This window comes from Pseudomonas veronii, assembly GCF_001439695.1.
In the GTDB taxonomy this organism is placed as follows: domain Bacteria; phylum Pseudomonadota; class Gammaproteobacteria; order Pseudomonadales; family Pseudomonadaceae; genus Aquipseudomonas; species Aquipseudomonas veronii.
The window spans coordinates 1-51,417 of sequence record NZ_JYLL01000040.1 but is presented as its reverse complement, the minus strand read 5'-3'; the positions used below and the strand labels follow the sequence as shown (position 1 = coordinate 51,417).

Below are 51,417 nucleotides of genomic sequence, written 5' to 3'. Positions count from 1 at the left end.
AGCGCCGCACTACGTGCTGCCGCATCGACGTGAGGAGCGCGTTTATCCTCGGGCGATTCGGCTGAAATCACCGAAGTATCCGATCAGAAATAAAAATGCCAGTCAGCTTAACTGACTGGCATTAGGCTTGTGGTTAGCTTTTTATTGATGTGGGTGTTTGAAAAACAATAAGTTATGTGTTTAAGAAAGCGCTCAGATCCCCCCCCCCACTTTTAGTGATTTTTGCACGGCATTTGACCGGCTTTTTTGTGGTTGGGCTAACCGCTTTTTCGTCGGGCAGAACCCTCAATAATGACATCCGATCCGAGGGTCATTAGTGTCCGGTCCTTGATTCACATCAATCTAATCCCTTTCCAAGTCATGGTTTGGGTGGATACGGTCTACCCGCTCAACCGAATTTTCAACGATGATCCGCAAGCTGTCACTCCGTGTGGCGTCGGGAGGTAGGGATAGAAGCGTCCCTACCTTTTTGGCGAAATTCAGTCCGCTTCAAACGGTTGAAGGGAGCTGAGTCCTTGCCCTAGAGAGCTGGGAGTCGTAACAAACCCTTGATTCGCTCTGCGCCCAGCCAAAATGTAAATGCAGCCCGCGCCAACCCAGTAGCTCCGCTGTCGCTGTACGCGATACGACCTTGTTCGAGGCTATCGGGGTTATCATGTCAGACCGTGGCCGGCACGAAGGTTGAAGCCCTCAAGTGGTCTAGCCATCATCCGCAAAATTAACGGCTTAATTCGCCGTACTCGTGCATACGCGATCTGGACAGTGGTAAATCATGAATGCAGTAGAAATTGAGTCCGCTATTTCGGACCTAGCCCTTGAGCCTTTTGACGCGGCGGAGTTTCCGTTTGTCTTCCTGGCTGCTTTTGGCAATAAGGAAACAGCCCTCAAACGCTTGCGTGCCGGCAACAACAACGCTTCCGACGTGCCTGGCGGCGTGCTACTGCGCAGCAACATTCATATCGCCTCATGCGAGTCTGGTAGCGTGGGCGAAACGCTCAAGTCATTGCGCGCCAGCCCGGCCACCACAAAAGCCAAAGCCAAGTTCATCCTTGCTACCGACGGGCAAATACTGGAGGCCGAAGAGCTAATTACAGGTGAAACCATCACCTGCGATTACCAGGACCTCCCCAATCACTTCGGCTTCTTGTTGCCCTTGGCCGGTATCTCCACCATTAAGGAGATCAAGGACAACCCCATCGACGTGCGCGCCACCAGCCGCCTGAACAAGCTGTACGTCGAACTGCTGAATGAGAATCCGGACTGGGCCAAAGCCGAGCGCCGCGCTGATATGAACCACTTTATGGCGCGGCTGGTGTTCTGCTTTTTTGCCGAAGACACCGACATCTTCAATGGTGATGGGCTGTTTACCAAAACGGTAGAGCAGTTCAGCGAGCGTGACGGATCCAACACTGATCAGGTGCTTTCGGAAATTTTTCGCGCTATGAACGTCAAGCGTGAAGATCGCGCCAGTGCGCAATCACGCTTACCTAGCTGGGCAGACAAGTTCCCGTATGTCAACGGCGGCCTATTCTCCGGCAGTACTGAAGCGCCTCGCTTTACGCGCATGGCGCGTACTTACCTGCTGCACGCTGGTAAACTGAACTGGCAAAAAATTAATCCCGATATCTTCGGCAGCATGATCCAGGCCGTAGCCGATGATGAAGAGCGCGGTGCACTGGGTATGCACTACACCAGTGTGCCCAACATCCTGAAGGTGCTGAACCCTCTATTTCTGGATGGCCTGCGTGCACAGCTGGAAGCTGCCGGTGACAATAAGGCCAAACTGCTGAACCTCCGCAAACGTATGGCGCGTATCCGGGTATTTGACCCCGCCTGTGGCTCTGGAAACTTCTTGGTCATTGCTTACAAACAGATGCGCGAGATCGAGGCAGAGATCAATCGCTGTCGCGGCGAGGCCAACAATAAATCGGAAATTCCGTTGACCAACTTTCGCGGTATTGAATTACGCGACTTTCCGGCAGAGATTGCCCGGCTAGCGCTGATCATCGCCGAGTTTCAGTGCGATGTGTTGTATCGCGGTCAGCAGGATGCCCTAGCCGAGTTCCTACCCTTGAATGCGCAGAACTGGATTGTCTGCGGAAATGCGCTGCGCTTGGACTGGTTGAGCATCTGTCCCCCAACAGGGACAGGGGTCAAAGTGCTTGCCGATGACCTATTCGGAACGCCGCTCAATCAAACAGAAATAGACTTCGTGAATGAAGGCGGCGAGACTTACATTTGTGGAAATCCACCATATCTAGGAAGCAAGCGGCAAACCGAAGAACAGAAATCAGATCTTGAGGCCGTCTTCGGACACCTCACTCCAAACTGGAGATCTTTAGATTATGTTGCGGGATGGTTTTTAAAAGCATCCGACTTCCGATCTCAGGCAAGTTCCTCGGCGGGATTTGTGGCAACCAATTCTATTTGTCAGGGGCAACAGGCGTCCATCCTATGGCCTCTTGTATTTGGCGTTGGGTATGAGATCAATTTTGCTCACACCTCATTTAACTGGAGAAACCTGGCTAGTCATAATGCTGGAGTTACCGTTGTTATCGTTGGGATTGCATTGTGCAAAACTGGCGTAAAAAAACTCTACCACTCTGACGCACAAGAAAACTCTGTTTTACGAGAGGTGCCGACCATCAATGCCTACCTAATTCCAGGCTCCAATATAATAATCGAGGCAACCCGAAAGCAGATTGCAGGACTGCCTGAGTTTGAGCGCGGGAACTCCCCTACTGACGGCGGTCATCTACTTCTGGACAGAGCCGATTTGAAAGAAATGGGGCTTAATGAAAGTCAAGCCAAGCAATTCATTCGACCCTTTATTGGGTCATTGGAGCTGATTCGGGGGGCAAGTAGGTTTTGCATCTGGATTGAAGATGAAGATGTTGACAACGCGATGTCAATCAACTCGGTCGCTGATCGAGTTGCTAAAGTCCGTTCGTTTCGGTTGCTCAGTACCAAATTGGCAACTAGAAAAGCGGCAAATTGGGCTTATAGATTCGATGAGCGTAAGCCACTACCAAGCGTACCTTCGATCTGTGTTCCTGTAACAAGCTCTGAGAATCGAGCATATCTACCTGCAGATTTACTGCCTGCAGAGGTCGCAATCTCGAATCTTGCCTTCGGAATGCCCTGTGCGGAAATCTGGGTACTAAGTATCGTGGTTTCTCGCATGATGCTTTCTTGGGTATCCGCCGTTTGTGCACGGATGAGAACAGATTACAGATTTACAAATACACTCTGCTGGAACACCTTTCCCGCCCCACTGCTTACCGAGCAGAACAAGGCCGATCTGACCCGCAGTGCCGAGGACATTCTTCTGGCTCGCGAAGCGCATTTTCCTGCCACCATTGCCGACCTATACGATCCAGAGTCCATGCCGGACAACCTGCGGCACGCCCATGAACGCAACGATGAAGTGCTGGAGCGTATCTACATCGGCCGTCGCTTTAGAAACGACACCGAACGGCTGGAAAAGCTGTTTGACCTCTACACCAAGATGACAGCTGATACAGCGAAGGCCACGCCGAAAAAACCACGAGGAAAGATGGCATGAGCGACACCTCTGCTAGCCTGACAACCCCACCCGAGGGCTACGGCGAGTGGCTGGCCGACCTCAAAAGCCGCATCCACAAAGCCCAACAGCGTGCCACGCTGGCTGTAAACCGCGAACTGGTGTACCTGTACTGGCGGATCGGCAAAGATATTTTGACCCGGCAGGCACAGCAGGGCTGGGGTGCCAAGGTGATCGAGAGACTGGCACACGACTTGCGTACCGCCTTTCCTGAGATGAAGGGATTTTCCCGTGCCAACCTAATGTATATGCGAGCCTTTGCGGAGGCTTGGCCGGATGCCGCAATTGTCCAACAGGCTGTTGGACAATTGCCCTGGGGGCATAACCTGGTGTTGCTGACCAAGCTGAAAGACCCACAGCAGCGTCTGGCCTATGCCCAGAGCGCGGTTGTGCATGGTTGGTCGCGTAATGTGCTGAACATCCATATCGAAACCCGCCTGCTGGAGCGCAGTGGTGCAGCGGTCACTAACTTCGATATCAGCTTGCCCAAGGCGCAGTCCGACCTGGCCCGCGAGTCGCTGAAAGATCCTTATCGTTTTGACTTCCTAGGTCTGCGCGATGAAGCGCAAGAGCGCGAGATCGAACATGCCCTAGTCAAGCACGTCACCGAGTTTCTATTGGAACTGGGCGCAGGCTTTGCATTTGTCGGGCGGCAGGTACTGCTGGATGTAGGTGGTGACGAGTTCTTCATCGACTTGCTGTTCTACCACCTCAAGCTGCGCTGCTATGTGGTGATCGAACTCAAGGCCGGCAAGTTCAAGCCCGAGCACCTAGGCCAGCTTGGGTTTTATATGACGGCTGTGGATCGCCAGGTCAAAGGTGAACACGACACCCCCACCATCGGCCTTTTACTCTGCAAGAGCAAAAACAAGATCGTGGCCGAATATGCGCTGGGCGATAAGACTCAGCCCATGGGCATTGCCGAGTACAAATTGCTCGAATCGCTACCTGCCGAATTGCAAACCAGCCTGCCCAGCATTGAACAGATTGAACGTGAACTTGCAGGCGACGGCACCCTCATGGAGGATGAATCACAGTGACTAACAGTACCAACCCGACCAACAGCTACACGGTGCCGTCGGTATCCATTGCTACAGCGCACACTGGCGCCTCCAGCAAGGCCAATGAGTTGGGCATGCGTACCATGCAGGAACGTGCCTATGCCAAGCGCGGCGAACAGTACTTGCTGATCAAGTCGCCCCCAGCATCAGGTAAGTCCCGTGCCCTGATGTTTATAGCGCTGGATAAGCTACATAACCAGGACTTGCAACAGGCAATTGTCGTGGTGCCGGAGCGCTCCATTGGCGGTAGTTTCGCCGATGAGCCGCTGAGCAAGTTTGGTTTTTACTGGGACTGGCAAGTAGCTCCGCAGTGGAACCTATGCAATGCACCAGGCATTGACGAGCCGCGAGTGGCCAAGACCAAGGTCGAGGCCGTACGCGCTTTCCTGAATAGCCCCGACAAAATATTGGTCTGCACCCATGCCACCTTCCGTTTTGCCGTGGAAGAGTTGGGTATCGAAGCTTTCGACAACCGCCTGATCGCCATCGATGAGTTCCACCACGTTTCCGCTAACCCGGACAACAAGTTGGGTGGACAGCTAAGTGCGTTTATCAGTCGCGATAAAGTGCATTTGGTCGCCATGACAGGCTCTTATTTTCGTGGCGATAGCGAAGCTGTGCTGGCGCCGGCGGAAGAAAGCAGGTTTGAGACGGTGACTTACACCTACTACGAACAGCTCAACGGCTACCGCTGGCTCAAGTCGCTGGACATCGGCTACTTCTTCTACACAGGCAAGTATGTGGATGCTGTCGCCAAGGTGCTGGACCCAGTGCTGAAAACTATCGTACATATTCCTCATCCCGCTGCGCGTGAAAGCCTCAAAGACAAGGAGCGCGAGGTCAACGAAATTATGAGTGCGCTGGGTGATTGGCAGGGTGTCGACCCTGCCACCGGCTTCCACCTCATCAAAGCCAAGGACGGTCGCACGCTGAAAGTGGCAGACTTGGTGGATGACAGCGATGCGTCCAGGCGCTCCAAAGTGCTCAATGCACTGAAGGACCCTATGCAGAAGAACAACCGAGACAACGTGGATGTGATCATCGCACTGGGCATGGCGAAGGAAGGCTTCGACTGGATCTGGTGCGAGCATGCGCTGACCATCGGCTACCGTTCGAGCCTGACCGAAATAGTGCAAATCATCGGCCGCGCCACGCGTGATGCTGAGGGCAAGGAGCGCTCGCGCTTCACCAACTTGATCGCTGAGCCTATGGCCGACCAAGCGGCTGTAGCCGAAGCAGTGAATGATATGCTTAAGGCCATTTCCGCCAGCCTACTGATGGAACAGGTGCTTGCCCCGCGCTATGAGTTCACCCCGAAAGATACTGGGCCGAAAGAAGGCTTCATTTACAACGGTGGTGAGGGCTATCAATCAGGTGGCACCAATCTGGGTGTGAATGAAACCACAGGTCAGTACCATGTCGAAATCAACGGTCTGACCACGCCGCAAAGCACAGAAGCCACGCGCATCTGCAAAGAAGACTTGAACGAGGTGGTAACCAGCTTCCTGCAGGACAAAACCGTGCTGGAACGCGGCCTATTCGACAAGGAAAACACCCTACCCGAAGAGCTGACCCAACTGCGCATGGGCAAGATCGTGCGCGAGCGTTACCCCGACTTGAGCGACGTCGACCAAGAAGCAATCCGTCAGCATGCCATCGCGGCCATGAACATTACCCAACAGGCCAAATTGATGTTGGCTCAGACCGACTCCAGCGAGAGTGGCGCCTTACAAGGCAGTACGTCTCTGCTGGAAGGCGTGCGCAAATTCGTCAACGTGCGCGAGCTAGACATTGATCTGATCGACCGCATCAACCCTTTTGAAGCCGCCTATGCGGTGCTGGCTAAGGCGATGGATGAAAAATCCCTGCGTCAGGTGCAGGCCAGCATTGCAGCCAAGAAGGTGAGCATTCCTGAAAGCGAAGCACGAGACTTAGCAATGCGCGCCCTGCAGTTCAAAAACGAGCGTGGTCGGTTACCAGACATCAACTCTGCCGATGTCTGGGAGAAACGAATGGCTGAAGGCGTGGTTGCGTTCGCCCGGTACCGCGCCCAAGCCAAAGCGGCACAGGGAGAATCCGCTAATGGCTAAGATGAACGATGACGACCTACTGAATGCGCTAGGGGTAGAAGTTCCCTCACTAAAGACAGCCACTCGAACCCCTCGCGAAGAACGCATCATCGCTGGTTTCGAGGACATTCAGCGCTTCTATCAGACCCATGGCCGCGCCCCACTACATGGTGAAGACCGCGACATCTTCGAGCGCCTGTACGCTGTTCGATTGGATCAGCTTCGCAAGCTACCGGAAGCACAAGCCCTATTGGCAGGCTTGGATAGTCACGGGCTACTGTCAGGTGCTGCGGTAGCCACGGTAAATGTGAATGACCTAGATGAGGACGCCTTGCTCGCCGAGCTGGGCATCGGCAGTGAGTCTGTCGACCAGGACGACATCACCGTGCTGCGGCATGTGCGTTCCAGCGCGGCAATAAAGGCGGCAGAAGAAATTGCCGCCCGGAACCCATGTAAAGACTTCGAGAGCTTTAAGCCACTGTTTGACGAGGTGGAAGCAGGCCTCAAGCAAAAACTGTGGGTAACCAAGCCCTTTGGCAAGAACGCCAGCATCGAGGTCGGGGACTTTTTCATTCTGAGCGGGCTCATTGCCTATGTCGCTGAGGTGGGAGACACCTACAAGACGCCAAATGCGGAGACGAATGGGCGTTTGCGGGTCATCTACTCCAATGAGACAGAAAGTGATCTGCTATTACGATCCTTGCAGCGGGCGCTATATAAAGACGGTGACGGACGTGCAGGGTCTCGGATCATCAAAGTAGACTCTGGCCCACTGTTTAGCGACATAACCGAGCCGGACGACATCGAGACTGGCACCATTTATGTGTTACGCAGCCTGTCCAACCATCCCTACGTGGCCGAGCACCGCGAGCTGATCCACAAGATCGGCGTAACCGGTGGCCGAGTGGAAACGCGTATCGCGGCGGCGGCGAAAGATGCCACCTACCTGTTGGCCGATGTGGAGGTGGTCGCAACTTACAAGCTTCACAACCTGAACCGCACCCGGCTGGAAAACATCTTCCACCGCCTGTTCGGCGCAGCACAGCTAGACTTGACCATCGAAGATCGCTTCGGCCATCCAGTTAAACCTAGGGAGTGGTTCCTGGTGCCGCTGCATGTGATCAATGAAGCGGTTGAGCGCATTCGAGATGGGTCGATTACCGATGTGGTCTATGATCTCCACTCGGCTCGCCTGGTCAGCCAAAGACACTGATGAAGTATAGTGATCTTGTCTGATCCTGAAACTCTTCTGGGCGGCCACTAAATTTTTCTGCTAACTGCAAGTAACGGTACTGCGATGTCAGTATGCGGTTTTCAGTAGATGAGGGTTGCTTTCAAAAAGACATTAAAAAGCCGGCTTGTGGCCGGCTTCTCGGGGACCGCCTCAGCTTGTTTTTGACAAACCTCACCAGCCTTCAAATCGCTCAGCCAACATCGCGTCTGGCTGAATAGTCAGGGCATCCGCGGGAGTTTTTCCGCATCGCCTGGCAGGGTGAATGGCCTAAAACCAGCCCCTGCCAAATGTGCGGCGCATGATACCCACATTCACCTCAGTTGCCCACCTCCGTATCCGATTTAGAGCCTTCCCAGCCCAGCAGGTGTTCATCCAGCGGCACGGGTGGGCGGCGGTTGTTGAGGGTGGACCACCAGAACACCCAGCCGACGATCTGGAAGTTCTGTTCGAAGCGTTGATCGAAGGTCAGGTATTCGTCGGGGTGTTCGCCGGCGTTGTGGCTGCGCATGCGCAGGCCGCCGCCGGGGCGGTTGTAGAGGTATTTGATGCGCAGCATGTCGTCGTGTTCGACGGCGTAGATTTCGCCGTCGATGATTTGGGTGCGGCCGCGGTCGATGGCGAGCGTGGCGCCTTGTTGGATGATGTCGACCATGCTGTTATCGACCATGTAGGCGCCGAGGGCGCGGTCGGGGTTTACGTTTAAGGTCTCGAGGGTGTGACGGGAGAGGCGGATACGTTCGGTTGAGGTGAAGGACGGATGGAGGGTGATCTCCACATCGATTGTTTCCGGGGAACGGGCCGGGCCTGTGAGGTATTTGCCGCTTTCTTCGCGGGTGGGCAATGCTTTCCTTGCATCTTGAGCGTCCAACAGGAAGTTGGCCGGTGGGTGTTTAGGGCCTACACCGGCGTGCAGCCAGCGGCTGGAGACGCACAACAGTTCTGCGATTTCGTTGAGTCGGCCCATGGGAACACCGCGTTTGAACCAGTTGTTCACGTGCTGAGGCGTGACGCCGCGGTTCTTGGCGAAGTCGGAAGCGGAAAGATGAACTTCCCGTAATAGCGCTTTTAAGCGATCACCTGATGTATTCATAAACGCTGAGTTTACTGGCCGGGAAAATAGATCAAATAAACTATGCGTTCAATTGCCGGTGTAGGTTTTTACTTAGTTGTAGCCTGATCTTTCGTTGGCGCTGCTTAGTTCAACATAGAGTGTTAATAATTGAACTTGGCGTTTAATTTTTTCCACAAAAAAAGCCCCGAATGATCGGGGCTTTTTTGATTGCCGGGGCAATGAGGAGCCGGTATCAGCCTTTGTAGGCAGCGACCGACTTCATGATCTCGGCGCGGGCGGCGTCTGCGTTGCCCCAACCGTCGATCTTCACCCATTTGCCTTTTTCGAGGTCTTTGTAGTTCTCGAAGAAGTGCTTGATCTGTTCCAGCAGCAGTGGCGGCAGATCGGTGTATTCCTTCACGTCCACGTACAGCTGGGACAGCTTGTCGTGGGGTACTGCGATGACTTTGGCATCGCCGCCGCCGTCGTCGGTCATGTTCAGGATGCCGACTGGACGCGCGCGGATAACCGAGCCCGGGGTAACCGGGTAAGGGGTTACGACCAGCACGTCGAGGGGGTCGCCGTCGTCAGCCAGGGTGTTGGGGATGAAACCGTAGTTGGCCGGGTAGAACATCGGGGTGGCCATGAACCGGTCAACGAACAGGCAGTCGCTGTCTTTGTCGATTTCGTATTTGATCGGCGCGTGGTTGGCCGGAATCTCGATGGCGACGTAGATGTCGTTCGGCAGGTCTTTGCCAGCCGGAATCTTGCTGTAGCTCATTGGGCGTTGCCCCCGTAGTTGGCCATGTACATGGCCGGATTGGCCTAAAAGTGGCGGCGATTATAGGCATATTCTGACGCCGATGCCATGCACCAGACGTCGTACAGTCATTCGCCTTGTGGCTGATAACGCGGGTCGTGCGCTTGCAGCTGCGCGAGGCGGGCCAGAGGGTCCTGGCGGTAAAAATGACTGAGTTGGGCGTACACCTGTGGATAACTTTCCACCAATAAATCTGGCGCGCTGAAAAAATATTCGCTGGTGACCGCGAAAAATTCCGCCGGGTTTTCGGCGGCGTAGGGGTCGATGGCGGTTTCGGCGTCGGGGTTGGCGTCCAGTTGACGGTTAAGCTCATCGTAGGCGCCTTGCATCACGCGGGCCCAGTCTTGCACGCGCATGTCGTGGTGCAGGGGCGGCAGGCCGTTGGCGTCGCCGTTGAGCATGTCGAGCTTGTGCGCCAGTTCGTGGATCACCAGGTTGTAGCCTTCCCAGTTGCCGCTGGCCAGCACGCCGGGCCAGGCGAGGATCACCGGGCCTTGTTGCCAGGCTTCGCCGCTGTGCTCGCCGTCCCACTCGTGCTCGACGCCACTGGCATCGCGATGACGTTGCGGGCTGAGGAAGTCGTCGGGGTACAGCACGATCTCGTGGAAGCCCTGATACCAGTCGAGGTCGCCGAGGTTCATCAGTGGCAGTTGCGCCTGGGCGGCGAGCAGCAGGCGTTGTTCCTGGTGCAGCTCGACGCCGGGCAGGGCGGTGAGGTGTTTTTCGGCGAGAAACACCACGCAGGCTTCGCGCAGCCACTGGTCTTGCTCGGCGCTGATGCCGTCGAGGAAGGTCAGGTGCTCGCGCACCCGCTGCCAGGTGTCATCGGCAATCGGGTGCTTGGCCAACAGGCGCCGGCGACGCCAGGCGCTGAGGGACCACATCGCAGGTTACTGCGGCTTGGCTTCGGAAGACGCGCGACCAAAGCGGCTGCGGAACACGCTGATGATCATCGGCACCAGCGACAGCAGGATGATGAACACCACCAGCAGCGAGAGGTTTTTCTTGATGAACGGCACGTTGCCGAAGAAGTAGCCCAGGGTTACCAGGCCGCCGACCCAGAAGACGGTGCCCAGCACGCTGAAGCCGAAGAAGCGCGGGTAGGGCATTTTCGCGATACCGGCGACGAACGGCGCAAAGGTGCGCAGGATCGGCAGGAAACGCGCCAGGGTCACGGTTTTGCCGCCGTGCTTGTCGTAGAAGTCGTGGGTTTTTTGCAGGTAGTCGCGGCGGAAGATTTTCGAGTTCGGGTTGCTGAACAGGCGTTCGCCGGCTGTTCGCCCGATCACGTAGTTGGTGCTGTCGCCGAGGATCGCCGCCAACATCAATAGACCGGCGAGCAAGACCGGGTCCATGCCGCCACCCGCCGCCACCGCGCCGGCAATGAACAGTAATGAATCACCCGGCAGGAACGGCATGACCACCAGGCCGGTTTCGCAAAAGATTACAAGGAACAGAATGGCGTAGATCCACAGACCGTAATTTTTTACCAGCAGGTCGAGGTAGACGTCGAGATGCAGGATAAGGTCAAGCGGGTTGAAATCCATGGATGGCACCTGTGTGAATGGCCCGACTCAGCAGGCCTGTGCGGAGGCTCGGGTAATAAGGCTACAAGTATTTGTCGCGCTTCTTACAACCCTGAAAGGTCGGCATTATACGGATTGAGAAGTGAAAAGAGTGTGTGGGTTTTGTAGCGGGGGATGTCATGGCACTCTGCTCCCAGAGCACCACCGAACCAAATGTGGGAGGGGGCTTGCCCCCGATGGGCGCGTGTCAGTTATAAATAGTCTGACGGGTCCACGGCTATCGGGAGCAAGCTCCTCCCACAGGAATTTTGGGGGGCTTGGGGGATGGGGTCAGTCTTCGCTGATCGGCAACACGTAGTTCTTGAACTCGCTGTCTTCGCGAAAACCCATCGACTCATACGTCTTCTGCGCCACGTTATTGTTGCTGCTGGTCGACACCCGCAGCCGCACCGCATGGGTTTCCTTGGCCATCTTCTTCGCCGCGCGCATCAGGTTGTCGGCTACCAATTGCCGGCGCGCGTCTTCGGCGACATAGATGTCGTTGAGGATCCACACCCGTTTGAGCGACAACGAAGAAAAGCTCGGGTACAGCTGACAGAACCCGAGCAAGCGTTTGTCGTCGTCATCGGCCAGGGCCAGGTAGATCACCGATTCCTTGCGGCGCAGGCGTTTTTCCAGGAAGGCCCGCGAAGAGTCCGGGAACGGCAGCGCCCCGTAGAACTCGCGGTATTTGACGAATAACGGGGTCAACAGGTCCAGGTGTTCCAGGGTCGCTTGAGTGATCCGCATGCCAGGCCTCAACTTCCAGATGGTATATGACCACGCGAGCGGCCGTGACTCGATGCTGCCTAAAGACGCGAAAAAGCGCAATCGTGCGGGGATCAGTCGGTGGGCGGGCTGAGCAGGAAATTGCCTTTCACCAAGTCCGGGTCATCTGACTCGATGGTCTGAACCTGCGCCTCATCCTTGAGGTTGACCCCCGACAACTGCCGACGGCAGGCCTCCCGCATCAAGTACAACAGGCGATGGGCCGCCATGCCATAACTCAAACCCTCCAGGCGCACGTTGGAGATGCAGTTGCGGTACGCGTCGGTGAGGCCAACCTTGGGGTTGTAGGTGAAATACAGGCCCAGGCTGTCCGGCGAACTGAGCCCCGGTCGTTCACCGATGAGGATCACCACCATCTTGGCGCCGAGTAACTGGCCAATCTCATCGGCCACCGCGACGCGGCCCTGTTCCACCAGGATCACCGGTGACAAGGACCAGCCTTCGGCGTGGGTCTGTTCCTCCATGCGCGTGAGAAACGGCAACGTGTGTTTATGCACCGCCAACGCCGACAAACCATCGGCCACCACCACGGCCAGGTCGATACCGCCGGGGTTGGCCGCCGCATGGTCGCGCAGCGCCTGGGCTGACTCATCGCTCAGACGCCGCCCCAGGTCCGGGCGTTGCAGGTAGCTGTGGCGGTCGACGGCGGCGCTGTGCAGCAACAGGCTGTCACGCCCGCGTTCGGCGAGCTGAGTGCTGAGGCCGACGTGGTCGAAGGGCAGGTGGACCGCGTCCCGCGCCTGGGCGTGGGCGAATTGGAAGTCCAACTGTGCGCTGGTGGGGATGCTGGTGCCAGTACGGCCCAGGGCGATGCGCGCCGGGGTCAGGCGACGCAGTTCCAGCCACGGGTTTTCGGGTAAGTCTGGTTGCACGGGCGGCTCCTTCATCCCAATTGCGCCAAGGCGTGGCGAAACGCCGGTGGCAGGCTGTTGCCGAAGCGCACTTTGCCGTCGGCTTGCGTGAAAATGCCCATGTTCGCCAGCCACTGTTCAAACTCCGGCGCCGGCTTTAAACCCAATGTCTGGCGGGCGTACAGGGCGTCGTGGAACGAGGTGGTCTGGTAGTTGAGCATGATGTCGTCGGAACCGGGAATGCCCATGATGAAGTTGATCCCGGCCACGCCCAGCAGGGTCAGCAGGGTGTCCATGTCGTCCTGGTCGGCTTCGGCGTGGTTGGTGTAGCAGATGTCGCAACCCATCGGCACCCCCAGCAGCTTGCCGCAGAAGTGGTCTTCGAGGCCGGCGCGGATGATCTGTTTGCCGTTGTACAGGTACTCGGGGCCGATAAAACCGACCACGGTGTTCACCAGGAACGGCTTGAAGTGCCGGGCCACGGCGTAGGCGCGGGTTTCACAGGTTTGCTGGTCGACGCCGAAGTGCGCGTTGGCCGACAAGGCGCTGCCCTGGCCGGTTTCGAAATACATCAGGTTCTGCCCGAGGGTGCCACGGTTCAGGCTCAGGCCTGCTTCGTAGCCCTCCTGCAGCACGCTCAGGCTGATGCCGAAACTGGCGTTGGCCGCCTCGGTGCCGGCGATCGACTGGAACACCAGGTCCAGCGGCACGCCACGGTTGATGGCTTCGATGGAGGTGGTGACGTGGGTCAGCACGCAGGCCTGGGTGGGGATTTCGTAACGCTGGATGATCGCGTCGAGCATCTCCAGCATGGCGCAGATCGAGGCGATGCTGTCGGTGGCCGGGTTGATGCCGATCATGGCGTCGCCGTTGCCGTACAGCAGTCCGTCGAGAATGCTCGCCGCGATGCCCGCCGGTTCGTCGGTGGGGTGGTTGGGTTGCAGGCGGGTCGACAAGCGGCCGCGCAGGCCCATGGTGCCGCGAAACCGGGTGACCACGCGGATCTTCTGCGCGACCAGTACCAGGTCTTGCACGCGCATGATCTTCGACACGGCGGCGGCCATTTCTGGTGTCAGCCCTGGCGCCAAGGCGCGTAGGGATTGTTCATCGGCTGCGTCACTGAGCAGCCAGTCGCGCAGGCCGCCGACGGTCAGGTGGCTGACGGCGGTAAACGCCTGTTTATCGTGGGTGTCGATGATCAGCCGGGTGACTTCGTCGCTTTCATAGGGAATCAGCGCCTCTTGCAGGAAGTGCTTCAGCGGGATATTCGCCAAGGCCATTTGCGCCGCCACCCGCTCGCCATCGTTCTGTGCGGCGACGCCAGCGAGGAAGTCGCCTGAACGGGCGGGGCTGGCCTTGGCCATCACGTCCTTGAGGCTGTCGAAGCGGTAGGTCGATGCACCCACCGCGTGGGAAAAACTTGCCATACAGTGTCTCCTTGATGACGCGGGCAAATATGGGTAAGGCGCCCGCGTCGAGGTTTACGGCAGTCAGTGCAAGGCGGCCTCTGCGGCCTGGATCGCCGCGAACTCTTCTTCCGGCGTGCCTGCTACCAAGTGATGCCGGCTGTAGAAAGCAAAGTAAGCAATTAATACTCCATAGATGATTGCAGCGCCAATCACCACTCGCGGGTCGACCAGAAAGCCCGCCACCACGGCCACGCAGGCCAATACCAGGGCCACGCCGGAGGTAAAGATGCCGCCTGGCGTGCGGTACGGACGATCCATTTTGGGGCGACGGATGCGCAGGGTGATGTGCGCGGCCATCATCAGCACGTAGGAAATGGTCGCGCCAAACACCGCCACCAGAATCAGCAGGTCGCCCTGGCCGGTCAGCGACAGGCCGAAACCGATAATGCCGGGGATCACCAGCGCCAGGACCGGCGCCTTGCTTTTGTTGGTCTGGGACAGTTTGCGCGGCAGGTAGCCGGCGCGGGACAACGCGAAGATCTGCCGCGAATAGGCGTAAATAATCGAGAAAAAGCTGGCGATCAAGCCCGCCAGGCCGACCAGGTTGACGAAGCTGCCCATCCAGGTCGAGCCGCCATACGACAGCGCCAACGCTTCAACCAGCGGGTTGCCGGACTTGATCAGCGCGTAGGTGCCAGCGCCGCCCGGTGCAATCACCAGGATCAGCAGGGCAAAACTGGTCAGCACCACAATGGCGCCGATCAGGCCGCGGGGCAGGTCGCGCTTCGGGTTCTTGGTTTCTTCGGCCGCCAGCGGCACGCCTTCGACTGCCAGGAAGAACCAGATCGCATACGGAATCGCCGCCCACACGCCGACGTAGCCGAATGGCAGGAAGGTGCTGGCGCCCTTGGCGTCGGTCACCGGGATGTCGAGCAGGTTGGCGACGTTGAAGTGCGGCACCATCGAGACCAGGAACACGCCCAGTGCAATGGCGGCGACGGCGGTGATGACAAACATCAGCTTCAAGGCTTCACCCACGCCAAAGATATGGATGCCGATGAAGATGATGTAGAACGCCAGGTAAATCATCCAGCCGCCGATGCCGAACAACGACTCGCAATAGGCGCCGATGAACACCGCGATGGCGGCGGGGGCGATGGCGTATTCGATCAGGATCGCGGTGCCCGTCAGGAACCCGCCCCAAGGGCCAAAGGCGCTGCGGGCAAAACCGTAGCCACCGCCGGCAGTAGGAATCATGGAAGACAGTTCGGCCAGGGAAAAGCACATGCACAGGTACATGGTGGCCATCAGTAATGTGGCGAGGAACATGCCGCCCCAGCCACCCTGGGCCAGGCCGAAGTTCCAGCCGGCGTAGTCGCCGGAGATCACGTAGGCAACGCCAAGGCCGACCAGCAGCACCCAGCCGGCGGCGCCTTTTTTCAGTTCGCGTTGTTGGAAGTATTGGGAATCGACTTTTTCGAAGTCGACGGAGGATCCAGTGGGTTCGCTAGGCATGGGAAAGTACCTTTCATTCTTATTGTTTTGGTCCCGACAAGTTGTCGCCGGGTAATGTAGGAGCGAGTTTGCTCGCGAAAAACTTCAGAGCACCGCGCAGAGCCAGGCTATCCGCGTAATCGTTGAGGTTCTTCGCGAGCAAGCTCGCTCCTACGGGGGCGGTTATCGCCCCGGCGGTGTTGGGTTAGAAGAAGCCCAATGGATTGATGTCGTAGCTCACCAGCAGGTTCTTGGTCTGCTGGTAGTGATCCAACATCATCTTGTGGGTTTCACGACCGACGCCGGACTTCTTGTAACCGCCAAACGCGGCATGCGCCGGGTACAGGTGGTAGCAGTTGGTCCACACGCGGCCCGCCTTGATCGCCCGGCCCATGCGGTAGGCGCGGTTGATGTCGCGGGTCCACAGGCCGGCGCCGAGGCCGAACTCGGTGTCGTTGGCGATCGCCAGGGCTTCGGCTTCATCCTTGAAGGTGGTGATGCTCACCACCGGGCCGAAGATTTCTTCCTGGAACACCCGCATCTTGTTGGTGCCCTTGAGCAGGGTCGGCTGGATGTAATAGCCGGTGGCCAGATCACCTGTCAGCTTCTCGACCTTGCCGCCGGCCAGCAACTCGGCGCCTTCGCCCTTGGCGATTTCCAGGTACGACAGGATCTTGTCGAACTGCTGCTCGGACGCCTGGGCGCCGACCATGGTGTCGGTGTCCAGCGGGTCGCCACGCTTGATCGACGCGACCTTCTTCATCACCACTTTCATGAAGTCGTCGTAGATCGACTCTTCCACCAGCGCGCGGGATGGGCAGGTACACACTTCGCCCTGGTTGAAGAACGCCAGCACCAAGCCTTCGGCGGCTTTCTCGATGAATTGCGGTTCGGCTTTCATGATGTCGGCGAAGAAGATGTTCGGCGACTTGCCACCCAGTTCAACGGTGGACGGAATAATGTTCTCGGCCGCGCAATGCATGATGTGCGCGCCCACCGGGGTAGAGCCGGTGAAGGCGATCTTGGCGATGCGCTTGCTGGTGGCCAGGGCTTCGCCGGCTTCTTTGCCGAAACCGTGGACCACGTTCAGCACGCCCGGCGGCAGCAGGTCGCCGATGACTTCCATCAGCACGTTGATGCCCAGCGGGGTTTGCTCGGCCGGCTTGAGCACCACGCAGTTGCCGGCGGCCAGGGCCGGGGCGAGTTTCCAGGCGGCCATCAGCAGCGGGAAGTTCCACGGGATGATCTGGCCGACCACGCCCAGGGGCTCATGGAAGTGATAGGCGGCGGTGTGTTCGTTGATTTCGGCGCTGCTGCCTTCCTGGGCGCGGATGCAACCGGCGAAGTAGCGGAAGTGGTCGGCGGCCAGCGGGATGTCGGCGTTGAGGGTTTCACGCACGGCCTTGCCGTTGTCCCAGGTTTCGGTGATGGCCAGCAGTTCGAGGTTCTGTTCGATACGGTCGGCGATCTTCAGCAGCACCAGCGAGCGGTCCTGGGCAGAGGTTTTGCCCCAGGCGTCGGCGGCGGCATGCGCGGCGTCCAGCGCCTTGTCGATGTCTTTGGCGGTGGAACGTGGGAATTCGGCGATGGGCTTGCCGTTGACCGGGGAAGTGTTGGTGAAGTAGTTGCCATCGATCGGCGCCACGAATTCGCCGCCGATGTAGTTGCCGTACTTGGCCTTGAACGAAACGATGGCGCCTTCAGTACCGGGGTGTGCGTAACGCATGGTGGGTATCTCCTGGCTTTTTATGTTTATTGGAGTGCAGCGCGGCAAGCGCTTGATAAAGCGTAGAGCAAAGGTCGGGCCACTGCCTTGCAAGCCAGTTAAATCAGGGGGTTGGCGAGAGCCAAAAAGTGCGGCTGTGCCAGCCTTGGTACAGTCTGTGTGACAGTTTGTGCCATGCACGGTACAACCTGTGACCGGTGGGTCGGCGCGGGATTGCAATGGCCGGGTGGCTGGGGGATGCTGGACGTTCTCACGCAGGGAGAATAATAAGAACATGCATCACGATCATTTCAGTCGCCATGCCCAGCAAGTCTTGACCGTGACCCGTGGGCAAGACCTTTCCCAGGGCCCCGGCAGCGACCCGTCCATCGCCCGCTCCTGGCTGCGTTGCCTGGAGGATTATCACCTCGACCCTGCGCTGAGCATCGCCCCCACCGTGCTCGAACATGGCCGTCTGCTGGAAAGCCGCGAGCGCCTGCAGCAGGTGCTGCACATCGCTGGCGGCGAGATGAACAGCCTGCATCAGCAACTTTCGGGCGCCGGTCACGCCGTGCTGCTCACCGACGCGCGCGGGGTGATCCTCAACTGCGTCACCGCGCCGTCCGAGCGCAAGATTTTCGAGCGCGCCGGGTTGTGGCTCGGCGCCGACTGGAGCGAGGCCTGCGAAGGCACCAATGGCATCGGCACCTGCCTGGTGGAGCGCCAGTCGTTGACCATTCACCGCGATGAGCATTTTCGCGGGCGCCACACCGGGCTGACCTGTTCGGCGAGCCCGGTGTTCGATCCCCATGGTGAGTTGCTGGCGGTGCTGGACGTGTCGTCGGCGCGGGAAGCGGTGTCGCGTCAGAGCCAGTTCCACACCATGGCGCTGGTCAACCTGTCGGCGAAGATGATCGAGAGTTGTTACTTCCTGCGTCACTTTGAACACCACTGGCTGCTGCGTTTTCACTTGCAGGCGGAGTCCGTGGGCTTGTTCAGTGAAGGGCTGCTGGCGTTCGACGGTGAAGGGCGCATTTGCGCAGTCAACCAAAGTGCCCTGAACCTGTTGGGGCAGATGCGTGGTGGCTTGCTGGGGCAGCCTGTGGAAGCGCTTTTCGAATGCACCCTGGATCAACTGCTGGGCCGCGCCAGCGCCAATGCCACAGCGAGTTGGCCGCTGCGGACGCGGGACGGTCGACATCTGTTTGCCGCGTTGCGCGGCCAGCCGCGCAGTGTGCCGGTGCCCGTACCGCCGCAGCCGGTGGTTGCCGCCAAGCCCGAGCGTCTGCTCGGTATCTGCCTGGGCGATTCCGCGTTGCAAAGCGATTTTCGCAAGGCGTTGCGCGTGTTCGAACGTGATGTGCCGCTGCTGGTCAACGGTGAAACCGGTTCCGGCAAAGAGGCCTTCGCCAAGGCCGTACACCAGGCCAGCCAGCGTGCGGACAAGGCTTTTGTTGCGCTCAACTGCGCCGCCATCCCGGAAAGCCTGATCGAAAGCGAACTGTTCGGCTATCGCGGCGGCAGTTTCACCGGTGCCCGCAAGGAAGGCATGCGCGGCAAGCTGCAACAGGCAGATGGGGGCACGTTGTTCCTGGATGAAATCGGCGACATGCCCCTGGCTTTGCAAACCCGGCTCTTGAGGGTGCTGGAGGATCGCCTGGTAGTGCCCATCGGCGGCGAGCCCCAGGCGGTAAACGTGAGAGTCATCAGCGCCACCCACCGTGATTTGTTGCAGCGTGTGCAGGCCGGCAGCTTTCGTGAAGATTTGTACTACCGACTCAATGGCCTCGAAATCGGCTTGCCGCCGTTGCGCGAGCGCAGTGATAAGCCGCAATTGCTGGATTTTCTGCTGGCCCAGGAAGCCGGGGAGCAGACGATAACGCTCGATGCCGGCGCGCGTCAGGCATTGCTGGCGTTCGCCTGGCCGGGCAATGTGCGGCAGTTGCGCACGGTGTTGCGTACCCTGGTTGCACTGTGTGACGGCGCGTTGATCGGTGTCGATGATTTGCCGCCGATGATCCGCCCGGCGTCCTTGACTACGCCTGCTGCGGATGTCCCCCCGCTGTCGCTGCTTGAGGATGCCGAGCGCCTGGCATTGTTGAAGGTCCTGACGCAGCAGCGCTGGCATATGACCCTTGTGGCTGAACGGTTGGGGGTGAGCCGCAACACGTTATATCGAAAGTTACGCAAACATGGCATTGAACTGCGTTCGGCGTTGTAATTCGTAAGTTGTTGTCGAATGTGTGGGGGCGGTTTTTAATTGTTGGTTGTAGGGGGATTTACTGTTTTTGCTTTTGTGGGTTAATTGTTGAAAAAGTATGTCCTGGCTGGCGCGGAAGTAAATGCATGTAATGTTGTTTCGGTGGAACTGAGATAGATATTTTTGTCACCCAGTGAATGCAAGTTTTTATTGACTGACTAAGGTGATGATTATGAATGTTACAGGTGTTCCAACTTATACTACAGTACCGTCCAGTGACGTTTCAGCTGATGTTACTCAAGCTGCCAATAATACTGGATCGACCGGTAACCCGCGCAACGCCGCTTCGGCTACTTGGCAAAATGATCGCTCCGAGCTTACTTATGATGCTGAACGTTTGAACTCGGACACGCAGGTTCGTAGCAAAAGGGGAATTGATTTCGGACGTTTTTTCCGCAGGCCGACGCATAGCACTTCCCGCGTGCCGTCTGGGACGCCCGGTCAATATACTCAGGTTAATAAGGGACCGTTTTTCTCAAACCCACCTTCCACTCATGCATCTAATAAGCCCTTTCGAGATCTGATTAATAACAACCGGTTCGGGGGCTCTACCCTTCCTTCCAGGTCTCACCCCGTTCCCAAGACGTTTGGCGAGGTGGCGCAAAACCTCGTCACTGCCGATCGCCTGGTCAAGGCTGGCGTGTTCAAGACCGGGCCAGATCTGAAAACCGTGACACGGGACGCTTTCGTGAATGCCGCAGTCAACGGCTTGGTCAGTACGCCATTGAGTATTGGTACTTACGCAGGCTCCGTATGGAGTGGCGAGCAGATCAAGGGGGCGTTCAGCGCCAATACCCCCTTACTTCCTCCCGCGCACCAGCCCGCGCCGAGTCAACAGAACGGTGTGGCGGGATCGGCGCCGAGTCCTTCATCGCCGCAAGACCTGGCGTTGCACTTGGACAATGCAGAATTAAAACTGCTCTTGGTCAGTAATACGATCCAGGCCTATACCGAAGGGAGCGAGGGTCAAGCCTTGGATAAAAGCCCCGATTGGCCAACCGAGACAACTGCCCGACTTGATATGTTGGAAAAGCAATACGACACCGTCGAGTCGAACTTGGAATTAATCTCTAAGGAAAATGATTTTATATTCAGGCCTTTTAAAAGTGATACCGCCGCCACCGAGAAAGACCCTGTGCGCCGCCTTGAAACATTGGATCGACGCAATCAGGCTGTTTTAAACCAGATCTCCCGTATCAATACGGTGTTGGAGCCGAAGGGGCCGCCATCCTCGATGCAGTTTGTCTGATGCGGGTTATTAATTGACACCCCATAATGACCCCTCGTATACGCTGAGTCCGGTGCAGTCACGGCGGGTGACGGCACCGGGCTCAACGACCGCACTGCCGGCCGAATTCAGACGATTGAGCTGGCGTGTACCGCTAAAAGAGTGCGATTTCCCCCTCCCTGCGCTAACCTGCCTCGATGTTTTACGAGGTCGACCATGCACATTCATATTCTCGGTATTTGCGGTACTTTCATGGGCTCGATGGCGGTTCTGGCCAAGGAGTTGGGCCACCATGTGACGGGTTCCGATGCCAACGTCTATCCGCCCATGAGTACGCAACTGCAAGCCCAGGGCATCGAGTTGACCCAGGGCTATGATCCATCCCAATTCGATCCGGTCCCCGACCTGGTGGTGATCGGCAACGCCATGTCTCGGGGCAACGCGGCGGTCGAGTACGTACTGAACAAAGGTTTGCCGTATGTGTCCGGCCCTCAATGGTTGGCCGACCATGTGCTGCAAGGGCGCTGGGTGCTGGCGGTCGCTGGTACGCACGGCAAGACCACCACCAGCAGCATGCTAGCCTGGGTGCTGGAGCACGCGGGCATGAGCCCGGGTTTCCTGATCGGCGGCGTACCGCAGAACTTCTCGGTGTCGGCGCGCCTGGGCGATACGCCGTTCTTCGTGATCGAAGCCGATGAATACGACAGCGCGTTCTTCGACAAACGCTCCAAGTTTGTCCACTACCGCCCGCGCACGGCGATCCTGAATAACCTGGAGTTCGATCACGCGGATATCTTCCCCGATCTGGCGGCCATCGAGCGGCAGTTCCACCATTTGGTACGCACCATCCCGAGTGAGGGCCTGGTGATCCACCCGACCACCGAGCCGGCCTTGCAGCGCGTCATCGACATGGGCTGCTGGACGCCGGTGCAAACCACCGGCGCGGGCGGGCAGTGGCAGGTCAGGTTGCTCAGTGAAGACGGTTCGACATTTGAAGTGCTGTTCGAAGGCGAGGCCCAGGGTGTGGTCGACTGGGACATGACCGGCCAGCACAACGTTGCCAACGCCCTGGTCACCTTGGCGGCGGCACGGCATGTTGGCGTGGTGCCTTCCATGGGCATCGCGGCCCTGAGTGCGTTCAAAAGTGTGAAACGACGCATGGAAAAGGTTGCCGATGTGAATGGGATTACCATCTACGACGACTTTGCCCACCACCCGACGGCGATTGCCACCACCCTTGATGGCCTGCGCAAGCGGGTCGGTGATGCGCCGATCATTGCGATTATCGAACCGCGCTCCAACTCCATGAAGCTCGGCGCGCACCGTGATGGCTTGCCGGAGAGCGTCAATGATGCGGACCAAGTGGTCTGGTACGCACCGGCCAACCTCGGCTGGGACCTGCCCGCCATTGCGGCGCTGTGTCACGTGCCGTCGACGGTCTGCGATTCGATCGAAGGCATCATTGAACACGTCAAGCAACAGGCCACGCCCGGCACCCACGTGGTGGTCATGAGCAACGGCGGCTTCGGCGGCCTGCACGGCAAATTGGCCGAGGCCCTGAAATGAGCGGGCCCGAGCGCGTGACGCTGGCGATGACCGGCGCATCCGGCGCGCCCTATGGCTTGCGCCTGCTCGACTGCCTGGTGCGCGAGGAGCGTGAAGTTCATTTCTTGATCTCCAAGGCCGCGCAACTGGTGATGGCCACCGAGACCGATGTCGCGCTGCCGCCCAAGGTGCAGATGATGCAGGCGTTCCTCACCGAGTACACCGGTGCGGCGGCGGGGCAGATCAAGGTTTACGGTAAAGAGGATTGGATGTCGCCGGTGGCCTCCGGCTCCGGCGCGCCGGCGGCGATGGTGGTGGTGCCGTGTTCCACCGGTACGTTGTCGGCGATTGCCACGGGCGCCTGCAACAATTTGATCGAACGGGCCGCCGATGTGACGTTGAAAGAGCGGCGCCAGCTGATTTTGGTGCCGCGTGAGGCGCCGTATTCGAGCATTCACCTGGAGCACATGCTCAAGTTGTCGAACATGGGAGTGACCATCTTGCCGGCGTCGCCCGGTTTCTATCACCAGCCGCAGACCATCGATGACCTGGTGGATTTTGTGGTGGCGCGGATTCTCAACCTGCTGAACATTCCCCAGGACATGCTCCCGCGTTGGGGTGAGCACCATTTGAGCAGCGATGAATAAGGCGCTGTTGGTGTTGCTGGCGTTGCAACTGGCGGGCTGCGCCACCGCGCGCACGCTGGATGCGGCGAAGCCTGGCGCGCCGGTGGTGTATGCCGGCACGCGGCTGGACCTGTATGCGATGAACGGCGGCTGTTGCGCGATGGACCGTTTTGGCGCCGAGGCGCCGAGCTATCCCGGCGTCGACCTGCCAGCCAGCGCGTTGCTCGATACCCTGCTGTTGCCGCTGTCGGTGTTGACGGTGTTGGGGGTAGGGTTCAACGCCACGGGTGGGCTGTGACTCCGCGCTCAGGCCCCATCTGAACCCACATGTTGAGCTGGCAGCTCGGTTGGCAGGGTTTATTTACCCAGCTTGCGCAACTCATCCGATTCGACCACGCGCACACCATCTTGCTCTTCCAGCGCCAGGCGCCACATGGCGCGTGCCAGTTCGCACACTTCGATGCCGTGGTACTTGCCTGGAATCAGCCGTGACAACGGCCCGGCCAATTGCTCGGCCAGGCGCGGTTCGAGGCGCTCCCCCAGCAACAGCGACGGCCGCACGATGGTCAGTTGCGGCCAACCCTGGGCTTTCAAGGCGTCTTCCATTTGCCCTTTGATCCGGTTGTAGAAGATCGAGGATTTCGGGTCGGCGCCAATCGCGCTGATGACAATCAGGTGCCGCGCGCCCATTTCCCGTGCGCGCTTGGCAAAGGCCACGACCAGGTCCAGGTCGATCGCGCGAAAGGCTTCCTCGGAGCCGGCTTGCTTGATCGTGGTGCCCAGGCAGCAGAAGGCGATATCGACCTGGCCACGCAGTTGCGGCAGGACCACCGCCGGGTCGCCCACTGGGTTTTCCAGGCGTGGATGTTCGGCCAACGGCTTGCGGCTGGGCGCCAGCACACGGGTCACGGTGGGTTCGTTGAGCAGGCGATCGAGCAGGTGTTCGCCGGTCAGGCCAGAGGCTCCTGCGAGCAAAATATGCTGAGGCGTCAGGTACATGGTGTTTCCCCCTTTGTTACACGTTACAGCTTAGTTGCCTTTAGCTTCCTTGCTATTCATTGAGACGCTTTCGAGCGCCTTTCGTGCTTGCTGCTTGCGTAATAGTTGCCAATGGGCGATCACGCCTTTGGGGGCCCAGATCTGCGGTTCGGAGGCTTCGAAGTTGTCCGCCTGTTCGCGTTCGGTCACGTGCAGTTGCGCCAGCTTGAAGGCTTGCTGCAAGTCGTCGGTCTGGTTGAAGGCTTGGGCGAAAAGGGCATCGCCGAAGTAGGTGAAGTCGGCTTCCTCGGAGCAGCCAAACGACACGCGGTCGGCGCGGGAAGCGGTCATGATCAAGGTGTGCTCGTCTTTCAGCGCGGGAATGAAACCGCCGGAGTAGCACGCGGAAATCACCACGACCTTGTCGCGGTTCTTCAACGGCGTGAGTACTGCGGCGAGCTCATCGGCCGGCAGGTCGGCCAGCTCCATGCGCGGCTGATCGAGCACCAGTTCGCTTTCGTGGGTGCCGTGGCTGGTCAGGTAGATAAACACCAGGTCCTCCGGCCCGCTGCGTTCGGCCAGGGTCTGCACCGCACGGCGCAGGCTTTCGCGGGTAGCCAGCGGGCGGTCGGCGATATGGTCGCGGTGGTTGACCAGGCGAATCTGCCCGCGCGCACCGAAGCGGCTGGCGAGCATGTTGCTGACGTAATCGGCTTCGCGCAGGAACACGCTCTGTTTGCCGTCGCCGGCGAGTACCAGGGTGTACAGTTCCACGGCGGGGGTCGAAGGAGGCACGGCGGCGAGGGCAGCATCGAGCAGGCGGCCTTGGGCCAGCACGCCGATTTCCAACGGGTCGGGCAACAGCTTGCCGTCGGCGTCGCGCACGCGCATGCCGTTGACCCAGGTGCCGGCTTGCACGGTGCCGTCGGCGAGCACCAGGGTGCCGCGGCCCTGGTAGTTGTCGCTGTCGAAACCGCCGATATAGAAGCTGCCGTCGGTGAGGTTCAGGCGGCCTTCGCCGCTGAAGCGCCAATCGCTGAACTGGCCAATGTAGTGGCTGCCATCGACGCCGATCAACTCGCCCTTGCCGCCGAGGGCGCCTTCCTTGAACTGGCCGATCCACACGTCGCCGTCGGCGTTTTCGTAGCGACCCTTGCCGTTCAATTGGTTCTGTTTGAACTGGCCGACGTAGATGTCGCCGTCAGCGCTGTTGAAGGTGCCGTTGCCTTCCAGCTGGCCATCGACGAAGTGGCCGCTGAACTGGTTGCCGCTGTCGTCGTTGCGCTGGCCTTCGCCGTTGGGCTTGCCGTGGGCGAACTGGCCCTGGTATTGGCTGCCGTCGGCCAGCTCCAGGCGCCCGAGGCCGGAATACTGGTCGTCCTTGAATTCGCCGCGATAGGTCATTTGCCCCTCTTTGAGGGTGCCTTCGCCGTTGCGCCGGCCTTGCTTGAAGCCACCGACATAGTGGCTGCCCGCAGTGGTCAGGCTGCCCTGGCCGTCAAACAGGCCTTGCTGGAACTGGCCTTTATAGACTTCGCCGTTGCTGCCATGCCATTCGCCCTGGCCGTGCCACTGGCCTTTGTCGAACTGGCCGGCGTACCAACTGCCGTTGGGGTAGTCCACGCGGCCCTGGCCTTGCAGCAAGCCATTGACCACATCACCCCGGTAACGGCCGCCGTCGGGCAGGCGCGCATCGGGCGGCAACAGCGATTCGCCGTCTCCGCAAGCGGTGAGCAACAGGACAAGGGCAAGGGGAGCGAGTGGGCGCATAGCGGGATCCGGATAATTGAGCGCCGAGTATGCCGCAGCGAAGGAGCCATACCTAGTGGTCTGTTGGGGAATGATGACCTGTAGGAGCCGGCTTGCCGGCGAAGGTGGTCAACGAAAACGCGAGCATTCAGGGGGAATGTGGCGTCTGGGGGCTTTTCGCTGGCAAGCCAGCTCCTACAGGGAACAAGGAGGCGGTTACACGAAGCAGAGCGACAACGACTCGGCAATGTAAGCGGGTTTCTCCTGGCCTTCGATTTCCAGGGTGGCGGTGGCCTTGAACAGCCATTGGCCGGGTTTTTTCTCGGTGACGTCGGTGAGGGTCACGTTCAGGCGGACCTTGGAATTGACCTTCACCGGCTGGATAAAGCGCACGCTGTCCAAGCCGTAGTTGACCGCCATTTTCAGGCCTTCGGGCATGATCAGGATGTCTTCCATCAACTTGGGCATCAGCGACAGCGACAGGAAACCGTGGGCGATGGTGCTGCCGAACGGGGTTTGCGCGGCCTTGACCGGGTCGACGTGGATGAACTGATGGTCGCCAGTGGCTTCTGCGAACAGGTTGATGCGGGCCTGGTCGATGGTGAGCCAGTCGGAACGTCCCAGTTCCTTGCCGACATAATCTTTGAGCTGCGCTACGGGTACATAGGGCATTGCGTCTCTCCTTGGTTCATCGGTTTTTATTGATGTGCGAGAACCATGTTAGATCATCATGGGCAACCAGCCCGGTCAACCCACCATGCTTATGGCGAATGCCGGAGCATAGCGCGGGCATGCTTATAATGCGGGTGGGTCTTGAGGGGGGAAGGACGGATGCTGTTACGCGGTCTGACATGGCTGGTGCTGTTTCAATTGATCGGCACGGCGATCAACCATTTGCTGCTGCCGGTGTTGCCGGGGCCGATCATTGGTCTGCTGCTGATGCTGGGTTACCTGGTGTGGCGCGGCGAAGTCGGCGAGCCGCTGAGCCTGGCGGCCAGCAGCCTGCTGCGTTACTTGCCCTTGCTGCTGGTGCCGCCGGCGGTCGGGGTGATGGTGTATGCCAAGGACATCGCCGCAGACTTCTGGGCCATCGTCGGCGCCTTGGTGTTGTCGCTGGTGATCGCCATGGGGTTCGTCGGCGTGCTGATGCAAAAACTGGTCAAGCGCCAGGCGCAGCAGGAGGAGCAATCATGACCTTCGACTGGCAAGGCGCATGGGCGGCGGTGATTCATCATCCGCTGTTCGGCATCGGCATCACCCTCGGCGCCTATCAACTGGTGCTCGCGGGCTTCGAGAAAACCCGCTGGATCTTCCTGCAGCCGGTGCTGGTGTCCATGCTGCTGGTGATCGGCGTGCTGCTCACCTGTGGCCTGAGTTACGCCGAGTACCGCAAGAGCACCGAGATCATGAGCATCCTGCTGGGCCCGGCGACTGTGGCCCTGGCGGTGCCGCTCTATCTGAACCTGCGCCGGATTCGTCAATTGTTCTGGCCGATTTTTACTACGCTGGTGATAGGTGGTGTGTTGGCCACCGGCCTGTGTGTGTTGCTGGGCTGGTGGTTCGGTGCCGAACACAGGATGTTGATGACCATGGCACCCAAGTCGGTGACCTCGCCGATTGCCATGCTGGTGGCCGAGCAGATCGGCGGCGTGGCCGCGTTGGCCGCGGTGTTCGTGCTGATCACCGGCGTGATCGGGGCAATGATCGGCCCGGCGTACTTGTCGCGCCTGGGCGTCCACAGCCCCGAGGCGCGCGGTATGGCGCTGGGCATGACCGCTCACGCCGTCGGCACGTCGGTGGCCCTGCAGGAAAGCGAAGAGTGCGGCGCCTTTGCGGCGCTGGCCATGAGTCTGATGGGCGTGGCGACGGCAGTGTTCCTGCCGCTGGCCGTGTCGGTGATTGTTTGAACCAGGGTTAAGGAAACCTTTATGAGTCTGGCGCTGTTCCCGCTCAACACCGTGCTGTTCCCTGGCTGCACCCTCGACCTGCAATTGTTCGAGGCGCGCTACCTGGACATGATCAGCCGCTGCATGAAAAAGGGCGAAAGTTTCGGCGTGGTGTGCATTTTCGACGGCAAAGAGGTGGGCGCGGCCCCGGATGGCTACGCGCTGATCGGCTGTGAAGCGCTGATTCGAGACTTCAAACAGCAGGATAACGGCCTGCTGGGCATTCGCGTCGAGGGCGGGCGGCGCTTCCGTGTCCGCGATGCCGAGGTGCAGAAGGACCAGTTGCTGGTGGCCGAGGTGCAATGGCTAGAAGAGCGGCCGGACCACGCGCTGGAAGAGGCGGACGCCGACCTGCAGGCCTTGCTCCAGGCCCTGGCCGAACACCCGATGGTGGCCTCGCTGGACATGGGCGCCGATGCCGACGGCCAGCAGGCCCTGGGCAATCAATTGGCGTATTTGCTGCCGTTCACCGAGGCCGACAAGATCGACCTGCTGCAACTCGACGATCCGCAACAACGGCTGGATGCGATCCAGAGGCTGCTGGATGAACTGCAAGGTGAGCTGTTCACCTGATCTTCAGAATTGTCTGGTGCTGCTTTCAGACATTTCTGCGTTGCTCCCATTGCGCGGGCTGAAATAGTTTCCGATCACACAACCACTGATCAGGGGATGAACATGATTCGGCTAGCGCAATCGGAGCAGGCGGCCTGGGACGCTTTTTTTGTCAGCATTACCTCACAACTGCTCGCGCAGGATGCACAGCGCGGCCCGGAATACATCGCCGAGCGTGCCGCAGAAATTGCCGATGAAATGCTGCTGGAGCGGCGCGAACGTTGCGTTGAGCGCCGAACCGCGCCAATCGATTGGATCGGCCCGGCCAAGGGTCAGTAGGCATACCTGAGCAGGGCGTGCGAGGTGCCGCTGAAGGCGATGAAGCCGAGCACCGCCACCACGGCAGGCAATACCAGCCACCAGGCTTTCTGCGACATCGGCGGCAGCGGGCTGCGGTATTGGATTGCGCTCAGGCTCAATGCACACACGCTCATCGCCAGCAGCATTCCGGCGAGGATGTCGGTGGGCCAGTGGGCACCCAAGTAAACCCGCGACAACGCGATGAATGCCGCGGGGATGCAGCCCAGCAGCAGCCAGGTCAGGCGCAGGCGCGTGGGCTGTCCGCGCCCGGCCAATACCGCCAGCGCCAGGAAAAACGCGAATGCGCCGGAGGCGTGGCCGCTGGGCATGCTGAAGCTGGTCAGCGGGTCGGTGAGGATTTCCGGGCGACCGCGGGCAAAAAACAGCTTGGTGGCGGTATTGATCACCGCGGCCACGCCCAGCGTGATGCCGACAAACAGCGCGTGGCGCCATTGGCGTGCGAGTAACAGCAGGCCGGTGAACAGGGCGCTGGCGACAAACATCTTCTTGAACTCGCCCAGTTGGGTGAGCCTCACCATGGTCTCGTCCAGCCAGGCGCTGCGATGCTCCTGCACCAGGGCGCTCAGCCCCTGGTCGAAGTCGTTGAGGTGCGGGTAGCCGATAAACAGGGCGATCAACAGGGTCAGGCTGGCGCAACCTATCCACCCTGTGGCACGGCGATGGCCGCGCAGGCTGCTGTTCAAGCTCAGCCCCAGCAACACCGCCAGGCATGCCGCGACAATTCCCGCCTCGGGCCAGAACCCCGCCGGCAATGGCAGGCGGAAAGCCGCGCCGGTCGCCCAGCCCGGCAGCAGGTACGCGACTGTCCAGCCGGCCGCCGCGAGAATGCTGACCAGGGCAAAGCGTGGGAACGGCATGTCGCACATGCCAGCCACCATCGGCAGCATGGGGCGCAACGGGCCGATGAAACGTCCGACCAGCAGGCTGGCGATGCCGTACTTGTGGAAGTAGGTCTCGGCGCCGTTCATCCATTCAGGGTGATGCCGCAGGCCGGGCAGGCGCCGGATGTTCTGGTGGAAATGGCGTCCCAGGAAGTAGGACACCCCATCGCCCACCAGGCCGCCGAGAAAACCCAGCAGCAGGGTTTCACTCAGCGACAGCGCACCGTTGCCGGCCAGCACGGCAATGGCGAACAGCAGCACGGTGCCGGGCACGATCAAACCGGCAATGGCCAGGCATTCCACGCACGCCACGATAAACACCGCCGCCGCCAGCCATTGGGGGTTCAGGGTCAGCCAGCCGGTGATGCTATCGAGCCATTGGCCCATGATTCTTCACTCCCTCGTCACCGTTTCAAATCAAAAAATAGTCGCGGCCTTCGACCTGGCCCCGGCGCAGCGGGTTCCGCGTGCAATAAGGCGCATAGCCTGCATCGACGAAGCGGTACATCAAGTGTTCGTCCCGGCCGCCGGGAATGCCCAGGCGGGTGGTCTGGATAATGTGCGTCGGCACCTGGCCGACGTCTTCTACATAGAGCCGCTCCTGGTCGAAGCGCTTGGCATCCCACATCGGCACTTTCAGGCCCAGCGCCTTGCACAATAAGGTCTGGCCGGCGCAGAGCTTCTGCGAGGCGCGTGGCCTGCCATTGGCGTCCGGGTTGTTCAGCAGCATCTGCGCCAAACTGGCCGGGCCGGAGGTCTCATCGACCCAGGGATAGGCGGATTTGATCAATACTGCATTGCCCGGGCCCTGGGCGCTGAAGTTCAGCGAATCGCCGCCACGGGCGTAGTACATATAGATATGACCGCCATCCAGAAACAAAGCCTTACGCTTTTCTGTGTAGCCCAGTGAGGCATGACTGCCTTTTTCGGCCACGTAATACGCTTCGGTTTCAATAATCCGCGCCGAAAGCCAGAGATCGCCGACCCGATGACGGATGATTTTGCCGAGCAATTCCCGCGCAAGCAGTTGCGCATCGCGGTCGAAGAAGCGGTCGGGCAGGGCGCTGGCAGGGAGTTGGGGGGTGAAACTCGACATGGCCTTCAGGGTTAATACGGCTAAATGTGACGGAATAATAACAACTCCCACCTTAATTACGGCTGAACCCCAGGTTTTTACAGTTCATTTCGACCATCCGCCCCTCACCGCTGTCAGTCGGGCGGCGTCACAGCTATAATCTGCCGCTTTCCTCTTTGCCAAGACTCCCTGACCATGACTGAGTCCGTTCTTGACTACATGACCCGCCTGGGTCGCGCTGCCCGTCAGGCCTCGCGGTTGATCGCCCGTGCGAGCACCGCGCAGAAAAACCGTGCCTTGCTGGCCGCCGCCGATGCTCTGGATGCTTCGCGCTCCGAGTTGACCGCCGCCAACGAACTGGACCTGGCCAACGGCCGCGCCAATGGCCTGGAACCGGCGTTGCTCGACCGCCTGGCGCTGACCCCGGCGCGTATCGACGACATGATCGAAGGCCTGCGTCAGGTAGCCAAGCTGCCTGACCCCATCGGTGAAATCCGCGATATGCGTTACCTGCCGTCCGGCATTCAGGTCGGCAAGATGCGCGTGCCCCTGGGCGTGATCGGCATCATCTATGAGTCGCGCCCGAACGTGACCATCGACGCCGCGAGCCTGTGCCTCAAGTCTGGCAACGCCACCATCCTGCGCGGCGGTTCCGAGGCGATCCACTCCAACCGTGCGATTGCCGCCTGCATCCAGCAGGGCCTGGCCGTGGCCGAATTGCCGGCCGAAGTGGTGCAAGTGGTGGAAACCACCGACCGCGCCGCCGTCGGCGCGCTGATCACCATGCCGGAATTCGTCGACGTGATCGTGCCGCGCGGTGGCAAGAGCCTGATCGAACGCGTCAGCCGTGATGCCAAGGTGCCAGTGATCAAGCACCTGGACGGCGTCTGCCACGTTTACATCGACATCGCCGCCGACATCGACAAGGCGATCCGCATCGCCGACAACGCCAAGACCCACCGTTACGCCCCGTGCAACACCATGGAAACCCTGCTGGTGCACGCCGGCATTGCCGATCGCGTGCTGCCGCCGCTGGCTGCCATCTACCGCGACAAGGGTGTGGAACTGCGCGGTTGCGAGCGCACCCGTGCGCTGCTCGGCGCGGACGTGATCGAAGCCACCGAGCAAGACTGGTACACCGAGTACACGGCGCCGATCCTGTCGATCCGCATCGTCGACGACCTGGATCAGGCCATCGAGCACATCAACAAATACGGCTCCAAGCACACCGATGCCATTGTTACCGAGCATTTCAGCGATGCCCGGCGTTTCCTCACCGAAGTGGACTCCGCTTCGGTGATGGTCAACGCCTCGACGCGTTTTGCCGACGGCTTCGAGTATGGCCTGGGCGCGGAGATCGGTATCTCCACCGACAAGCTCCACGCACGTGGCCCGGTTGGCCTGGAAGGCCTGACCAGCGAGAAGTACGTAGTGTTCGGCGACGGGCATGTGCGCGCTTGATGGGTAAACGCATCGGGTTGCTCGGCGGCACCTTTGACCCCGTGCATATCGGCCATTTGCGCAGTGCCCTGGAAGTCGCGGATGCCCTCGCGCTGGATGAATTGCGCCTGACCCCCAATGCCCGGCCGCCGCACCGCGATACGCCGCAGGTGTCAGCGCAGCAGCGCCTGGAAATGGTGCGCCTTGCCGTAGCTGGCATACCGCCGCTGGTGGTGGACGACCGCGAGCTCAAGCGCGATAAACCGTCCTACACTGTCGACACCCTGGAACTGATGCGTGCCGAGTTGGCCGCGGACGACCAGTTGTTTCTGCTTTTGGGCTGGGACGCATTTTGCGGCCTGCCCTCTTGGCATCGCTGGGAGGAACTCCTCCAGCATTGCCACATCCTGGTTTTGCAACGCCCGGATGCCGACAGCGAACCGCCGGATGCCTTGCGCAACCTGCTGGCCGCGCGGTCGGTAAGTGACCCCTTGGCCCTGACCGGGCCGAACGGGAATATTGCATTCGTCTGGCAGACCCCGCTTGCGGTGTCCGCCACCCAGATCCGTCAACTGCTGGCCAGCGGGAAGTCGGTACGTTTCCTGGTGCCTGACGCGGTCCTGGCCTACATCGATGCGCACGGGCTTTACCGTGCGTCGAACTGAAAAGGCGCGCTTGAACGCACGAACAGTCGTGCAGCGAGCGCCCGAACATACGAGCAAAACGAGTTTTATATGACGAACAAAGACGTAAGCAAAGTTAAGCGCAAAGGCACCTTCAAGAGCGCGCCACTGCCGGTTGAAGCCCACGTTGGCCCGGAACTGGCTGGCGAAGAACTGGTGAAAGTCGCCGTGGCGGCCCTGGAAGACGTCAAGGCCCAGGACATCCAGGTGCTGGACGTGCGCGACAAGCAGAGCATCACCGACTTCATGATCATCGCCACCGGTACCTCCAACCGCCAGATCGGCGCGATGCTCGACAAAGTGCGCGAAGCCGTCAAAGCCCAGGGCGTGAAGCCGCTGGGTGAAGAAGGCAAGGGCGACAGCGACTGGGTGCTGCTGGACATGGACGACGTGATCGTTCACATGATGACCTCCAACGCCCGTCAGTTCTACGACCTGGAGCGTCTGTGGAAAGGCGCCGAACAGAGCCGTGCGGCTGATGGCAAGCACCACAGCCCGGAAGTGGGCCACGCGCACTTCGACAAGCTCAACAAAGACCAGGAATAAGGAACGGCTGTGCGCCTGCGTCTGATCGCTGTCGGTTCACGCATGCCCAAGTGGGTGGAAGAAGGCTGGCATGAATATGCCAAGCGTCTGCCCGCCGAGCTGTCGCTTGAGCTGGTGGAAATTCCGCTCAATACCCGGGGCAAGAACGCCGACGTGGCGCGCTTTATCCGTCAGGAAGGCGAAGCCATGCTGGCCAAGGTCGGTCCCAACGAGCGCATCGTCACCCTCGAAGTCCACGGCAAACCCTGGAGCACCGAGCAATTGGCGGTGGAACTGGATCGCTGGCGCCTGGACTCGCGCACCGTCAACTTCATGGTCGGCGGCCCCGAGGGGCTGGCGCCGGAAGTCTGCGCGCGGGCGGACCAACGCTGGTCGCTGTCGGCGCTGACGTTGCCGCACCCGCTGGTAAGGATCCTGATCGGTGAACAGCTGTATCGCGCCTGGACAGTTCTGTCCGGGCACCCTTACCACAAATAGTCTGCGCCCCTCCCGATGACTCAGCCGATCCGCATCAAGGACCACGAGAAAGACGCACGTCTGGTGCGCTCGCGCGTGGTTTTTGGCGCGATCATGGTGGTGACGTTGATCGGGGTGTTGATCGCGCGCCTGTATTTCCTGCAGGTGATCCAGTACGACTATCACTCCACTCTGTCGGAAAACAACCGGGTGCATGTGCAGCCGATTCCGCCGACCCGTGGCCTGATTTTCGACCGCAACGGCGTGGTGGTCGCGGATAACCGGCCCAGCTTCAGCCTGAGCATGACCCGCGAACGCTCCGGCGACTGGCAGCAGGTCCTCGATGTGATCGTCGACGTGCTGCAACTGACCCCGGAAGACCGGGCGATCTTCGAAAAGCGCATGAAACAGGGGCGTCGGCCGTTCGAGCCGGTGCCGATCCTGTTCGAGCTGACCGAAGAGCAGATCGCCCGGATCGCGGTGAACCAGTTCCGCCTGCCGGGCGTGGAAGTGGTGGCGCAGTTGGTGCGGCATTACCCGCAGGGGCCGCACTTCGCGCACTCCGTCGGTTATATGGGGCGGATCAACGAGAAAGAGCTGAAAAGCCTCGATCCGGTCAATTACAGCGGCACCCACCATATCGGCAAGACCGGCATCGAGCGTTTCTACGAGCCCGAGCTGCACGGCCAGGTGGGTTACGAAGAGGTCGAGACCAACGCCCGCGGCCGTGTGTTGCGGGTGCTCAAGCGTACCGATCCGGTGCCGGGCAAGGACATTGTGCTGAGCCTGGACATCAAGTTGCAGGAAGCGGCCGAGATGGCCCTGGGCGGGCGCCGTGGCGCGGTGGTGGCGCTGGACCCGAGTACCGGCGAAGTCCTGGCCATGGTCAGCCAGCCCAGTTTCGACCCCAACCTGTTCGTGACCGGGATCAGCTTCAAGGCCTACGCCGAGCTGCGCGATTCCATCGACCGGCCGCTGTTCAACCGGGTGTTGCGCGGCCTGTATCCGCCGGGTTCGACGATCAAGCCGGCGGTAGCGATTGCCGGCCTGGACGCGGGCGTGGTCACGGCGTCGAGTCGCGTGTTCGACCCCGGCTACTACATGCTGCCTAATTACGATCACAAATACCGTAACTGGAACCGCACCGGTGACGGCTATGTCGACCTGGACACCGCGATCATGCGGTCCAACGACACCTATTTTTACGACCTGGCCCACAAGCTGGGGATCGATCGCCTGTCGGCCTACATGGGCAAGTTCGGGTTGGGTCAGAAAGTCTCCCTGGACATGTTCGAAGAATCCCCAGGCCTGATGCCGTCGCGCGAATGGAAGCGTGCCACCCGCCGCCAGGCGTGGTTCCCCGGCGAGACTCTGATCCTGGGCATCGGCCAGGGCTATATGCAGGCGACACCGCTGCAACTGGCCCAGGCCACGGCGTTGGTGGCCAACAAAGGCATCTGGAACCGTCCGCACCTGGCCCGCACCATCGAAGGCGAAAAGCCGGTGGATGAAAACCCGATCCCGGACATTGTGCTGCGTGACCCGTCGGACTGGACCAAGGTCAACCACGGCATGCAGCAGGTGATGCACGGCGCCCGGGGCACGGCGCGCAAGGCGGCGACCGGCGCGCAATATCGCATTGCCGGCAAGAGCGGTACGGCCCAGGTGGTCGCGATCAAGCAAGGCGAAAAATATGACCGTTCCAAAGTCCAGGAGCGCCACCGCGACCACGCCCTGTTTGTCGGCTTCGCTCCGGCGGACGACCCGAAGATCGTGGTCGCCGTGATGGTCGAGAACGGCGAGTCCGGTTCGGGCGTCGCCGCGCCGGTGGTCCGTCAAGTGATGGATGCCTGGCTGTTGACCGATGACGGCAAGCTCAAGCCCGAATATGGCGGCCCCCCTTCAAGCACCGAGGTTACGGCCAGTGAAGAGTAATTTTGACCGCATCCTCTCCAGTGAGGATGTGATGCGTCGCCGCGCGACATTGCTGCAGCGCATGCACATTGATGGCCCGTTGTTGATTCTGCTGCTGACCCTGGCCGCCGGCAGTCTGTTCGTGCTGTATTCGGCCAGCGGCAAGAACTGGGACCTGCTGATCAAGCAAGCGTCGTCGTTCGGCCTGGGCCTGTTGTCGATGGTGGTGATTGCCCAGCTGGAGCCGCGTTTCATGGCGCGGTGGGTGCCGCTGGGGTACGTCGCTGGCGTGTTGTTGCTGGTGGTGGTGGACGTGATGGGCCACAACGCCATGGGCGCGACCCGCTGGATCAACATTCCGGGGGTGATTCGCTTCCAGCCGTCGGAATTCATGAAGATCCTGATGCCGGCGACCATCGCCTGGTACCTGTCCAAGCGCACCTTGCCGCCGCAACTCAAGCATGTGGGGATCAGCCTGATCCTGATCGGCGTGCCGTTCATCCTCATCGTGCGCCAGCCGGACCTCGGTACATCGCTGCTGATCCTGGCGGGCGGTGCGTTCGTGCTGTTCATGGGCGGCTTGCGCTGGCGCTGGATTCTCAGCGTGCTCGCCGCTGCCGTGCCGGTGGCCGTGGCCATGTGGTTCTTCTTTATGCATGACTACCAGAAGCAGCGGATTCTCACGTTCCTCGACCCGGAGAGCGACCCGCTGGGCACCGGCTGGAACATCATCCAGTCGAAGGCGGCCATCGGTTCCGGCGGTGTCTTTGGCAAGGGTTGGTTGATGGGCACCCAGTCGCACCTGGACTTTTTGCCCGAGAGCCACACCGACTTCATTATTGCGGTGATGGGCGAAGAGTTCGGCCTGGTGGGCATTTGCGCGTTGCTGCTGATCTATTTACTGTTGATTGGGCGTGGCCTGGTGATCACCGCGCAGGCGCAGACGTTGTTCGGCAAATTGCTGGCGGGCTCGTTGACCATGACTTTTTTTGTTTACGTTTTCGTCAACATCGGTATGGTCAGTGGCCTCTTGCCGGTGGTTGGGGTGCCGTTGCCGTTCATTAGCTACGGCGGAACTTCGCTGGTGACATTGATGTCAGCGTTTGGGGTTTTGATGTCGATTCACACGCATCGCAAATGGATCGCACAGGTTTGAATAAGGTGAAGATGTCAATGCAAGTATTGCGCGGCTGGGCGACTCGGCATGCGTCCTGGATGAGCCTGATCGGGCTGCTGGGCGCCATGCACGAAGCGCAGGCCGGTGACTACGATGGCTCACCTCAGGTCGCCGAATTCGTCGGTGAGATGACCCGTGACTATGGCTTCGCCGGTGAACAGCTGATGGGCGTGTTCCGCGAGGCCCAGCGCAAGCAGGCGATCCTCGATGCCATCTCCCGCCCGGCCGAGCGCGTGAAGCAGTGGAAGGACTATCGCCCGATGTTCCTGACCGACGCCCGCGTGGCCCGGGGCGTGGACTTCTGGCGCCAGCACGAAGCCGCGCTGGCCCGCGCCGAGCAGGAATACGGCGTGCCTGCCCAGGTGATTGTCGCGATCATTGGCATTGAAACCTTCTACGGGCGCAATACCGGCAGTTACCGGGTGATCGATGCCTTGTCGACCTTGAGCTTCGATTACCCGCCCCGCGCTGAATTCTTCCGTAAGGAACTGCGTGAATTCCTGCTGCTGGCCCGCGAAGAGCAGGTCGACCCGCTGACCCTCAAAGGCTCCTACGCCGGTGCGATGGGCTTGCCGCAGTTCATGCCGAGCAGTTTTCGCGCCTACGCGGTGGATTTTGACGGCGACGGCCATATCAATATCTGGAGCAACCCGGACGATGCCATCGGCAGCGTGGCCAGCTACTTCAAGCGCCATGGCTGGGTGAGCGGCGAACCGGTCGTCAGCCGTGCCGACGTGAGCGGCGAGCGCGCCGATGAAGGCCTGACCCAGGGCATCGAGCCGGCCAAGACGGTCGGGGAGTTGCGGGCGCTGGGCTGGTCAAGTCATGATGCGCTGCGCGATGATATGCCGGTCACGGCTTTCCGCCTGGAAGGCGAAAACGGCCCTGAATACTGGATGGGCCTGAAGAATTTCTACGCAATCACGCGTTATAACCGCAGTGTGATGTACGCCATGGCCGTGCATCAACTGTCTGACATGCTGGTCCAAGCACGGGGCAACAAGTAATGCGGGCATCGCCGTTGAAAAAACCGCTCAAGCTGGTGGCGTTTGCCGCGTTGTCCTTGCTGGTTGTCAGTTGCTCCACCAGTCGCGCGCCGACGCAAAAGTCCGGCGGCACCGCTATTCGTTCCCAGCCGGGGCTGGACATCAACCGCGCGCATAAAGACGGTGCGCCGTGGTGGGACGTCGACGTGTCGAAAATCCCGGATGCCACGCCGACCCTGCACACCGGCCCGTACAAGGCCAACCCCTATACCGTGCTGGGCAAGAGCTACTTTCCGCTGCAGGACTCCAAGACCTACGTGCAGTCGGGCACGGCGTCGTGGTACGGGACCAAGTTCCATGGCCAGAACACCGCCAATGGCGAGGTCTACGACCTGTACGGCATGAGCGCGGCCCACAAGACCCTGCCGCTGCCCAGCTATGTGCGCGTGACCAACCTGGACAACAACCGCACGGTGATCCTGCGGGTCAACGATCGCGGGCCGTTCTATTCGGACCGGATCATCGACTTGTCCTACGCCGCCGCGAAGAAACTCGGTTATGCCGAAACCGGCACCGCGCGGGTCAAGGTCGAAGGGATCGACCCCGCGCAATACTGGGCCCAGCGTGGCAAACCGGCACCGTTGATGCTCAACGAGCCGCAAGCCGCGCAACCGCAAGTCACAGCCTCGACCGGCAAGATCGAGCAGTGGACGCCACCCGCGCAACAGCACGCGCCCGACACGGTCGTGGTGCCTCGCGCCGCACCGGGTGCTTCGGCTGCCGGTGGGCAATACCTGCAGGTGGGCGCTTTCGCCAACCCGGATGCGGCAGAGCTGTTAAGGTCCAAGCTGAGCAGTATGGTCAATGCGCCGGTCTTCATCAGTTCCATCGTGCGTAATCAACAGACCCTGCACCGTGTGCGTATGGGCCCGATCGGTTCGCCGAGCGAGGTCGCGCAAGTGCAGAACAGCGTGCGCCTGGCCAACCTGGGGCAACCCAGCGTGGTCAGCGCCGAATAAACCGTAAAGGATTGATGGTTCAGGTCCGTGCGCGGGCCTGGGCCCTGGTTGTTGGCTCGTTGAACAATAAAACCCAGGGGCAAGGGGTGAGCAGGCAACCGAACACGCGACAGACCGGTAACGGGCTGTCTGAATAAGTTTTGCCCGCGAGGGCAAGTTTCCATACGTAATTTCGAGAGACGGATGAACATCATCACCTTAGCCAAACGCACGTGCCTGCTTATCTCGCTGATCATCACCCCGGCCGCCTGGGCGGTTGAAATGGTGCCGGCTTCACCGCAACTGGCCGCCAAGGCCTGGGTCCTCATGGATGCCGCCAGTGGCAACGTGCTGGTGGAAAACAACGGTGACCAGCGCCTGCCGCCCGCCAGCTTGACCAAGCTGATGACAGCCTATATCGCGACCCTGGAAATCCGTCGCGGCCAGATCGGCGAAAACGACCCGGTGACCGTCAGCGAAAACGCCTGGCGCACCGGTGGTTCGCGGATGTTCATCAAGGTCGGCTCGCAGGTGACGGTCAGCGACCTGCTGCACGGCATCATCATCCAGTCCGGTAACGACGCCAGCGTCGCCCTGTCCGAGCACATCGCCGGCAGCGAAGACGCGTTCGCCGACATGATGAACAAAACCGTGGCCGACCTGGGCATGACCAACAGTCACTTCATGAACCCGACCGGTCTGCCGAACCCAGAGCACTACTCGTCGGCTCACGACATGGCGATCCTGGCGCGCGCGATCATTCGTGTCGACCCGGTCCACTACGCGATCTACTCCCAGAAGGAATTCTTCTGGAACAACATCAAGCAGCCTAACCGCAACCTGTTGCTGTGGCGCGACAAGACCGTCGACGGTCTGAAAACCGGCCACACCGAAGAAGCCGGCTACTGCATGGTGTCGTCCGCCGTGCGTGATGGCCAGCGCCTGATCGCCGTGGTCTTCGGCACCAACAGCGAGCAGGCCCGTGCGGCCGAGACGCAAAAACTGCTGACCTACGGTTTCCGCTTCTTCGAAACCCAGACCTTCTATCAGAAGGGTGCTGAACTGGCGACCGCGCCGGTATGGAAAGGCGCAACCTCGCAAGTCAAGGCCGGTCTGGCTGAAGACCTGACCCTGACCATGCCTAAAGGCCAGCTGAAAAAGCTCGCGGCCAGCATGACCATGAACCCGCACCTGGTTGCGCCAATCGCCAAGGGCGACGTGATCGGCAAGGTCGAAGTGAAGCTGGACGATAAAGTGGTACACAGTGCCGACCTGATCGCCCTGGATGCCGTCGACGAGGGTGGTATCTTCCGCCGCGTGTGGGATAGCATCCGCCTGTTCTTCTACAGCTTGTTCAACTGATAAGTGTGCACCTGCAAAGCCCCGTGTTGATCCGACGCGGGGCTTTGCCCGTCGCCACGGCTTACGCTTACGAGGCCGTTACGCCATGACCGATAAAGAAGTAAAGGCGCCAAAGATCGAATTCCCGGTGACGGATTATCCCGTCAAGGTGATCAGCGATACCGGTGTGGGCAACAAGGACAAGATTCTCGACATCGTGCGTAAACACGCGACGATCAACGACAACCGTGTGGATGAGCGTTCGAGCACCAACGGTAAGTACACCACGATCCAGTTGCACATCGTTGCGACCGGTCAAGACCAGCTTTACGACATCAACAGCGAACTGCGGGCCACCGGCTTCGTACATATGGTGCTGTGATGCCACAGGTCCTGGGCTTTCGCGAGCTCGGCCGGATGGACTACGAGCCCGTCTGGCACGCGATGCAGCGCTTCACCAACGAGCGCGGCACCTCGGCACCCGATGAGATCTGGCTGGTGGAACACCCGCCGGTGTTCACCCAGGGCCAGGCCGGCAAGGCCGAGCATCTGCTACTTCCGGGTGATATTCCGGTGGTGCAGGTCGACCGAGGGGGTCAAGTGACTTACCATGGGCCCGGTCAACTGGTGGTGTATCTGCTGCTGGATGTGCGCAAGCTGGGGTTTGGCGTGCGCGACCTGGTGAACCGTATGGAGGCTTGCCTGATCGAGCTGTTGGCCAGTTACGGCGTGAGCGCCGTGGCCAAGCCCGATGCACCCGGTGTGTATGTGGATGGTGCGAAAATCGCTTCCCTGGGGCTGCGCATTCGCCACGGTTGTTCGTTTCATGGTCTGGCGTTGAACGTGGACATGGACCTGGCGCCGTTCCGGCGCATCAACCCGTGCGGTTATGCCGGGTTGGCGATGACCCAGTTGAGCGACCACGCCACACCGATTAAATTTGCCGAGGTAAGTGCCCGGCTGCGTGCGCAGCTCGTCAAACACCTCGACTATGCTGAGCAGACGACCCTTACGGGCGGAATCGACTGATTATGACTACTGATGCAGTGCAAACCATGATCCCGACGCTGGACGTCAACGAACGTCCGGCCCAGGCCCCGCGTGCCAAGGTGGAAGCCGGCGTCAAGCTGCGCGGCGCCGAGAAGGTTGCACGCATCCCGGTCAAGATCATCCCGACCACCGAACTGCCGAAAAAACCTGACTGGATTCGCGTGCGTATCCCGGTCTCGCCGGAAGTCGACCGTATCAAGGCGTTGCTGCGCAAGCACAAGCTGCACAGCGTGTGCGAAGAAGCGTCCTGCCCGAACCTGGGCGAATGCTTCTCCGGCGGCACTGCCACGTTCATGATCATGGGTGACATCTGCACCCGTCGTTGCCCGTTCTGCGACGTCGGCCACGGCCGGCCGAAGCCACTGGACGTCAACGAGCCGGAAAGCCTGGCCATCGCCATCGCCGACCTGAAACTCAAGTACGTGGTGATTACTTCTGTCGACCGCGACGACCTGCGTGACGGCGGTGCCCAGCACTTTGCCGACTGCATCCGCGAAATCCGCAAGCTGTCGCCGGACGTGATGCTCGAAACCCTGGTGCCGGACTACCGTGGCCGCATGGACGTCGCGCTGGAAATCACCGCCGCCGAGCCGCCGGATGTGTTCAACCACAACCTGGAAACCGTGCCACGCCTGTACAAGGCGGCGCGTCCAGGTTCGGACTACCAGTGGTCGCTGACCCTGCTGCAGAAATTCAAGCAGATGATGCCGCACATCCCGACCAAGTCCGGCCTGATGCTCGGCCTGGGCGAAACCGACGAGGAAGTGATCGAAGTCATGCAGCGCATGCGCGAGCACGACATCGACATGCTGACCCTCGGCCAATACCTGCAACCATCGCGCAGCCACTTGCCGGTACAGCGTTTCGTTCACCCGGACACCTTCGCCTGGTTCGCCGAGGAAGGTTACAAGATGGGCTTCAAGAACGTCGCGTCGGGCCCGCTGGTACGTTCCTCGTACCACGCCGATGAGCAGGCCAAGCTGGTCAAGGCTAGCCTGATTTCGTAATACAGATCTGCGCAACACCGCAGATCCAATGTGGGAGGGGGCTTGCCCCCGATGGCAGTGTGTCAGTCGCTACAGGTACTGGCTGATTCAGTGCTATCGGGGGCAAGCCCCCTCCCACATTTCGTTCCGCGTCATATAGGGAGAATCAGGGATGACCAGTCGACTAGCCGCCGCCGTACCTGCATTGCGTTCTGAAGCCACCATCGGCCTGATCGCACCCGCCGGCCCTGCCGCGCTGGACGTGGAAAAAGCCGGGCAGTGGATGCGCGCCCGTGGCTATGAGCTACGCATCTTCCCCGGAGTATATGAACGCGACGGCTACCTGGCCGGCAGCGATGACGTGCGCTTGCGCGACCTGCACGCCGCCTTCGCCAACCCTGATATCGATGCGATCTTCTGCCTGCGCGGCGGCTACGGCACGCCCCGCCTGCTGGACCGCCTGGACTTCGACCTGCTGCGCGCCAACCCCAAGCCTTTCGTGGGTTACAGTGATATCACTGCGTTGCACCTGGCAATCAACCGCTATGCCGGTTTTGTGACCTTCCACGGCCCGATGCTGAATGCCGACCTGCTCGGCGACAAGCAGCCACCCACCGAGTCGTCGTTGTTCAACATGCTGCGTGGCCAGGTAGGTGCAGGCAGCGTGCTGGCGCACCCGGTGGCCTACCCATTGACCACGATCGAGCCCGGTATCGCCTGTGGGCGCTTGCTCGGCGGCAACCTGTCGATGATCGCGGCCATGATGGGGACGTCCTACGAAATCGATGCCGAGGGCATCATCCTGTTTATCGAAGACGTCAATGAGCCGATCTACCGCATCGACCGCTTGCTGACGCATCTGCGCCTGACCGGCAAGCTGGCTCAGGTAGCGGGTGTGTTGGTGGGGGACGTGGCGGGGGTGGATAGCACCGCGCTGGAGCGGCTGCTGAAGCAGACCTTCGAACCGCTGTGCATTCCGGTGCTGTCTGGCTGGCGCAGTGGGCATTGCGATCCGAACGTGACGCTGCCGATGGGCGCGCGGGTGCGGTTGGATGCGGGGGAGCAGCGGGTGGTGTTGGAGCAGGATGTGGTGTTCAACCGCTGAATCTGTCGTCTGCTAAACCGCTATCGGGAGCAAGCTCCCTCCCACATTTTGACCGCATTTCAAAGGATGTACGCGGTCAAAATGTGGGAGGGGGCTTGCCCCCGATAGCGGTAGTCGCCATAAGCCGATCTAACGGTTCTGCAACGACTCCAGCAATTTCACCGTCGGATAACCATCCGCCGGCCAGCCCAGTGACTGTTGCGCCGCACGGATCGCCTTGCGCGTGTTGGCGCCGATAATCCCGTCCGGGTTGCCCGCGTCATAGCCATTGCTGCTGAGTACGGTCTGCAGGTCAATGCGCTGGGAACGACTCAGCGGCAGTTCATCTTTCGGCCAATCGCCACGAATCACACCACTTCCGCCGAACCGTTCCGACAGCAGGCCCACGGCCAGTGCGTAGGACGACGAGTTGTTGTACTTGAGGATTGCGCGGAAGTTATCCAGCACCAGGAACGCCGGGCCACGGTAACCCGCTGGCAGCAGCAGGGCGGCGGAGAGCTGGTCGACGTTAGGCGGCATGCTCGCTCCCGGTGGCAGCTGGATGCCCAGCTTCAGCCAGTCGGCGACGGTCTTGCGCACGCCACCGTCGGCCAGGGTGTAATCGAAGTTGGCCGGCAGTTGTTTGACTTCGAAACCCCACGGCTGGCCTTTCTGCCAGCCGGAGCTTTGCAGGTAATGCGCAGTGGAGGCGAGGGCGTCGGCCGGGCTGTTCCAGATGTCGCGGCGACCGTCGCCGTCGAAGTCCACGGCGTGGGTGTTGTAGGTGGTCGGGATGAACTGGGTCTGGCCCATGGCGCCGGCCCACGAACCGCGCATCTGGTCGGCCTGGATATCGCCGTGCTGGATGATTTGCAGCGCCGCAAGCAATTGCGCCTGGGCAAAGGCCGGGCGCCGGCCTTCGTAGGCCAGGGTCGCGAGGGAACGGATCACCGAGTTATTGCCCTGGAACTGACCGAAGTTACTTTCCATGCCCCACACCGAGACCAGCGCCTGGCGGTCGACGCCATAACGTTGCTCGATGCTTTGCAGGATGTCGGCGTACTTGACCAATAGTGCCTGGCCATTACGCACACGTACTGGCGACAGGGCGCCGTCGAGGTATTCCCACACCGGGCGGGAAAATTCCGGTTGGCTGCGGTCGGCGCGGATCACCGCCATGTCCGGGGTGACGTTGGCGAAGGCGATATCAAACACGGCTGGGGTAATGCCGGCCTTCAAGGCTTGCGCACGGAAACCGGCCTGCCATTCGGCAAAGGTCTGGGTGGGCTGGATGTCCAGGTTATCCACAGCCAGCGGGGCCACGACAGCGGGCGCTACGACCGGTGCGGTCGACAGTGTCGGCAAGGGTTGAGCATCTGCGGCGGTAGGTTTTTCCGCGCAGGCGACAAGCAGAATGAGGCTGGAGGCAGCGATCAATTGGCGAAGGTGCCAACGACGGGAAAGACTAGAGGGCATGCACAGGTCCAGGGATTACAAATCAAGTGCTGACCTTATCATGCCGGAGGGGCGCTTGCCTTCAGGCGGCCAGAAAGTAAGAAGCCTCCCAGCTATTAGACTGGAAGGCTTCGCGGCGGTAGCTGCCTTTGCCCTTGCCGGCGCGTTCCTGACGGCTGCGGAACAGTGGCTGGGCGATGATGGATTTGGCCTTGTTGGGGCCATGCTTAGATGGCTTTTTGCTCATGGTCGTTACTCTCTTCAGGTGGGATGCAGCGGTGCAAATCATCTGCCGAAGTCTGGCCGCTGTAAAGCCCGACAAGTTTTTTGAAATACAAATGCAGCCAACATGTGGGAGGGGGCTTGCCCCGTCCCGCATTGGTTTTGCGGTGTTTTTAAGCGGGGGGTTATTCGGCAGGTAATGTCAGGCGCTGGCCAGACATCAGCAGTGACAAACGGCTCAGGCTCATCCACGGCGAACCCGCTGCCTGGCCCTTGATTTGCGCATCGATGCGCTGGGCTTCGAGCAACAGTTGCGCCCAGCGTTGCGCCGAGTGCCGCTGCAGGGCTTTGCTCATCAGCGGTTTGCGCTTGTCCCAGACCGGCGGTCTGGCTTGGCTGAAGCATTTGTCCAACGGCGTGCCCTGGCTGTATTGCAGCGCAATATTGGCCAGTACCCGCAACTCGCGAGCCAGCGCCCAGAGAATCACCGGCGGTTCCACGCCTTCACCGCGCAACCCTTCGAGCATGCGCAGGGCGTGTGCAGGCTCGCCGTTGAGGATGGCGTCCACCAGCCCGAACACGTCAAAACGCGCGCTGTCAGCCACCGCGCCTTGCACGGTTTCGACGGTGATCTGCCCGTCTTCGGCCATCAGCTTGAGCTTTTCGATCTCCTGGGCGGCGGCAAGCAGGTTACCTTCGACCCGGGCGGCGATCAGTTCCACGGCGTCCTGCGTGGCCGACAGCCCCGATTGGGACAGGCGCTGACGAATCCACTGCGGCAACTGATTGCTGTCCACCGGCCAGATCTGGATGAACTGGGTCTGTGCCCCTTCCACCAGCGCTTTGCCCCACTTGGTTTTCTGCGCGCTGCCGTCGAGCTTGGGCAGGCTGATCAGCAACACCGTGTCTTCGGCAGGCCGCGAACAGTACTCGATGAAGGCCGCCGCGCCCTTGTCGCCGGGCTTGCCCGACGGCAGGCGCAGTTCCAGCAGGCGTTTTTCGGCAAACAGCGACATGCTCGCGCCGGCTTGCAGCAGCGTGCCCCAGTCGAAACTGGCGTCGGCGCTGAACACCTGGCGTTCGTCGAAGCCTTGCTGGCGCGCGGCGGTGCGAATGGCGTCTGCCGCTTCCTGGCACAGCAACGGGTCATCGCCGCTGACGATATAGACAGGCGCGAGAGCACCTTGCAGGTGTTTGGCGAGTTGGGCGGGGGCGAGTTTCATAGGCGCGATGAACGGGGCGCCTGGGGCGCCCCGTCTGGCTTAGTCTACAGGGACTTCAACAGGCGATTGTTTCGGCGTGTTGTTTTCGTACTCTTGCGCGGCTTTCAGGGCGTCGGCGTCAGCCTTGGCCTTGTTGTCGGCGGTCTGTTGCAGCAGTTCCAGTTTTTCCGGCGTCAGCTGTTGCAGGCGCAGCATCACACGTTGGACCAGCTCACGACGCATTTCTTTGCGCACCTGGGTCATTTCCGAGTCCGAGCCCACCAGGTTGTTGCCATCGTGGCTCACGACCTTTTGCACTTCGATCTTGTCACCCATCAACGGCAGATGGTCGCGGCCCTGCATTTCAAACGTCAACGAAGTGATCAGCTCGATATCGGACGCACGGCCAGCGCTGGCGTAGCTGAGGTTACGCTGGGTTTCTTTCTCGTCGGCCAGGAACAGCTTGTAGGTCGCGCCGGTGTAGACGTGTACGCCACTGTTTTTCAGGGTGTCGCGCAGTTGCACAACGGTTTCGCCGTAGGCGTTGCGGGCGCTGACGTCCAATTCCTTGATGGTCAGTTCATTGGTGCCGGTACCGCGCAGCTGGAAGCCGCAAGCGCTCAGCAGCACAGCAAGGCCCATCACCAGCAAATTGCGTTTGATCATTTTATTGCTCCCCTTGAAACCATGCGGGCCTTATCGAGGCCCTGAAGGTTTAGTTCGGCGCAGCGCTCAAGCCCTGCGCCCGATCCGATTTAGCTGGCGACGATATTGACCAGTTTACCCGGCACGACGATCACTTTGCGGATCGTCAGGCCTTCGGTAAAGCGCAGTACGTTCTCGTTGCAGCGCGCGGCCGCTTCGACGTCTTCGCGGCTGGCGCTGGCCGGCATGTCGATCTGGCCACGCAGTTTGCCGTTGACCTGAATTACCAGTTGCAGCGTGTCCTGAACCAGCGCGCTGTCATCCTGCACCGGCCAGCGGGCGTCAATGACGGCTTCGCTGTGGCCCAGGCGGTGCCACAGTTCGTGGCTGATGTGCGGCGTGATCGGGGCCAGCAGCAGGGTGACCGTCTCGAGGCCTTCGTGAACCAGCGCACGCTCCTGTTCGGTGGCTTGCGGGGCTTTTTCCAGTACGTTCATCAGTGTCATCACCTGGGCGATGGCGGTGTTGAACTTGTGGTTCTGGCCCACATCCTGGCTGGCTTGCTTGATGGCCAGGTGGGTGCTGCGGCGAATGGCTTTCTGCTCGTCGCTCAAGGCGGCCACATCCAGCTTGCCCGGCAGGCCCTGGCTGACATGGGCATGGGCCAGGCGCCAGACGCGCTTGAGGAAACGGTGCGAACCTTCGACGCCGGAGTCGGACCATTCGGCGCTCATGTCCGGCGGCGAGGCGAACATCATGAACAGGCGGCAGGTGTCGGCGCCGAACTGGTCGATCATCGACTGTGGGTCGACGCCGTTGTTCTTCGACTTGGCCATCTTCTCGGTGCCACCGATTTCCACCGGCAGGCCGTCGGCGATCAGCTTGGCGCTGATGACCTTGGCTTTGCTGTCGCGCTCGAGCTCGACATCCGCCGGGTTGAACCAGGTGTAGCTGCCATTGGCTTCGCGACGGTAATACGTCTCGGCGATCACCATGCCCTGGGTCAGCAGGTTCTTGAACGGCTCGTTGGAACTGACCAGGCCTTCGTCGCGCATCAGCTTGTGGAAGAAGCGCGCGTACAGCAGGTGAAGAATGGCGTGTTCGATACCGCCGATGTACTGATCCACCGGCAACCAGTGGTCGGCCGCCGATTTCTCGACCAGGCCACCCTCGTAGTGCGGCGAGGCATAACGGGCGTAGTACCACGAGGACTCGACGAAAGTGTCCATGGTGTCGGTTTCGCGCTTGGCTGGCTGGCCGCATTTCGGGCAGCTGCACTCGTAGAACTCAGGCATGCGCGCCAAAGGCGAACCGGCGCCGTCCGGCACCACGTCTTCCGGCAGGACCACCGGCAACTGGTCTTCCGGCACCGGCACGTCACCGCAGGTTTCGCAGTGGATGATCGGGATCGGGCAGCCCCAGTAACGCTGGCGGCTGATGCCCCAGTCGCGCAGGCGGAACTGGGTGCGCGAGGCACCGAGGTTTTTCTTGATCAGCGCGACTTCGATGGCGTCGAAGGCGCCGGCGAAGTCCAGGCCGTCGAACTCGCCGGAGTTGATCAATTCACCGTGCTCGCCGTAGGCGTCTTGCCACGGGGCCGGGTTGGTGTCGCCCGAGCTGGTGCGTACCACGGATTTGATCGGCAGGTTGTACTGGGTGGCGAATTCGAAATCGCGTTCGTCGTGGGCCGGCACAGCCATTACTGCGCCATCGCCGTAGTGCATCAGCACGTAGTTGGCGACCCATACCGGCAATTTTTCGCCAGTCAGCGGGTGCTCGACGAACAGCCCGGTCGGCAGGCCTTTTTTCTCCTGGGTGGCGACGTCGGCTTCCGCCACGCTGCCGCCTTTGCATTCGGCGATGAACGCCTGCAGCTCAGGGTTGTTCTGTGCGGCCTGGCTGGCCAGCGGGTGTTCCGCGGCCACGGCGACGTAAGTCGCGCCCATCAGGGTGTCCGGACGGGTGGTGAAGACTTTGAGGGTGCCCGCTTCGCCGATCGAATCGACGTTGTACGGGAACTGCACTTCCATGCCCTTGGACTTGCCGATCCAGTTGCGTTGCATGGTCTTGACCTGTTCAGGCCAGCCCGGCAGGTCGTCGAGGCTCGACAAGAGTTCATCCGCGTAGGCGGTGATCTTGAAGTAGTACATCGGGATTTCGCGCTTTTCGATCAGCGCGCCGGAACGCCAGCCGCGACCGTCGATCACCTGCTCGTTGGCGAGCACGGTCTGGTCGACCGGGTCCCAGTTCACGGTACCGTTCTTGCGGTAGATCACGCCTTTTTCGAACAGGCGGGTGAACAGCCATTGTTCCCAGCGATAGTAGTCCGGCTTGCAGGTGGTCACTTCGCGGGACCAGTCCACCGCCAGGCCCAGGCTGCGCAGCTGGGTCTTCATGTAGGCGATGTTTTCGTAGGTCCACTTGGCGGGCGCTACGTTGTTCTTCATCGCGGCGTTTTCCGCCGGCATGCCGAAGGCGTCCCAACCCATGGGTTGCAGGACATTCTTGCCTTGCATGCGCTGGTAACGGGAAATCACGTCGCCGATGGTGTAGTTACGCACGTGCCCCATGTGTAGCTTGCCGCTGGGGTAAGGGAACATCGATAGGCAATAGAACGTCTCCTTGCCCGGCTGTTCACTGACTTCAAAGGACTTTTGCTCGTCCCAGAAGGTTTGGGCGGCATTTTCTATTTCACGGGGCTGATATTGTTCGTGCATGGCTACTTTTGAACTGAATAGGGGTGGCCTAATCCTCTTCGGTGCATTGTCCGAGCTGGCCGACACCATAAAGCGCCGCGTCCGTGCCCAAACCCTGCGGGAAGTGGAGTTACAGGAAGCGCCGTAGCATACATGACCCCACTCTATCGAGGGAAACCCTGATTGCGCGGTCGAGGCCGTCTGTCGCGGCGCCGGGCAGGCGCAGCCATGGGGGCTACGCTGTTTATTGGGGAGTGAGTCTTATCTTCAATGAGGTGAGGGGATGGTGGAATCGCAGCGAATGTTATCTAAACCGGATGTGTACCAAGGACTCATCGACCGTTTGGGTCGTGCATTGGATGCAGCAAGTACGGCGGGTCGATTGCGTGATGAGCAGCCCGTCGAGTTGGAACTGCGAGGCTTGAGCCACGCGGAGCTGGAACTGATCAAGGCTTATCTGGCAAGGAACGAACGTTCGGCCTTTACCGGCGTGGCGAGCACGCCGCCCAACGAGCCCGTGCGGTCGGCCAAGGTGGTGTGGCTCAAGGATGTGTCAGCCGCTCGCGGCCCGGAAAAACATCGGTCCGTGCGGTTCAAGTAATACATGCCCCTTAGTTTCCTGATCATCGCTGACACTGCTTCGTTCTTGTAAAGATTGTCGCTAAACCCCGTTACACCTTAGGCTTCGGGCATCTATGGAGATGCTCGATGCCTATTCGTTATTTCATCAAACAACTGCTGTTGCCGCCCGGCATTCTCTTGCTGTTGCTGGCCCTTGCCTGGTGGTTTCGCCGCAGCCGCCCGCGCCTGGCCGGCTGCTGCTTTGCCCTCGGCCTGGGCGGGATGTGGCTGATGAGCCTGCCGATCATGGTGGAGTGGGGCGCGCGCGCCCTGGAGACGGCGCCGCCGTTGGCCCGGGAGGACTGGTCGAGCCTGGCCCGACGCGCCGATGCCATTGTGGTGCTGGGTTCGGGGCGCGAGCGTGGCGACCCGGCCTGGGGTTCGGACCAGCCAACCGGCATCGGGCTGGAGCGTCAGCGCTACGCCGCGCGATTGGCCAAGGCCTCCGGGCTGCCGGTGCTGACCAGCGGCGGTTTGCATTACGGCACACCGCCCAGCGAAGCTGAGTTGATGGCGGTGTCGATGCGGGACGACTTCGATGTGGCGGTGCGCTGGAAGGAAGAGCGCAGCCGCACCACCTGGGAAAATGCGCAGATGAGTGCCGAGATTCTGTTGCCCGAGGGGGTCAAGCGCGTCGTGGTGGTGACCCAGGCCTGGCATATGCCGCGTGCGGTCTGGAGCTTTGAAAAAGCCGGTTTCAGCGTGGTGCCGGCGCCGGTCGGCTTCCTCGGCGAGGATAACGCGCGGCCGCTGGGCGGTTGGATGCCGGAGTTCAAGTCGGTGTGGCAGAGCGGGCAGTTGCTCAATGAGGCGGTGGGGCAGGTGGGGTATCGGTTGTTCTACCGATAGCACCGCAAATCAAAATGTGGGAGGGGGCTTGCCCCCGATTGCGGTGTATCAGTATCAAATGTACTGACTGACACACTGCTATCGGGGGGTACAGACCGGAGACATCCTTTACGTTTGAAACCGGAGACATCGTTTACATGTATTAATCATGGCCAGGAGGTAACTGGCCATGTCATGGAATCGAGAGTCCCCTATGGACCAAAAAGTCAGATTG

General features: G+C 60.4%; 47 protein-coding genes. 28 read left to right on the top strand and 19 right to left on the bottom strand.

What is annotated here, in order from left to right; all coding sequences use genetic code 11:
• Window positions 1–772 precede the first annotated feature (772 nt).
• The 4 genes from TU80_RS28675 to TU80_RS28660 are packed head-to-tail and all read left to right on the top strand — an operon-like array spanning window position 773 to window position 7,926.
• Window positions 773–3,565 carry a class I SAM-dependent DNA methyltransferase gene (locus TU80_RS28675; RefSeq protein ID WP_057005944.1) on the top strand — a complete coding sequence of 931 codons (2,793 nt, stop codon included), beginning with the start codon at window positions 773–775 and terminating at the stop codon, window positions 3,563–3,565.
• Window positions 3,562–4,623, top strand: coding sequence for a PDDEXK nuclease domain-containing protein (locus TU80_RS28670; protein WP_057005943.1), 1,062 nt, complete (start codon window positions 3,562–3,564; stop codon window positions 4,621–4,623). The genes TU80_RS28675 and TU80_RS28670 overlap by 4 nt, the downstream gene beginning before the upstream one ends.
• On the top strand, window positions 4,620–6,734 hold the full coding sequence (locus TU80_RS28665) for a DEAD/DEAH box helicase (RefSeq protein WP_057005942.1): 2,115 nt from the start codon (window positions 4,620–4,622) through the stop codon (window positions 6,732–6,734). Before TU80_RS28670 ends, TU80_RS28665 begins: the two co-directional genes overlap by 4 nt.
• On the top strand, window positions 6,727–7,926 hold the full coding sequence (locus tag TU80_RS28660) for a GIY-YIG nuclease family protein (RefSeq protein ID WP_057005941.1): 1,200 nt from the start codon (window positions 6,727–6,729) through the stop codon (window positions 7,924–7,926). Before TU80_RS28665 ends, TU80_RS28660 begins: the two co-directional genes overlap by 8 nt.
• Window positions 7,927–8,263: 337 nt before the next feature.
• Here TU80_RS28660 and TU80_RS28655 read toward each other — a convergent pair whose 3' ends face one another.
• From TU80_RS28655 to exaC, 9 genes are all read right to left on the bottom strand, one after another.
• Window positions 8,264–9,037, bottom strand: a complete 774-nt coding sequence (locus TU80_RS28655) for a LexA family transcriptional regulator (protein WP_046381915.1) — start codon at window positions 9,035–9,037, stop codon at window positions 8,264–8,266.
• A gap of 214 nt (window positions 9,038–9,251) precedes the next feature.
• Complete coding sequence (ppa, locus tag TU80_RS28650) at window positions 9,252–9,779, bottom strand: inorganic diphosphatase (protein WP_003176323.1); 528 nt, start codon at window positions 9,777–9,779, stop codon at window positions 9,252–9,254.
• Between the two features lie 107 nt (window positions 9,780–9,886).
• Window positions 9,887–10,702, bottom strand: coding sequence for a M90 family metallopeptidase (locus TU80_RS28645; protein ID WP_057005939.1), 816 nt, complete (start codon window positions 10,700–10,702; stop codon window positions 9,887–9,889).
• A 6-nt stretch (window positions 10,703–10,708) separates the two neighbouring features.
• The gene (locus TU80_RS28640) at window positions 10,709–11,365 is read right to left on the bottom strand and encodes a DedA family protein (RefSeq protein ID WP_057005938.1); all 657 of its coding nucleotides are present in this window, start codon (window positions 11,363–11,365) and stop codon (window positions 10,709–10,711) included.
• A 309-nt stretch (window positions 11,366–11,674) separates the two neighbouring features.
• Window positions 11,675–12,133, bottom strand: a complete 459-nt coding sequence (locus tag TU80_RS28635; protein WP_017848365.1) for a GNAT family N-acetyltransferase — start codon at window positions 12,131–12,133, stop codon at window positions 11,675–11,677.
• Window positions 12,134–12,225: 92 nt separating this feature from the next.
• Window positions 12,226–13,059, bottom strand: coding sequence for an ethanolamine ammonia-lyase subunit EutC (eutC, locus tag TU80_RS28630; protein WP_017848364.1), 834 nt, complete (start codon window positions 13,057–13,059; stop codon window positions 12,226–12,228).
• Complete coding sequence (locus TU80_RS28625; protein WP_017848363.1) at window positions 13,056–14,450, bottom strand: ethanolamine ammonia-lyase subunit EutB; 1,395 nt, start codon at window positions 14,448–14,450, stop codon at window positions 13,056–13,058. The genes eutC and TU80_RS28625 overlap by 4 nt, the downstream gene beginning before the upstream one ends.
• 63 nt (window positions 14,451–14,513) lie before the next feature.
• Window positions 14,514–15,947 carry an ethanolamine permease gene (eat, locus tag TU80_RS28620; protein ID WP_017848362.1) on the bottom strand — a complete coding sequence of 478 codons (1,434 nt, stop codon included), beginning with the start codon at window positions 15,945–15,947 and terminating at the stop codon, window positions 14,514–14,516.
• 184 nt (window positions 15,948–16,131) lie between these two features.
• Window positions 16,132–17,652, bottom strand: a complete 1,521-nt coding sequence (gene exaC / locus TU80_RS28615; protein ID WP_017848361.1) for an acetaldehyde dehydrogenase ExaC — start codon at window positions 17,650–17,652, stop codon at window positions 16,132–16,134.
• Between the two features lie 274 nt (window positions 17,653–17,926).
• On the opposite strand from exaC, the gene TU80_RS28610 reads away from it, so the two are divergent.
• The 5 genes from TU80_RS28610 to TU80_RS28590 all read left to right on the top strand — a co-directional run bounded on the left by TU80_RS28610 (window position 17,927) and on the right by TU80_RS28590 (window position 23,588).
• Window positions 17,927–19,852 carry a sigma-54-dependent Fis family transcriptional regulator gene (locus TU80_RS28610; protein WP_057005937.1) on the top strand — a complete coding sequence of 642 codons (1,926 nt, stop codon included), beginning with the start codon at window positions 17,927–17,929 and terminating at the stop codon, window positions 19,850–19,852.
• A gap of 211 nt (window positions 19,853–20,063) precedes the next feature.
• A complete protein-coding gene (locus TU80_RS32875) occupies window positions 20,064–21,140 on the top strand; it encodes a hypothetical protein (RefSeq protein ID WP_134939558.1) in 1,077 nt (358 codons plus the stop codon).
• Window positions 21,141–21,335: 195 nt separating this feature from the next.
• On the top strand, window positions 21,336–22,685 hold the full coding sequence (gene mpl / locus TU80_RS28600; protein ID WP_057005935.1) for a UDP-N-acetylmuramate:L-alanyl-gamma-D-glutamyl-meso-diaminopimelate ligase: 1,350 nt from the start codon (window positions 21,336–21,338) through the stop codon (window positions 22,683–22,685).
• Complete coding sequence (gene ubiX, locus TU80_RS28595; RefSeq protein ID WP_010206807.1) at window positions 22,682–23,311, top strand: flavin prenyltransferase UbiX; 630 nt, start codon at window positions 22,682–22,684, stop codon at window positions 23,309–23,311. Before mpl ends, ubiX begins: the two co-directional genes overlap by 4 nt.
• Entirely contained in the window at window positions 23,304–23,588 is a 285-nt protein-coding gene (locus tag TU80_RS28590) for a YceK/YidQ family lipoprotein (RefSeq protein WP_017848357.1), read from the top strand. The genes ubiX and TU80_RS28590 overlap by 8 nt, the downstream gene beginning before the upstream one ends.
• A 59-nt stretch (window positions 23,589–23,647) precedes the next feature.
• Here TU80_RS28590 and TU80_RS28585 read toward each other — a convergent pair whose 3' ends face one another.
• The 3 genes from TU80_RS28585 to TU80_RS28575 all read right to left on the bottom strand — a co-directional run bounded on the left by TU80_RS28585 (window position 23,648) and on the right by TU80_RS28575 (window position 26,689).
• Window positions 23,648–24,289, bottom strand: a complete 642-nt coding sequence (locus TU80_RS28585) for an oxidoreductase (protein ID WP_046381921.1) — start codon at window positions 24,287–24,289, stop codon at window positions 23,648–23,650.
• 30 nt (window positions 24,290–24,319) lie between these two features.
• Window positions 24,320–26,038, bottom strand: coding sequence for a C13 family peptidase (locus TU80_RS28580; protein ID WP_057005934.1), 1,719 nt, complete (start codon window positions 26,036–26,038; stop codon window positions 24,320–24,322).
• Between the two features lie 195 nt (window positions 26,039–26,233).
• Window positions 26,234–26,689 (bottom strand): MaoC family dehydratase, encoded by a 456-nt coding sequence (locus TU80_RS28575; RefSeq protein WP_017848354.1) that lies wholly within the window; start codon window positions 26,687–26,689, stop codon window positions 26,234–26,236.
• 159 nt (window positions 26,690–26,848) lie between these two features.
• On the opposite strand from TU80_RS28575, the gene TU80_RS28570 reads away from it, so the two are divergent.
• The 4 genes from TU80_RS28570 (at window position 26,849) to TU80_RS28555 (ending at window position 28,854) form a co-directional block, all read left to right on the top strand.
• Window positions 26,849–27,211, top strand: a complete 363-nt coding sequence (locus tag TU80_RS28570) for a CidA/LrgA family protein (RefSeq protein WP_017848353.1) — start codon at window positions 26,849–26,851, stop codon at window positions 27,209–27,211.
• Window positions 27,208–27,924 (top strand): LrgB family protein, encoded by a 717-nt coding sequence (locus tag TU80_RS28565; RefSeq protein ID WP_017848352.1) that lies wholly within the window; start codon window positions 27,208–27,210, stop codon window positions 27,922–27,924. The genes TU80_RS28570 and TU80_RS28565 overlap by 4 nt, the downstream gene beginning before the upstream one ends.
• A 21-nt stretch (window positions 27,925–27,945) precedes the next feature.
• The gene (locus TU80_RS28560) at window positions 27,946–28,536 is read left to right on the top strand and encodes an LON peptidase substrate-binding domain-containing protein (RefSeq protein ID WP_017848351.1); all 591 of its coding nucleotides are present in this window, start codon (window positions 27,946–27,948) and stop codon (window positions 28,534–28,536) included.
• 102 nt (window positions 28,537–28,638) lie between these two features.
• Window positions 28,639–28,854 (top strand): hypothetical protein, encoded by a 216-nt coding sequence (locus TU80_RS28555; protein ID WP_026140195.1) that lies wholly within the window; start codon window positions 28,639–28,641, stop codon window positions 28,852–28,854.
• Here TU80_RS28555 and TU80_RS28550 read toward each other — a convergent pair.
• Window positions 28,848–30,164, bottom strand: a complete 1,317-nt coding sequence (locus TU80_RS28550; protein WP_057005933.1) for a bifunctional DedA family/phosphatase PAP2 family protein — start codon at window positions 30,162–30,164, stop codon at window positions 28,848–28,850. The two genes, TU80_RS28555 and TU80_RS28550, sit on opposite strands and share 7 nt — an antisense overlap.
• A gap of 25 nt (window positions 30,165–30,189) precedes the next feature.
• The gene (locus tag TU80_RS28545) at window positions 30,190–30,873 is read right to left on the bottom strand and encodes a DNA-3-methyladenine glycosylase (protein ID WP_046381925.1); all 684 of its coding nucleotides are present in this window, start codon (window positions 30,871–30,873) and stop codon (window positions 30,190–30,192) included.
• 174 nt (window positions 30,874–31,047) lie between these two features.
• Between TU80_RS28545 and TU80_RS28540 the strand changes: the two genes are divergently transcribed.
• The 13 genes from TU80_RS28540 to TU80_RS28480 all read left to right on the top strand — a co-directional run bounded on the left by TU80_RS28540 (window position 31,048) and on the right by TU80_RS28480 (window position 43,534).
• The gene (locus TU80_RS28540; RefSeq protein WP_046381926.1) at window positions 31,048–32,313 is read left to right on the top strand and encodes a glutamate-5-semialdehyde dehydrogenase; all 1,266 of its coding nucleotides are present in this window, start codon (window positions 31,048–31,050) and stop codon (window positions 32,311–32,313) included.
• Window positions 32,313–32,957, top strand: coding sequence for a nicotinate-nucleotide adenylyltransferase (gene nadD, locus TU80_RS28535; protein WP_017848346.1), 645 nt, complete (start codon window positions 32,313–32,315; stop codon window positions 32,955–32,957). The genes TU80_RS28540 and nadD overlap by 1 nt, the downstream gene beginning before the upstream one ends.
• Window positions 32,958–33,026: 69 nt before the next feature.
• Window positions 33,027–33,521, top strand: coding sequence for a ribosome silencing factor (gene rsfS, locus TU80_RS28530; RefSeq protein ID WP_003176298.1), 495 nt, complete (start codon window positions 33,027–33,029; stop codon window positions 33,519–33,521).
• A 9-nt stretch (window positions 33,522–33,530) separates the two neighbouring features.
• Entirely contained in the window at window positions 33,531–33,998 is a 468-nt protein-coding gene (gene rlmH, locus TU80_RS28525; protein ID WP_003176297.1) for a 23S rRNA (pseudouridine(1915)-N(3))-methyltransferase RlmH, read from the top strand.
• 15 nt (window positions 33,999–34,013) lie between these two features.
• Entirely contained in the window at window positions 34,014–35,912 is a 1,899-nt protein-coding gene (mrdA, locus tag TU80_RS28520; RefSeq protein WP_057005932.1) for a penicillin-binding protein 2, read from the top strand.
• A gap of 31 nt (window positions 35,913–35,943) precedes the next feature.
• On the top strand, window positions 35,944–37,047 hold the full coding sequence (gene rodA, locus TU80_RS28515) for a rod shape-determining protein RodA (protein ID WP_017848344.1): 1,104 nt from the start codon (window positions 35,944–35,946) through the stop codon (window positions 37,045–37,047).
• A 17-nt stretch (window positions 37,048–37,064) separates the two neighbouring features.
• Window positions 37,065–38,075 (top strand): lytic murein transglycosylase B, encoded by a 1,011-nt coding sequence (gene mltB, locus TU80_RS28510; protein ID WP_046381928.1) that lies wholly within the window; start codon window positions 37,065–37,067, stop codon window positions 38,073–38,075.
• Window positions 38,075–39,073, top strand: coding sequence for a septal ring lytic transglycosylase RlpA family protein (locus TU80_RS28505; protein ID WP_017848342.1), 999 nt, complete (start codon window positions 38,075–38,077; stop codon window positions 39,071–39,073). The genes mltB and TU80_RS28505 overlap by 1 nt, the downstream gene beginning before the upstream one ends.
• 183 nt (window positions 39,074–39,256) lie before the next feature.
• Window positions 39,257–40,414, top strand: a complete 1,158-nt coding sequence (locus TU80_RS28500; RefSeq protein WP_046381929.1) for a D-alanyl-D-alanine carboxypeptidase family protein — start codon at window positions 39,257–39,259, stop codon at window positions 40,412–40,414.
• 85 nt (window positions 40,415–40,499) lie between these two features.
• Window positions 40,500–40,775 carry a DUF493 domain-containing protein gene (locus TU80_RS28495; protein WP_017848340.1) on the top strand — a complete coding sequence of 92 codons (276 nt, stop codon included), beginning with the start codon at window positions 40,500–40,502 and terminating at the stop codon, window positions 40,773–40,775.
• Window positions 40,775–41,422, top strand: coding sequence for a lipoyl(octanoyl) transferase LipB (gene lipB / locus TU80_RS28490; protein WP_057005931.1), 648 nt, complete (start codon window positions 40,775–40,777; stop codon window positions 41,420–41,422). The genes TU80_RS28495 and lipB overlap by 1 nt, the downstream gene beginning before the upstream one ends.
• Before the next feature lie 26 nt (window positions 41,423–41,448).
• On the top strand, window positions 41,449–42,450 hold the full coding sequence (gene lipA, locus TU80_RS28485; protein ID WP_169796398.1) for a lipoyl synthase: 1,002 nt from the start codon (window positions 41,449–41,451) through the stop codon (window positions 42,448–42,450).
• Between the two features lie 151 nt (window positions 42,451–42,601).
• On the top strand, window positions 42,602–43,534 hold the full coding sequence (locus TU80_RS28480) for a S66 peptidase family protein (protein ID WP_057005929.1): 933 nt from the start codon (window positions 42,602–42,604) through the stop codon (window positions 43,532–43,534).
• 129 nt (window positions 43,535–43,663) lie between these two features.
• On the opposite strand, the gene TU80_RS28475 is transcribed toward TU80_RS28480, so the two are convergent.
• From TU80_RS28475 to leuS, 5 genes are all read right to left on the bottom strand, one after another.
• Entirely contained in the window at window positions 43,664–44,989 is a 1,326-nt protein-coding gene (locus TU80_RS28475; protein ID WP_046381931.1) for a lytic murein transglycosylase, read from the bottom strand.
• Window positions 44,990–45,050: 61 nt separating this feature from the next.
• Complete coding sequence (gene arfA / locus TU80_RS28470; protein ID WP_003176285.1) at window positions 45,051–45,215, bottom strand: alternative ribosome rescue factor ArfA; 165 nt, start codon at window positions 45,213–45,215, stop codon at window positions 45,051–45,053.
• Window positions 45,216–45,375: 160 nt separating this feature from the next.
• Window positions 45,376–46,413, bottom strand: coding sequence for a DNA polymerase III subunit delta (gene holA, locus TU80_RS28465; protein WP_046381932.1), 1,038 nt, complete (start codon window positions 46,411–46,413; stop codon window positions 45,376–45,378).
• A 39-nt stretch (window positions 46,414–46,452) separates the two neighbouring features.
• A complete protein-coding gene (locus TU80_RS28460) occupies window positions 46,453–47,058 on the bottom strand; it encodes an LPS-assembly lipoprotein LptE (RefSeq protein WP_017848334.1) in 606 nt (201 codons plus the stop codon).
• Between the two features lie 89 nt (window positions 47,059–47,147).
• A complete protein-coding gene (leuS, locus tag TU80_RS28455; RefSeq protein ID WP_046381933.1) occupies window positions 47,148–49,754 on the bottom strand; it encodes a leucine--tRNA ligase in 2,607 nt (868 codons plus the stop codon).
• Between the two features lie 262 nt (window positions 49,755–50,016).
• Between leuS and TU80_RS28450 the strand changes: the two genes are divergently transcribed.
• Complete coding sequence (locus TU80_RS28450) at window positions 50,017–50,334, top strand: hypothetical protein (RefSeq protein WP_046381934.1); 318 nt, start codon at window positions 50,017–50,019, stop codon at window positions 50,332–50,334.
• A gap of 107 nt (window positions 50,335–50,441) precedes the next feature.
• Window positions 50,442–51,203 carry a YdcF family protein gene (locus TU80_RS28445; protein ID WP_046381935.1) on the top strand — a complete coding sequence of 254 codons (762 nt, stop codon included), beginning with the start codon at window positions 50,442–50,444 and terminating at the stop codon, window positions 51,201–51,203.
• The last annotated feature ends 214 nt before the right edge of the window (window positions 51,204–51,417 follow it).

Coding starts and splice junctions, on each gene's coding strand:
- TU80_RS28640 (WP_057005938.1), bottom strand. CDS start 11,365: ATGGATTTCAACCCGCTTGACCTTATCCTGCATCTCGACGTCTACCTC.
- TU80_RS28500 (WP_046381929.1), top strand. CDS start 39,257: ATGAACATCATCACCTTAGCCAAACGCACGTGCCTGCTTATCTCGCTG.
- TU80_RS28635 (WP_017848365.1), bottom strand. CDS start 12,133: ATGCGGATCACTCAAGCGACCCTGGAACACCTGGACCTGTTGACCCCG.
- TU80_RS28545 (WP_046381925.1), bottom strand. CDS start 30,873: ATGTCGAGTTTCACCCCCCAACTCCCTGCCAGCGCCCTGCCCGACCGC.
- TU80_RS28505 (WP_017848342.1), top strand. CDS start 38,075: ATGCGGGCATCGCCGTTGAAAAAACCGCTCAAGCTGGTGGCGTTTGCC.
- TU80_RS28580 (WP_057005934.1), bottom strand. CDS start 26,038: ATGCGCCCACTCGCTCCCCTTGCCCTTGTCCTGTTGCTCACCGCTTGC.
- TU80_RS28660 (WP_057005941.1), top strand. CDS start 6,727: ATGGCTAAGATGAACGATGACGACCTACTGAATGCGCTAGGGGTAGAA.
- TU80_RS28610 (WP_057005937.1), top strand. CDS start 17,927: ATGCATCACGATCATTTCAGTCGCCATGCCCAGCAAGTCTTGACCGTG.
- TU80_RS28655 (WP_046381915.1), bottom strand. CDS start 9,037: ATGAATACATCAGGTGATCGCTTAAAAGCGCTATTACGGGAAGTTCAT.
- exaC (WP_017848361.1), bottom strand. CDS start 17,652: ATGCGTTACGCACACCCCGGTACTGAAGGCGCCATCGTTTCGTTCAAG.
- TU80_RS28590 (WP_017848357.1), top strand. CDS start 23,304: ATGAATAAGGCGCTGTTGGTGTTGCTGGCGTTGCAACTGGCGGGCTGC.
- ppa (WP_003176323.1), bottom strand. CDS start 9,779: ATGAGCTACAGCAAGATTCCGGCTGGCAAAGACCTGCCGAACGACATC.
- eat (WP_017848362.1), bottom strand. CDS start 15,947: ATGCCTAGCGAACCCACTGGATCCTCCGTCGACTTCGAAAAAGTCGAT.
- TU80_RS28475 (WP_046381931.1), bottom strand. CDS start 44,989: ATGCCCTCTAGTCTTTCCCGTCGTTGGCACCTTCGCCAATTGATCGCT.
- rsfS (WP_003176298.1), top strand. CDS start 33,027: ATGACGAACAAAGACGTAAGCAAAGTTAAGCGCAAAGGCACCTTCAAG.
- TU80_RS28550 (WP_057005933.1), bottom strand. CDS start 30,164: ATGGGCCAATGGCTCGATAGCATCACCGGCTGGCTGACCCTGAACCCC.
- mltB (WP_046381928.1), top strand. CDS start 37,065: ATGCAAGTATTGCGCGGCTGGGCGACTCGGCATGCGTCCTGGATGAGC.
- holA (WP_046381932.1), bottom strand. CDS start 46,413: ATGAAACTCGCCCCCGCCCAACTCGCCAAACACCTGCAAGGTGCTCTC.
- ubiX (WP_010206807.1), top strand. CDS start 22,682: ATGAGCGGGCCCGAGCGCGTGACGCTGGCGATGACCGGCGCATCCGGC.
- TU80_RS28570 (WP_017848353.1), top strand. CDS start 26,849: ATGCTGTTACGCGGTCTGACATGGCTGGTGCTGTTTCAATTGATCGGC.
- TU80_RS28585 (WP_046381921.1), bottom strand. CDS start 24,289: ATGTACCTGACGCCTCAGCATATTTTGCTCGCAGGAGCCTCTGGCCTG.
- arfA (WP_003176285.1), bottom strand. CDS start 45,215: ATGAGCAAAAAGCCATCTAAGCATGGCCCCAACAAGGCCAAATCCATC.
- TU80_RS28670 (WP_057005943.1), top strand. CDS start 3,562: ATGAGCGACACCTCTGCTAGCCTGACAACCCCACCCGAGGGCTACGGC.
- rodA (WP_017848344.1), top strand. CDS start 35,944: ATGCGTCGCCGCGCGACATTGCTGCAGCGCATGCACATTGATGGCCCG.
- TU80_RS28565 (WP_017848352.1), top strand. CDS start 27,208: ATGACCTTCGACTGGCAAGGCGCATGGGCGGCGGTGATTCATCATCCG.
- nadD (WP_017848346.1), top strand. CDS start 32,313: ATGGGTAAACGCATCGGGTTGCTCGGCGGCACCTTTGACCCCGTGCAT.
- mpl (WP_057005935.1), top strand. CDS start 21,336: ATGCACATTCATATTCTCGGTATTTGCGGTACTTTCATGGGCTCGATG.
- eutC (WP_017848364.1), bottom strand. CDS start 13,059: ATGAAGGAGCCGCCCGTGCAACCAGACTTACCCGAAAACCCGTGGCTG.
- mrdA (WP_057005932.1), top strand. CDS start 34,014: ATGACTCAGCCGATCCGCATCAAGGACCACGAGAAAGACGCACGTCTG.
- lipB (WP_057005931.1), top strand. CDS start 40,775: ATGCCACAGGTCCTGGGCTTTCGCGAGCTCGGCCGGATGGACTACGAG.
- TU80_RS28450 (WP_046381934.1), top strand. CDS start 50,017: ATGGTGGAATCGCAGCGAATGTTATCTAAACCGGATGTGTACCAAGGA.
- TU80_RS28575 (WP_017848354.1), bottom strand. CDS start 26,689: ATGCCCTATGTACCCGTAGCGCAGCTCAAAGATTATGTCGGCAAGGAA.
- TU80_RS28645 (WP_057005939.1), bottom strand. CDS start 10,702: ATGTGGTCCCTCAGCGCCTGGCGTCGCCGGCGCCTGTTGGCCAAGCAC.
- TU80_RS32875 (WP_134939558.1), top strand. CDS start 20,064: ATGAATGTTACAGGTGTTCCAACTTATACTACAGTACCGTCCAGTGAC.
- leuS (WP_046381933.1), bottom strand. CDS start 49,754: ATGCACGAACAATATCAGCCCCGTGAAATAGAAAATGCCGCCCAAACC.
- lipA (WP_169796398.1), top strand. CDS start 41,449: ATGATCCCGACGCTGGACGTCAACGAACGTCCGGCCCAGGCCCCGCGT.
- TU80_RS28460 (WP_017848334.1), bottom strand. CDS start 47,058: ATGATCAAACGCAATTTGCTGGTGATGGGCCTTGCTGTGCTGCTGAGC.
- TU80_RS28540 (WP_046381926.1), top strand. CDS start 31,048: ATGACTGAGTCCGTTCTTGACTACATGACCCGCCTGGGTCGCGCTGCC.
- TU80_RS28480 (WP_057005929.1), top strand. CDS start 42,602: ATGACCAGTCGACTAGCCGCCGCCGTACCTGCATTGCGTTCTGAAGCC.
- TU80_RS28625 (WP_017848363.1), bottom strand. CDS start 14,450: ATGGCAAGTTTTTCCCACGCGGTGGGTGCATCGACCTACCGCTTCGAC.
- TU80_RS28560 (WP_017848351.1), top strand. CDS start 27,946: ATGAGTCTGGCGCTGTTCCCGCTCAACACCGTGCTGTTCCCTGGCTGC.
- TU80_RS28555 (WP_026140195.1), top strand. CDS start 28,639: ATGATTCGGCTAGCGCAATCGGAGCAGGCGGCCTGGGACGCTTTTTTT.
- TU80_RS28675 (WP_057005944.1), top strand. CDS start 773: ATGAATGCAGTAGAAATTGAGTCCGCTATTTCGGACCTAGCCCTTGAG.
- TU80_RS28445 (WP_046381935.1), top strand. CDS start 50,442: ATGCCTATTCGTTATTTCATCAAACAACTGCTGTTGCCGCCCGGCATT.
- TU80_RS28495 (WP_017848340.1), top strand. CDS start 40,500: ATGACCGATAAAGAAGTAAAGGCGCCAAAGATCGAATTCCCGGTGACG.